Genomic DNA, 56,299 nt, shown 5'->3' with positions numbered 1-56,299 from the left:
GAACGGCGCCTTCGGCCGCGGCGAATATATCGGCTTCACGCTCTACTACACGACGACCTTCATCTTCACCGGCCTTGCCGTCGCCGTCGCCTTCCACTGCGGGCTGTTCAATATCGGCGGGGAAGGCCAGGCCTATATCGGCGGCATCGGCGTGGTGCTGGCGTGCCTTGCCTTCGATCGCACGCTGCCCTGGTATCTCGTCTTCCCGATCGCAATTGTCGGCGCGGCCTTCTTCGGCGCGCTCTGGGCGATGATCCCGGGCTGGCTGCAGGCTAAGCGCGGCAGCCATATCGTCATCACGACGATCATGTTCAACTTCATCGCGGCAAGCCTGATGAACTACCTGCTCAACCGGGTGTTCAAGCCGATGGGCTCGATGTCGCTGGAGACCCGCACCTTCGATGCCGGCGGCCAGTTGCCGAAACTAGACTGGCTGATGTCGATCTTCGGACTTTCTGTGGGATCGGCGCCGTTCAACATCTCCTTCCTGCTTGCCCTGCTGGCGGCCTTCGGCGTGTGGGTGCTGATCTGGCGCACGCGGCTCGGCTACGAGATGCGCACCATGGGCCACAGCCCCGCGGCGGCCCGCTATGCCGGCATCAAGGAGGCGAAGATCATCGTCATCGCCATGATGATCTCGGGCGGCCTTGCCGGCATGATGGCGCTGAACCCGATCATGGGCGAGCAGTTCCGCATGCAGCTCGATTTCGTGCAGGGGGCGGGCTTCGTCGGCATCGCGGTGGCGCTGATGGGCCGCTCGCATCCGGCCGGCATCATTCCCGCAGCGCTGCTGTTCGGCATGCTCTACCAGGGCGGGGCGGAAATCTCCTTCGAGATGCCCTCCATCTCGCGCGACATGATCGTCATCATCCAGGGCCTGGTGATCCTGTTTGCCGGCGCGCTGGAGCATATGTTCCGCCCGGCCATCACCCGCGTCATCCTCGGCCTGTCGCCGAAGACGCGCGACGCCGCTGTGACGAAGGGAGCCTGAGCATGGATGTCTTTCAGGTCTTCATCGAGCTGGCGCAATCGACCGTTCGTCTCTCCACGCCGCTGATCCTCGCCGCGCTGGCCGGCCTCTTCACCGAACGCGCCGGCATTTTCGACATCGGGCTGGAAGGCAAGATGCTGGGGGCGGCATTCGCCGCCGGCTGCGTCGCCTATATCAGCCAGTCGGTCTATATGGGCCTGCTTGCCGCGGTGCTCGTCTCGGTTCTGCTCTCGCTGGTGCATGGCTACGCCTCGATCACCCAGCGCGGCAGCCAGATCGTCTCGGGCGTCGCGATCAACTTCGTTGTGGCGGGCTCCACCGTCATCCTCGGCGAGGCGTGGTTCCGGCAGGGCGGGCGCACGCCTGCCCTTTCGGCGGACGGCCGCTTCGGCACGGTCACGCTGCCCTTCGCCGATGCCGTGCGCGACGTGCCGATCCTCGGACCGCTCTATTCCGGCCTGCTCTCGGGCCATTCGCCGCTCACCTATCTCGCCTTCCTGATGGTGCCGGTCAGCTGGTGGATCCTCTACCGCACACGCTTTGGCCTGCGCCTGCGCGCCGTCGGTGAAAATCCGGGGGCCGTCGATACGGCCGGCATTTCGGTGATCTGGCTGCGCTACCGCGGCGTGATCTGCTGCGGCATCCTGTGCGGCATCGCCGGCGCCTATCTGTCGCTTGCCGCCGGCGCCGGCTTTACCAAGGGCATGACGGCCGGCAAGGGCTATATCGCGCTCGCCGCGCTGATCTTCGCCAAGTGGCGGCCGAAAAACATTCTCTTCGCCTGCCTGCTCTTCGGCTTCCTCGATGCCTTCGCCATCCGCTACCAGGGCTATCCCTTCCCGCTGATCGGCAAGGTGCCGGTACAGTTGATGCAGGCACTGCCCTATATCCTCACCGTGATCCTGCTTGCAGGCTTCATCGGCAAGGCCATTCCGCCGAAGGCCGGCGGCGTGCCCTATGTGAAGGAGCGCTAGAATGTCCCATGACCTGTTCGAGGCGGCGCGTGCGGCGATGGCCTTTGCGCATGCCCCCTATTCCAAGTTCCCCGTGGGCGCGGCGATCCGCGCCGAGGACGGAAAGATCTATGCCGGCGCCAATATCGAGAACCTGTCCTTCCCGCAGGGCTGGTGCGCCGAGCCCACCGCCATCAGTCAGATGATCATGGGCGGCGCGAAGAAGATCGTCGAGATGGCCGTGATCGCCGAAAAGCTGCCGCTCTGCCCGCCCTGCGGCGGCTGCCGGCAGAAGATTGCGGAGTTCGCCAGCGCGACGACGCCGATCTATCTGTGCGACGAGACCGGCGTGAAGAAGACCATGACCATGGAAGAACTCCTGCCGCACGGCTTCAGCACGGACGTGATCGGATGAGCGGCGCGGCAACAGACCTTCTGCTGGCCCGGCTCGGCGGCGTCGCACCGCGCTACGGCATCGTACTCGGCTCCGGCCTGGGCTCGCTCGTGGATGCCGTCGAGAACGCCATCCGCATTCCCTATGCGGACCTGCCGAGCTTTCCCGTCAGTTCGGTGTCCGGCCATGCCGGCGAGATGGTCATCGGCTATCTCGGGGCCGTGCCCGTCATCATGCTGTCGGGCCGCGTGCACTACTATGAGCGCGGCGACGCCAATGCCATGCGCGCGCCGCTCGAGGTGCTGAAGGGGCTGGGCGTCACCGAACTCGTTCTCACCAACTCGGCCGGATCGCTGCGCGACGACATGCCGCCCGGCTCGGTGATGCGGATTTCCGACCACATCAACTTCTCCGGCACCAACCCGCTTGTCGGCCTCGACGGCGACGACCGTTTCGTCGGCATGACCAATGCCTATGACGCCGATCTCGCGGCCCGCATGGAGGCGGCAGCACAGACACTCGATATCCCGCTCTCGAACGGCGTCTATATGTGGTTCTCCGGTCCGAGCTTCGAGACGCCGGCCGAAATCCGCATGGCGCGCGTGCTCGGCGCCGACGCCGTGGGCATGTCCACCGTGCCGGAGGTGCTGATCGCGCGTCATCTTGGCCTGAAGGTCGCCGCCGCCTCGGTCATCACCAATTTCGGTGCGGGCATGACGGGCGATGAGCTCAGCCACCATGAGACGAAGGACATGGCGCCCATCGGCGGCAAGCGGCTTGCGGCCATCCTGGCCGAAATGATCGCCGGCGGCGGCTGAGATGCTGCCGCAGGAGACGATCCGCCGCAAGCGCAACGGTGACGCGCTCTCTCAAGAGGAAATCGCCGCCTTCATTGCCGGCGTGACGGAGGGCAGCGTGTCCGAGGGACAGGTCGCCGCGCTCGCCATGGCGGTCTGGTTCAACGGGATGACGCGCGACGAGACAGTCGCCCTGACGCTTGCCATGCGCGATTCCGGCGATGTGCTCGACTGGCCCGACATCGACCGGCCGATTGCCGACAAGCATTCGACGGGCGGCGTCGGCGACAATGTCTCGCTGATGCTGGCTCCCATCGCCGCCGCCTGCGGGCTTGCCGTGCCGATGATCTCCGGGCGCGGGCTCAGTCATACAGGCGGCACGCTCGACAAGCTGGAATCGATCCCGGGCTATACGATCATGCCCTCGGCGGAACGCTTCCGCCGAACCGTGAAGGATGTCGGCTGCGCGATCATCGGCCAGACCGGCGATCTCGCCCCCGCCGACAAGCGCGTCTATGCCATCCGCGACGTGACGGCGACGGTCGATTCCGTGCCGCTGATTACCGCCTCCATCCTTTCCAAGAAGCTCGCGGCCGGGCTCCAGTCCCTCGTGCTCGACGTCAAGGTCGGCAATGGCGCTTTCATGACGGATACCGCCGAGGCGGAAAGCCTGGCGCATGCGCTGGTCGAGGTGGCCAATGGCGCCGGTGTCCGCACCACCGCGCTCATCACCGACATGAACCAGCCGCTGGCGGACGCCGCCGGCAATGCGCTCGAGATCGCCAACTGCATCGCCTTCCTGAAGGGTGAGAAGGCCGGCACGCGGCTCGAGCGGACCGTGCTCGCCTTCGCGGCGGAAATGCTCGTGTCATCAGGTCTGGAAACGAATGTCGAGGTCGCGTCAGCCAAGGCGGCCGGGGTGCTGGCGAGCGGTGCGGCGGCCGAGACCTTCGCGCGCATGGTGCACGCGCTTGGCGGGCCCGCCGATCTCCTGGACAGGGCGGATCGACATCTTGTCGCCGCACCCGTCATCCGGCCGGTGGCAGCACCGCAGGCCGGTTATCTCGCCGCCTGCGACACCCGCGGCATCGGCTTGGCCGTCATCGAACTGGGTGGCGGGCGCAGCCGGCCGGATGACGTCATTGACCACCGGGTGGGCTTCGACGGCCTTCTGCCGCTGGGTGCGAAAGTGGAGAAGGGCGAAATAATCTCTCGCGTTCACGCGGCAACCGACGCAGATGCCGACCGTGCGGCAGAACGGCTGACGGCGCTCTACCGGATAAACCCCGAGCCAGCGGCGCCGGCAGCCGAGATCCTGTCGCGCATCAGCGCGTGAGGTGCAGCTTGCCGTCCTCGACCCGGTAGGACGAGAGACCCTTCAGAAAGCTCATGCCGATCAGCGTGCCTGATAGCGCCTTGTCATCGAGAACCATGGCGCCGACATTGTCCATGCGCACCGGGCCGATTTCGACCTTGTCAAGACGGATGTAAGCCGCGCGCGCCTTGCCGTTCGCGGTATCCACGGCGTAGCGGAAGTCGAGATCGGCCCTGTCGATGCCGAGGCGCTGGGCGGTCGAGACATTGAGGGCGACCATGCTGGCGCCCGTATCGATCATGCCCTGTTCCTTGCGGCCATTGATGGCGAAAAGACCGGTGAAATGGCCGCCCGCATCGGCGTTGATCGTGGCGCTGCGGTTTCCGGTATAGCGCGCGGCATCCTGCCCCGGCTGCACCGAAGCGGTTTCCACCCTGGCCTCGGGCGTCGGGGTCTGCGTTTCGCCGACATAACGGCTGGCAAGGTCTGGCACGAAGGCCGCGGCGGCAAGCACGCCGCCGACAAGAAGGACGAGGCTTCGAACGAACATGGCCGGTCTCCGGAACAACTTGTCCCGAACTAGCACAGCATCGGCTAACGGACGGCAAAAAGGGGCGCCTGACGGCACCCCTCTCCACGATCTTCGCTCGACTTGGTAAAGCGGCGGTTAACGCCTACTTCGTGCCGTACATGCGATCACCGGCATCGCCGAGGCCGGGCACGATATAGCCCTTTTCATTGAGCTGGCGGTCGATGGACGCGGTATAGACAGGCACGTCGGGGTGATGCGCCCGGAAGCTCTTGATGCCCTCCGGCGCCGCCAGCAGGCAGAGGAAGCGGATGTTCGTCGCGCCGCGGCTCTTCAACGTATCGATGGCTGCGATTGCCGAATTTCCGGTCGCCAGCATCGGATCGACCACGATGACGAGGCGTTCGTCGATGCTATCAGGCGCCTTGAAGAAATATTCGACCGCTTCCAGCGTCTCGTGATCGCGGTAGACGCCGATATGGGAGACGCGGGCCGACGGCACCAGTTCCAGCATGCCTTCGAGCAGGCCGTTGCCGGCGCGCAGGATGGAGGCGAAGACGAGCTTCTTGCCTTCCAGCACCGGCGCATCGATCTCCTCGAGCGGCGTCTTGATGCGTGCGGTCGTCAGTTCCAGGTCGCGCGTGACTTCATAACAGAGCAGCGTGGAGATTTCGCGCAGCAGGCGGCGGAAACTGCCGGTCGACGTCTCCTCCTTGCGCATGATGGTCAGCTTGTGCTGCACGAGCGGGTGATCGATGACTGTGACGCCGTCCATGGCCAACCTTCCGAAAATATCTGAACGCTTCTTTTTCCACGGAACGGCGCAGGCCCGCAAGTGAAGACAGCGGGAGCCAGGCAACATCCCCAGCCGGCTTGCCTCAAAGTGCTGCCAGAAGCCTCTGGCGCGTGGGCTCGTCGACAAAGGCCGCCTCGATCGCCGTCCGCGTCATGCCGAGGATTTCTACATCGCTGAAGCCCATCACGGTGGAGGCAACCTCGTATTCGCGGGCAAGCGAGGTGTGGAAGAAGGGCGGATCGTCCGAGTTGAGCGTGACACGCACGCCGGCCGCGTGCAGGGCGCGCAGCGGATGGCTCTCGAAATCCGGGAAGACGCCGAGCGCCACATTGGAGCCCGGGCAGACCTCCAGCACCACGCCCTCTTCGGCCAGCCGCCTTACGAGATCGGCGTCCTCGATGGCGCGCACGCCGTGGCTGATGCGCGACGGGCGGACATGATCGAGCGCATCGCGCACGCTGAAGGCGCCCGAGAGCTCGCCCGCGTGGATCGTGATGCCGAGGCCCGCGTCACGGGCGATATCGAAGGCGCGGGCGAAATCCGCCACGCGGTGCATGCGCTCCTCGCCGGCAAGGTTGAAGCCCGTTATCAGCGGATGGGGCCGGCGCGCGGCATATTCCGCGGCTTTTACCACGCGCTCCGGCCCGAAATGCCTGATGCCGACGATGATGAACCGCGTCTCGATACCGGTTTTCGCCCTCGCCCGTTGCGCCCCCTCGGCGAGGCCGCTGATATAGGCGTCCGCCCCGATCCCGATCGCGTCGCCCTGGTCCGGCGAAACGATCAGTTCGCTGTAGATGGCGCCGGCCTGCGCGATCTCCGTCAGGTAGGTTTCGGCAAGCAGCGCGTAATCCTCCTCCGTGCGGAAGAGGTTGGCGGTCGCGTCGTAGCTTTGCACGAAGCTCGTGAAATCCTGCCAGGCATAGGCGCCGTCGCGGATGAAGGCGGACGTATCGATGCCGTAGCGCGCGGCCTGCGACAGCGCGAGCGCGGGCGACGTGGCGCCTTCGATATGGCAGTGCAGTTCGGCCTTGGGCATGGATGTCGTCACAGAAAACTCCGTCCATGCTTGCCGGGCGCGATGCCGAGATGGCGGGCGATGCTTTCACCGATATCGGCGAAGGTGGTGCGGGTCTCGATCAGCCGGGAACGGATGCCGGGTCCGAAGCTCAGGATCGGCACACGCTCGCGCGTGTGGTCGGTGCCGCGCCAGGTGGGGTCGCAGCCATGATCGGCCGTCAGGATGACGAGATCGCCCGGCTTCAGCTTGCGGTCCACCTCCGGCAGGCGCCGATCGAAGGCCTCGAGCGCCGCCGCGTAGCCGGCGACGTCACGGCGATGGCCGTAGAGCATGTCGAAATCGACGAAATTGGTGAAGACGAGATCGCCGTCCTTCGCCTCGTCCATCACGCGCAGCGTCGCGTCGAGCAGCGCCATGTTGCCGTCGGCCTTGGTCAGTGTGCCGATGCCCTGATGGGCGAAGATATCGCCGATCTTGCCCACGGCGTGCACCGTGCGGCCGGCCTCCGTCAGCCTGTCGAGCAGGGTCAGTTCCGGCGGCGGCACGGAATAATCGCGACGGTTTCCGGTGCGTCTGAAATGCTCCGGGCTTTCGCCGACGAAGGGACGCGCAATGACCCGCCCGATGCGCCCGCCCGGCCGCTCGTCTAGGATCTTCCGCACGGTTTCGCAGAAGGCAAGCAGCCGCTCCAGCCCGAAGGTCCCCTCATGCGCGGCGACCTGGAAGACGGAATCCATCGAGGTGTAGCAGATGGGCTTGCCGGTGCGCATATGCTCGAGGCCATGGCGCGCAATGATATCCGTGCCCGACGCATGGCAGTTGCCGAGGATGCCAGGCACCTTGCCGGCCACACGGATGGCCGCGACCAGATCCGGTTCGAAAGCATCACCCTCGGCGGGAAAGTAACCCCAGTCGAAGGTAACGGGCGTGCCGGCGATTTCCCAGTGACCCGACGGCGTGTCCTTGCCGTTTGAGACCTCGCTGGCCGCGCCGTGATAACCGAAGACGCGTTGCGGCACCTCCATGCCGATGGGAAAGCTGCCCGTCGCCGCGCGCGCGGCATGCAGCAGACCGAGTGCCGACATGTTGGGAAGCTTCAGCGGGCCCTGACGCAGCCCCTGCCGGTCGCCGGCACCGGCAGCGCAGAATTCCGCGATATGCCCGAGCGTGTCGGCACCGAGGTCACCGAACGCGGCCGCATCCGGGCCGCCGCCGATGCCGAAGGAATCGAGAACAAAGAGAAAGGCTCTTGCCATGGTCACCCACTATCCGCCCGCATTCGGGTGACATGACACGGCCATGACAGGCGGTTCAAGCGAAATCGCGCGGTGAAACGGATAGCGTCAGCAATCGGTGCAGGTGATCTTCTCGCCTGCACGCTTGCGGAAGTAACTCGTCTTGCCGAGCGTGATGTTGTTGATATGCGAACTCAATCCCGGCGCCATCAGCAGGATCTTGTGCGGCACGGTGTATTCCGTGCGCACGATGAAGGCGTCCTTCACCGCGATGTCCGGCGGCAATGTGACCGTGCTGCCCTTGGCATAGGGCGTCGCGGCATTCTGATCACGCGACCAGGCCACCGTCGCATTGCCGCCAGCATCGATGGCGACACCGGTGATCTTCAGCGTATAACCGTCCTGCGTGAAGGGCGTGATGACGTTGCGCGTGACATCCTTCATGCTGTCGAGGACAGCCTTCGTGGTGTTCTCGCTGCGGGTCAGGAGATCGGAGACGGTGCTGGAGGCACGGCTGATTTTGCGCGACATGGAAACGGCGACGGAGATTTCGAAGGCGCCGATATAGGTGATGATCAGCAGCGGCGCGACGATCGCGAATTCGATGGCGCCGACACCCCGGCGATCGTCGACAAAGCGGCGCAAGCGCAACAGTACGCCCCCCATCGACCGGGCTTCACCCCTGCGAGTAAACACGCGAGAAACAATCCCGGTCATCAAGGATAATCCTCGTTCTGGACGACTGCCGTGGCGATCATCAAGTAGTTCTGCCGGGAGCCGTTCGCCGATTTGATGTTGGAGAGCAGCGGGCGCACGAGATCGGTGATGACATCCCACCGGTAATAGGCGCGGACGATGTTGATCGTCTTCTTGCCGCCCGGCGCGAACTTGAAAGATCTCGTATCGATGTCGGAATCGGCGAGAGGAACCGCCTTCGGGATATCCGTATATTTTTCAAAGCTGCGGACATCGAGAAGCAGTTTGTCCGGCGTATCGATTTCCTTGGCCGAGCAGGGCATGAGGATGCTGATCTCTTCGCAGAACTGCTTCCGGAAATCTTTCTCCGAATATCCCGGCTTGATCTGGCCGGTGCGGATCTTGCGCGCCATGTTTTCGGTCGCATTGGCGAGAAGCTGTTCACCCGTGAATGCCACGAAGGTTTCAAGCGACGCGAAGATCATCACGAAAAAAGGGATGGCAAGGATAGCGAATTCGATCGCGGTCGCGCCGTCGCGGCGACGGTAGAAGCGCTTCAACAGCCCCTTCATGGGCTGTCGGCGGCTGGATATATCCTGATCGAGCGACATCGCGATCCGTTCCAAAATCCCAGATCGTGTCAGAATAGAAGGCAGACTGTTTATTTTTCGTGTGTGCGGCGACGAAGACTTGAAAGGTTTCCCGGTTTCGCACGCTGGCACGATACAGTTATCAGTTGCCGGCCGCCTTGTTGCGGGAAACGTGCTCCTCGCAGTTCGGCGTGCATGAGAGAACCGACCGCTCCGTCTGACGGAACACACGCACCGTGTTGCCCTCGTCGATAGAAACGAGGATACGCTCGTCAACGATGGCGTTGCCGTCGGCATCCAGTAGAACCAGATTGGTCGTTCCGAAACTGCGTCCCGTGATGACGATCGTCTTGGCATCGGCGACCGTGGCATCGGCCACTTCGGCATCGCCGATGATGACCTTGCTGACCGGCCGGTCCAGCCTCAGCACGCGGGCGTGATCCATATAGACGCGCATCAGCTGCTCCTGGGCCATGGCGGAGCCGCCGGCCGAGAGCAGGAGTGAAGCAGCCGTTACAAGCTTTGCAGCGTGAACGGCGAAGGTGCGGTGGCGTCCCATAAACAGTCATCCCGAAGATAAGGCATGGGTAGCATCGCCGCGAATGGTAAATGAAGGCTTAAACGCGGTGCGATCCGAACCCACTCAACTTCCGCGTTTTTCGGCACTTCCGTTCATTATCGGGCCATCCGGAGCCAAAAACTATATGAAAAGCCCCATCAACCATTTTTTGACCATAATTCCGGCGGGACCGCGGCAAGGAAATATTAACTCACTTCCTTAAGTCGATGGAAATGGCGAGCCTGTAGGTTGCAGTCATCCGAACAACGGAAACAGTTGGCGGACGTGCTGAACCAACATCGTGGAGCTAGGAGAATACCATGACCAAGATTTTCGCTCGCCTTATGAAGGACGAATCGGGCGCAACCGCCATCGAATACGGCCTGATCGCAGCCCTGATTTCCGTCGCCCTGATTGCCGGCGCCAGTGCACTCGGCGGCTCGCTGAACAACCAGTTCACGGGTCTGTCGAAGAAAATGAACATTGCCGCGGACGGCACGACCAACGCCGCCCCCACCAAGTAATCGAAACGTACTTGACGAGAAAGCCGCCTTTCAAGCAAAGGCGGCTTTCTGCTTTCGGATTTAATTTTCCTAAATCTGTCAGTCAAATAGAGGCGACCATGACTCAAGCAATCATCTTCGTGGTTTTCCCGCTTTGCCTTGCTGTTGCGGCCTGTTCCGACTTTTTGACGATGCTCATTCCCAACCGGGTCTCGGCCATCCTTCTCGCGTCGTTCTTGCTCGTGGCCCCTGTTGCCGGGTTGGGCCTGGCGGAGATTGCGACGCATCTCGCAGCCGGCGCGATCATCTTTTCAGTTTGCTTCGCCCTTTTCGCCTTCAATGTGATGGGCGGCGGTGATGCGAAGCTTCTGACCGCAAGCGCGGTGTGGTTTGGCCTGACCTTCTCGCTGTTCGAATTCCTTGTCTATGTCTCGTTCCTCGGCGGTGTCCTGACCCTGGCAATCCTCTCCTTGCGGGCGCACACCAACACGATCCTGGCCAGCGGCCTTCCTGTGCCGGATTCACTCGTCATGGCGAAGAAGATCCCTTACGGCATTGCCATCGGCGTCGGTGCATTCATGGCCTACCCCTCCTCGCCGCTCATGCTCGCCGCCCTCGGCAACTAAAGGTCGCAACGCCGTTAACCGATCGTTAACCATAAGCGTAAGGCGACTATTAACCATAATTATACCTTTCCCGGGCAATGTCGGCGGATAGAAGAGTCCGCAGCTCAGGAAAACCACATGAAACCCGCGCGAATCATCATTCTGGCAGTGGCCGTCGTGTCGGCCGGCGTCGCAGGTTTTCTTGCGCTGCAGGTCGCGCGCAAGGGTGGTGTCTCGGTCGTCGAGACCCAGACGGTCCTGGAGCGCGAACCGACCGTCAAGGTTCTGGTCGCCACCGAAAGCCTGCCCGTCGGCACGCGCCTCAATGCGAACTCCGTCGCCTGGGCCGACTGGCCGAAAGGCTCCGTTGTCGAGGGTTTCATCACCGAGCAGAGCCGGCCGGACGCGATCCAGACGCTCGAGGGCGCCATCGCCCGCATGCCGATCTTCAACGGCGAGCCGGTTCGCCAGGAAAAGATCGTCGATTCCTCCAGCCGCATCATGTCTTCCCTGCTGCCCGCGGGCAAACGCGCGGTCGCAACCGAGATCACCGTGGCAACCGGCGCCGGCGGCTTCATCCTGCCGAACGACCGCGTCGATGTCATCATGGTGCGCAAGAGCAGCACCGGCAACTTTCTGACGGAAAACGTGCTGTCCAACGTGCGCGTGCTGGCCATCGACCAGCAGATCCAGGAAAACCCGGACGGATCCAAGACCGTGCTGGGCACCACCGCCACACTCGAACTCACACCGGACCAGGCGAAGGTGATGAGCGTCGCCCAGCAGATGGCCGAACGGCTGTCGCTTGCGCTGCGTAGCGTCGCCGATGCCCAGGAGCCCGATACGGGCGCGGCCGACTACCTGCTCAGCGGCGCCGATGGCGTGCCGCAGGTGCAGGTGATCAAGACCGGCAAGATCGTCAACGGCAATGCGTCCGAAGCGCAGTAAATGATCAGGAGCTGACCCGTGTTCGCACTCTCAAAGACTTTTCGGGCTTCTGTCGCCGGCGGACTGACATTCTGCCTGGCTTTTTCGGGTCTGCCTGCCGCCATGCTGACGGGCCAGGTCATCGCCACGGCCGAGGCGGCCAGCGCGTCGATCATCCGCATCCAGAATGCCGGCCCGGGCGCGCGCAAGACGATCAGTCTCGGCCTCAACAAGGCCGTCGTCATCGACCTGCCCTCCGACGCGCATGACATTCTCGTCGCCGACCCGGTGAAGGCGGATGCCGTGACGCGCACGTCGCGCCGCATCTATCTGTTCGGCAAGGAAGTCGGCCAGACCAACATCTTCGTCTTCGGCCCCGGCGGCGAGGAAATCGTCAGCATCGACCTCAATGTCGAGCGTGACGTCTCCAGCCTTCAGGCGAACCTGCGGCGCTTCATCCCGGATTCGGATATTCAGGTGGAGATCATCTCGGACAATATCGTCCTGAGCGGCAGTGTGCGCACGCCGCAGGATGCCACGCAGGCCGTCAACCTCGCGCAGATCTTCCTCAAGGGCGGCGAGGCGACCACGCGAACGGTCGTGTCCCAGGGCAACAACGGCGACGCGGCGATCTTCGGCGAAGGACGCCAGGCCTCGCAGGTCGTGAACATGCTGCAGGTCCAGGGCGAGGACCAGGTGACGCTGAAGGTTACCGTTGCGGAAATCCGCCGCGAGGTTCTCAAGCAGCTCGGCTTCGACAATACGTTCAGCCGCGTCGCCGGCGCGTCAGGCTCCAACCTCGACGTGCTCTCCTTCAACAGCGCGGCGAGCGGATTGAGCGGCGCGATTTCCGGCAATGTCGGCAAGCTCGGCATCGATGCCGTCGTCAATGCGCTGGAACAGGCAAAGGCGATCCGCACCCTGGCCGAGCCGACGCTTACGGCGGTTTCCGGCCAGGCGGCTACATTCAATTCGGGCGGTGAGCGGCTCTATGCGGTTCGCGATGGCGACGGCGGCTATACGACGACGACCTATCAATATGGCATTTCGCTCGGCTTCACACCGACGGTGCTGTCCTCGGGACGCATCAGCCTGCGCATCCAGACGAAGGTTTCCGAGCCGGTTGCCGGCGCAACAAGCGCCGAATATCGCCGCCGCGATGCCGAAACCGTTGTCGAATTGCCTTCCGGAGGCTCCATCGCGCTTGCCGGTCTCATCCGTGACGACGTGCAGCAGAGCATGAACGGCACACCGGTCGCCTCGAAGGTTCCGATCTTCGGCGCGCTGTTCCGGCAAAAAACCATCGAACGCAACGAGACCGAGCTGGTGATCATCGCCACGCCCTATCTCGTGAAGCCGGTCAACCGCAACGCGCTGGCGCGGCCGGACGACAATTTCAATCCGGCCAATGACGCGGCGAGCGTCTTCCTCGGCCAGGTCAACCAGATCTACGGCAGGAAGAGCAACCTGCCCGCCCAGCGCTACGAAGGCAGCGTTGGCTTCATCTACAAGTGAACGGGTGCGACGTGAAAAAGGGACGGGCCCAGCCGATGGCAAACGAAATGCACTCCACGAACCGCACCGGGCGTCTTAACCCCGGACGAGCCGTTACCCTGTTCGCGATGGCGGCGCTGGTCGCGGTCGCCTCAGGCTGCGCCAACCGGGATGCCACGACGACCGGTTCGCTGCCGGACGACTACCGCACACGCCACCCGATCGTGGTGGGCGAGCAGGAGAAGACCATCGATATCCCGATCGCGACCGGCGCAACACAACTGACGCGCGGCCAGGCCGAGGTGATCGCCGGCTTCGCTGATGGCTACACCTCCAGCACGTCGGGCACGTTCCGTATCATCGTGCCGCACGGTGCCCGCAACGACGCGGCAGCCGCCGTGACCAGCCGACATATCCGCAAGCTCGTCACGCGCCAGGGCGTTCCCGCAAGCAAGGTGATCGTCGAGAGCTACACCGCCGCCGACCCGGCCGAAGCGGCGCCGATCCGCCTTAGCTACTTCGCCATCACGGCCTCGACGCCGGCCTGCGGCCAGTGGCCGGAGGACCTGCTGATCAACACATACGGGAACAAGAACTATCATAACTTCGGTTGCGCCCAGCAGAACAACCTTGCGGCCCAGATCGCCGACCCCAACGATCTGCTCGGTCCGCGCCGCATGACCCCGGCCGACGCGACCCAGCGTGGCAATGCCATGAAGCGCTATCGCGACTCCTATACCGAACTTAGAGAAATGAACTGACGCTGCTTGCGTCTCCAAGCCAGGTAACGCCATGAGCACGGTCGACTACACTTTCAAGAACGATGCCGCGGACGAGGCGGATGACGCGATCCGTCCGGCGGAGCTGGAAGCGATGCGCCCGCTGCCGCGCATCTCGGTCCACGCCTTCTGCGAGAGCGAGGCGATGCTGCGCACCATGGAACGCTGCGCGCAGGACCGGCGCCTGGCCAAGGTGAGCCTGAAGATATCGAGCGCCAGCATCGCGGCGGCGGCCAACATGTTCGCCTCCGCGCCGACTCCGAACCTGCTGATCCTTGAAACGTCCGCGCAGCCCGGCGATATCATGGAGGAGCTGGCGCCGCTTGCCGAGGTCTGCGATCCCAGCACCAAGGTCATCATCGTCGGCCGCTACAACGACATCCCGCTCTACCGCGAGCTTATCCGCAACGGCATCTCGGAATATATGGTGGGCCCCGTCGGCATGGCCGACGTGCTGGCCGCCATGTCGGCGATCTTCGTCGATCCCGATGCCGAGCCGCTCGGGCGCAGCGTCGCCTTCATCGGCGCCAAGGGCGGCTGCGGCTCCTCGACGATCGCGCACAATTGCGCCTTCGACATTTCGAACCTGTTCCAGACCGAAGTCATTCTGGCCGATCTCGATCTGCCCTACGGCACCGCCAATATCGACTTCGACCAGGATCCGCCGCAGGGGATATCCGAGGCGATCTATGCGCCCGATCGCCTCGACGAGGTTTTCCTGGATCGTCTGCTCGCCAAGTGCTCGCAGCATCTCTCCCTGCTGGCCGCACCCTCCATGCTCGACCGCGGCTATGACCTCGAGCGCGGCTCGTTCCAGCCGATCCTCGAAGTGCTTCAGCGCAGCGCGCCGGTCACCGTGCTCGACGTGCCGCATGCGTGGTCGGAATGGACGCGCACGCTGCTTTCGGAAGTGGACGAGCTGGTCATCACCGCCGTTCCCGATCTCGCCAACCTTCGCAACGCCAAGAACATGCTCGACGCGCTGAAGAAGCTGAGGCCCAACGACAAGCCACCGCACCTGATCCTCAATCAGGTCGGCCTGCCGAAACGGCCGGAGATCTCGCCCTCCGACTTCTGCGAGCCACTTGGCGTGGAGCCCGTCGCCATCATCCCGTTCGACGCCCAGCTCTTCGGCGCGGCCTCCAACAGCGGACGCATGATCGCGGAAATGGATCGCAAGTCACCGACGGCGGAAACCTTCTCGCAGATCGCCCATCTCGTGACGGGGCGCGCGACGGTGAAGAAGCCCAAGAAGGCCGGGATCGGCAAGATGCTGGGTCTCCTCGGCCGCAAGTAAGCCCGGACGGGCGGTGCAACAGACTGGATGAGTGGAATGTTCGGCAAACGCGGAAATGAAGGCTTCGGCAAGAGCGGCACGGCAGGCCAGACGGCCCATGCCGGTGCGGCCTCCGGCGCGACCGTGACGGCGGAACGGCCGGTTGCCGCCGCTGTCGCACAACCCGTCGCAGAGCCGTCGCCGGTTGCCGCGCCCAGTCCTGCACCCGCCGCGGCCGTGCGTCGTCGCACGCCGCGCACCGAAGACTATTACGATACCAAAAGCCAGGTCTTCTCAGCGCTGATCGACACGATCGACCTGTCGCAGCTTGCCAAGCTCGACACGGAAAGCGCGCGCGAGGAAATCCGCGATATCGTCAACGACATCATCACCATCAAGAACTTCGCGATGTCGATTTCCGAGCAGGAGGAACTGCTCGACGACATCTGCAACGACGTTCTCGGCTACGGCCCGCTGGAGCCGCTTCTGGCGCGCGACGACATCGCCGACATCATGGTGAACGGTGCGGGCAAGACCTATATCGAAGTGGGCGGCAAGGTGCAGGAATCGGAAATCCGCTTCCGCGACAATGCCCAGCTTCTCTCCATCTGCCAGCGCATCGTCAGCCAGGTCGGTCGCCGCGTCGACGAATCGAGCCCGATCTGCGACGCGCGCCTTCCCGACGGCTCGCGCGTCAACGTCATCGCTCCGCCGCTCGCCATCGACGGCACGGCGCTCACCATCCGAAAGTTCAAGAAGGACAAGCTGACCCTCGACCAGCTCGTCCGGTTCGGATCGATCACGCCCGAGGGCGCGACCCTTCTTCAGATCATCGGCCGCGTGCGCTGCAACCTTGTCATCTCCGGCGGTACGGGCTCGGGCAAGACGACGCTGCTGAACTGCTTGACGAACTATATCGACCGGGACGAGCGGGTCATCACCTGCGAGGACTCGGCCGAACTCCAGCTGCAGCAGCCGCATGTCGTGCGTCTCGAAACCCGCCCGCCGAACATCGAAGGCGAGGGGGAGATCACCATGCGCGACCTCATCAAGAACTGCCTGCGCATGCGCCCCGAACGCATCATCGTCGGCGAAGTGCGCGGACCAGAAGTCTTCGACCTCCTGCAGGCGATGAACACCGGCCACGACGGTTCGATGGGCACGATCCACGCCAACACGCCGCGCGAATGCCTTTCGCGTATGGAATCGATGATCGCCATGGGCGGCTACACGCTGCCCGCCAAGACCGTGCGCGAGATCATCGCCGGCTCCATCGACATCATCATCCAGGCCTCGCGCCTGCGCGACGGCTCGCGCCGCATCACCCACATTACCGAAGTGGTGGGCATGGAAGGCGACGTCATCGTGACCCAGGACCTGATGCGCTTCGAGATCCAGGGCGAGGACGCCAACGGGCGGCTCATCGGCAAGCACACCGGCACCGGCATCGGCAAACCGCATTTCTGGGATCGGGCCCGCTACTTCAACGAGGACAAGCGTTTGGCGGCAACGCTCGACGCGATGGAGAAGCCGTAAGGGGCGGGTAGACGCGATGTTCGGAATGGATATCACCATCGTGGCGATCTTCGCGCTGGCGGCACTCTCCACCGCCGGCCTTGCCTATGGCCTGCTCTTCTCGCGAATCGAGACGGCGAAGAAGACCGAAAGCCGGATGCGCCGTGTCCAGTCCGCCGAGACCGACCAGTCGCGGGCCAAGGCCGCGCGCGACCGCGTGCAGGAGCTTTCCAAGCGCCGCCGGTCCGTGCAGGATTCGCTGAAGGACCTCGAAAAGAAGCAGCAGGAGCAATCCAAGCGGATCGCCACGACGCTGAAAGCCAGGCTGTCCCAGGCGGGCCTGTCGATCACCGAGACCAAGTTTTACGTGTTCAGCGCGATCTTCGGCGTCTTCGCCTTCGTCGTCGCACTCATCGGCGGCATGGGGCCGCTGGTCGCCCTCGGCATCGCGTTCATCGCCGGCGCCGGCCTTCCGCGCTGGTTCATCGGCTTTCTCGTCAAGCGCCGGCAGAACAAGTTCCTCGAGGAGTTTCCCAACGCGCTCGACGTGATGGTGCGATCCATCAAGTCCGGCCTTCCACTGACGGATGCGCTGCGGCTGATCGCGGCCGAAGGACAGGAACCGGTCAGGACCGAGTTCCGCAAGATCGTCGAAAGCCAGCAGGTCGGCCTCAGCGTGTCGGATGCCTGTGCGCGCATGTTCACGAGCATTCCGCTTCAGGAAGTCAATTTCTTCGCCATCGTCATCGCCATCCAGAGCCAGGCCGGCGGCAACCTTTCCGAAGCGCTGGGCAACCTGTCGCGCGTGTTGCGCGAACGGCGCAAGATGCGCGCCAAGGTCGGTGCGCTGTCTATGGAAGCCAAGGCGTCGGCAGCGATCATAGGGGCGCTGCCCTTCATCGTAACGCTGCTCGTCTATCTGACATCGCCGGAATACATCATGGTGCTGTTCCAGGATCCCCGCGGCCATCTCATTCTCGGCATATCGGGCGTGTGGATGTCCATCGGCATTCTCGTGATGCGCAACATGATCAACTTCGACATCTAGGAACCCAGATCATGATCGCCATGCTCACCGATCCCGCGGTTCTCCTGCCCGCCTTCGTGGTGATCGCCGTGCTCGCCACGTTCTACACGCTGGCGATGCCCTATTTCGAACGGGGCGATCTCGACAAGCGCATGAAGAGCGTCGCGCTGGAACGCGAGCAGATGCGGGCGCGCGAGCGGGCGCGGCTGTCGGCCGAAACAGTGCAGAACAAGGCGTCGCTGAGGGCGCAGCACAACACATCGGTGCGCAACGTGGTGGAGCGGCTGAACCTGCGCGAGGCTCTGGTCGACGCCAACACGATGAACCGTCTGCGTCAGGCCGGTTACCGCTCGCAGAACGCCCTCAACATCTTCCTCTTCGCCCGCTTCACCCTGCCCTTTTTGTTCCTGGCGATCGCGGCCTTCTACATCTTCTATCTCGGCTTTCTCGGCGACAAGCCGTTCTCGATCCGCATCCTGGCAACGCTGGGCATCGCCTATCTCGGCTTCTACGCGCCGAACATCTTCATTTCCAACAAGGTCTCCAAGCGCCAACAGTCGATCCGTCGCGCATGGCCGGATGCGCTCGACCTCATGCTCATCTGCGTGGAATCGGGTATTTCGATCGAGGTCGCCTTCAAGCGCGTGGCCGACGAAATCGCCATGGCCTCGCCGGAACTGGCCGAGGAACTCGTTTTGACCACAGCGGAGCTTTCCTTCCTCCAGGAACGCCGCCAAGCCTATGAGAACCTCGGCACGCGTATCGGCCTCGACACTGTGAAATCCGTGACGCAGGCGCTCATCCAGGCCGAGCGCTACGGCACGCCGCTCGCCCAGGCGCTGCGCGTTCTCGCGCAGGAATGCCGTGACCAGCGCATGAACGAGGCGGAAAAGAAAGCCGCCGCGCTGCCGCCGAAACTCACCGTGCCGATGATCCTGTTCTTCCTGCCCGTGCTGGTGGCCGTCATTCTCGGCCCGGCCGGCATCCAGGTCTCCGACCGCTTCTGACCGCTTCGCAGAAAAATAGAGAAGCCCCGGCGCGAGACGATCGGCCGGGGCTTGTCCTGGGAGGACGATTGGGTCTTTAGTTGGTGCTGCCGGCGTCGTCGGCTGCGAGCTTCTTCCAGGCGTTCTGCTGGGCCAGCATGGAGCGCAGATAGGCGACGTTGGCTTCCGCCTGTCCCGAGGTCAGTTCCTGCCGGGCAATGGTTTCGGCCTCCTGGAAACGGCCCTGGAGACCGACAGTCAGCGCGAGGTTCTGCCGCACGCTGCTGTCGGCGCCCGGCTGCCTGGCGGCAGCGCGCATATAGGTTTCCGCCGTCTTGAGGTCTTTCGCCAGAAGATAGGACATGCCGAGATTGGAGAGGACCGAAGGCTCGTCGGGCTGGATATCCAGCGCCTCGCGATAGCGCTGGCGTGCCTCGTTCGAACGGCCGAGCTGATCGAGGATCGCGCCTTCGGCCGATTTCAGCCGCCAGTCCGGCCGATCCGGTGTCTGGGCGCGCAGAATGGTGTTCAGCGCCTGCTCCAGCTGCCCGGCGGCGGCCTGCGCCTTGCCATAGGCGGCCAGGACCTCGCGGTTGTTCGGATTGCTGATGGCGACCTGCTGCATGACGGCGAGCGCCTGCGTGTTGCGGCCGTTCATGCGCAGCACCGTGGCGTAGTTGATGCCGGTCGCCGCGTCCTTGGGGTTTTTCTCGTAGGCCCGGCCGATGCTGTCGGCAGCGCCGCGCAGCTCCGTCGCGTTCATCGTGCCTGTAGCGGCGGAGGACGGCCGGATGGAACCGGTGGTCAGGTTGCTCTTGCCGGCGCAGCCTGCCAGCGCGACGCCGATGACCACGAGTGCCGCGCCCGTCAAAAGCGCCGGTCGAATTGACGAAGGCAGGCGGCGTGCAGCCATGATCAGTCCCCGAAGCGGTTTCCCAACATCGCGGCGGTTAAGGAATCACGCCGCAATCTCCGCTCCAGCAATAATCTGTTAACCCTAACAGAGTGTTAATTGCTGCGATTCTCAAAGCTCTTCCAAAGGTTCCGCCATGGCCCCCTTCCAGTTCATCGACCGGCCCTCCCCCTTCAACACGAAGAACGGAAAGACGCTGCCGATCTTCGCGATCACGCCCGCGCATATCGAGACGGGGACCATCGATCCGGTTGCGCTGGACTGGGCGAAGAAGGCCGGTTTCAAGGCGGAATCGGGCGGTCTGCTGATGGTGCCGACGGCGGACGGCCATCTCGGCGGCGCGCTTTTCGGCCTTGGCAAGAACCCCTCCGACGCCCCCTATCTCACCGGCAAGCTCGCTCGCACGCTGCCGGCCGGCGACTGGCATATCGAGACCGCACCGCTGACGGCAAACCGGCTCGCGCTCGGCTACGGCCTCGGCAGCTATCGCTTCGAGCGCTACAAGGCATCCGCCTCCGAGGCGCCGACCCTGCTCATTCCGGCCGATGCGGACGCGGCCGATATCAAGCGCCAGCTCGCCGGCGTCTTCCTGGCACGCGACCTCATCAACACGCCGACCAACGACATGGGACCGGACGCACTGGAAGACGTGTTCCGGGCGCTCGGCGCGCACTACAAGGCCAAGGTCTCCGTCATCGCCGGTGACGACCTCCTGAAGGAGAACTTCCCGCTCGTCCACACGGTTGGCCGCGCTTCCGAACAGGCGCCGCGCCTGCTGGAGCTGCGCTGGGGCAAGAAGGGCCACAAGCGCGTGACGCTCGTGGGCAAGGGCGTGTGCTTCGACACCGGCGGCCTCGACATCAAGCCGGCTGCGTCCATGCTGCTGATGAAGAAGGATATGGGCGGCGCGGCCAATGTGATGGGCCTGGCCTTGATGATCATGGACGCCAAGCTGAAGGTGGACCTGCGCGTGCTGGTGCCTGTCGTGGAGAACTCGATCTCCGGCAATGCCTTCCGACCCGGCGATATCTACAGAAGCCGCAAGGGCCTGACCGTGCAGATCGACAATACCGATGCCGAGGGCCGGCTGATCCTTGCCGACGCGCTCGCCTATGCCGACGAGGAAGACGCCGATCTCATCATCGACATGGCGACGCTGACGGGGGCCGCGCGCGTCGCGCTCGGGCCGGATCTCCCGCCCTTCTTCACCGATGACGACGATCTCGCCCAGGATCTTGCCGAGGCGAGCCTTTCGGTCGACGATCCGATGTGGCGCATGCCGCTCTATATGGGCTACGACAAGGACGTGTCCGCCCGCATCGCCGACCTCACCAATGCGCCGGCCGGCGGCATGGCGGGCGCGATTACCGCCGCCCTCTTCCTCAAGCGTTTCGTGACGCGCAATCGCCACTGGGCGCATTTCGACATCTTTGCCTGGGCGCAAAGCGAGCGTCCGCATTCGCCCATCGGCGGCGAAGCGCAGGCGATCCGCGCGCTCTACCATCACATGCGCGGCTTCGCGGCCTGAGAGGGAAACCGGCAGGCGATTGTCAGGATGCGAACGATACGGTAGCGTAACGAAATCGCGTTCGCCCCCGGAGGCCCCTTGCCGGTAGATCTGACCCCATCGCAGGCGCTCGGCCTCTGGCATGCCGTGACGCTGCAGCAGGTGCAGGAGGACGGGCGCGACCTGACGCTGCGCCAGCTTGCCATCCTGCTCGAAATCTACCTCGTGCCGCCGCCGCATACCGTGCGGGGGCTGGCAGCCAAGCTCGGCGTCACGAAGCCGGTCATTACCCGCGCGCTCGACACGATGGGCGAGCTCGGCCTCGTCACGCGGGTCCGCGACGAGCGGGACCGACGCAACGTCATCATCAAGCGCACCGTGGATGGTGCGCTCTATCTCGAGCGCCTGGGCGACCTCATCATCGCCAAGGGACGCACACAGCCGCTGTGAGACTGCCATGACCACCCTGCCCGACCGCCGACTCAACGCCTATCGCGCCGACCTCGCCGAGGAGGCGCTGCGCGGCAATGTGCCCGCCGAACGCTATGTCACCGGCACGCCGGCGCGCATCTGCGCACCCGTCGCGGCGCTACGACCGCGCCCGGACCTTGCTGCAGGGATCGATACCGAAATGTTGCTTGGCGAGACGGTGCGCGTTTTGGACCGGGCGGTCGGCTGGGCCTGGGTGAAGTCGGATTTCGACGGTTATGTCGGCTATGTCGAGGAGACGGCGCTGGGTGAAGGCGGTGCCGCCACCCATCGCGTCGCGGTCCCGCGCACCTTTGCCTATACCGGCGGGGATCTGCGCACGCCGGCCGCATTTGCGCTTTCCATCGGAAGCCGGCTAACCGTTGCCGGCGAAAGCGAGACGCGCGGCACGCGCTATCTGAAGCTGGAAGGCGGGCAATCCGTCGTGGCGGGCCATTGCCTCCCCATCGACGCCACGGCGGGCGACGACTATGTCGGCGTGGCGGCGCGCTTTCTCGAAACACCCTATCTTTGGGGCGGGCGCTCCGGCTTCGGGCTCGATTGTTCGGCCCTGGTGCAGCTCTCCATGATGATGGTGGGCCGCACGGCGCCACGGGATTCCGACATGCAGGCCGCCGGCCTCGGCAGACCCATCGACCGCGCAGACCTGCAACGCGGCGATCTCGTGTTCTGGAAGGGCCATGTCGCCATCATGGAGGACGACAAGACCATCCTGCATGCCAACGGCCACACGATGAGCGTGGCGCGCGAGGGGCTGGATGCGGCGATCGAGCGGATCGGCTGGCTCTACCAGCAGCCGACGGGCTATCGCCGCCCCTGAGGCGTTCAATAGCCGGCGCTGCGGTCGACCAGATGCTCCAGCGGCTTGCCGCTCTCGTAACGCGCGATCTGGATGGCGACGTGGTCGAACAGCGCGCCGACATCGGACGCCGCCGCCGCATGCGGCGTCAGAAACACTTTGTCCATCGACCAGAACGGACTTTCCAGCGGCAGCGGCTCCTGTTCGAAGACGTCGAGCGAAGCGCCGTGCAGCGTGCCGTCATTGATGGAGGCGACGATATCGGCTTCGACCTGGCTGCCGCCGCGCCCCGCATTAATGAAGACGGGCGCGCCGAACGGGCCCTTGCGGGAAAGCCGGGTAAACAGGCCGGTATTGAAGATGCCCTTCGTATCCGGCGTCAGCGGCAGCAGGCCGACGAGAATATCGGTTTTCGCCAGAAAGGTGTTCAGCCCGGCCTCGTCGAAGACCTCGAACCCCTTGACCGCACGCCCGCTCTTCGACCAGCCTATGACATTGAAGCCCAGCGTCTTCAGCTTGCGCGCCGCATCCTGCCCCAGAACGCCGAAGCCCATGATGCCGACGGTCATGTCGCTTGCCTCCGGCTGGTCGAGCTCGCGCCAGACACGGTCGCGGCGCAAAGCCTCATAGGCGGCATGCTGGCGCAGATGCAGGAGGCATTGCATGACGACCCATTCGCTCATGCGCGTCGTCAGCGTTTCGTCCACGAAGCGCACCAGCGGCACATCCGGCAGGCCGGGCAGTGTCAGCACATGGTCGACGCCGGCACCGCCGGAGAAGACGACCTTCAAATCCTTCGCCCGCTCGAAAAGATCGGCGCCCGGGCGCCAGACCACCGCATAGTCGATGCCTGAAAGATCGCGCTTGCGGCTGGCCGGATGCAGGAGATTGATGACCTCGCGGTCCGGAAAGGCCCCTTTCAGCGCGGCTGCGACCTGCTCCTGATCGAATTTCAGATCGATGATGACGGGGCTTTTCGTGTGCATGCTGTGTCCTGCTTTATGCCTGCTACTGGCTGATTGCCTCGCTGCGGATGGCTTCGAGGTTAAAGGCGGCGGCCATCAGGGCCTTGGTATAGGCTTCTGTCGGCCGTTCTATGATGTCCTTTGCCGAACCCTTCTCCACCACGCGGCCGTTGCGCATGACGATGATATCGTTGGCCAGCGCCCGCACGACCTTGAGATCGTGGCTGATGAAGAGATAGGCGAGATTGTGCTTTGCCTGCAGGTCGCGCAGAAGCTCGACCACCTGCGCCTGCACGCTCATGTCGAGTGCGGACGTCGGCTCGTCGAGCATGACGAATTCCGGTTTCAGCACCATGGCACGGGCAATCGCGACGCGCTGCCGCTGGCCACCGGAGAATTCGTGCGGATAACGCCAGCGGGTGGTCGCATCGAGGCCGGTTTCCTCAAGGGCTGCGGCGACGCGCCGGTCGCGCTCGCCTTCCGACAGTGACGGCTCGTGGATCTTCAGACCCTCCGCGACGATATCGGCAACCGACATGCGCGGCGACAGCGAGCCGAAGGGGTCTTGGAAGACGATCTGCATGCGCCGGCGCAATGGCCGCATCTCGGCGAAGGAATGACCGGCAATGTCCTGCCCGACGAAGGCGATGCGGCCCTTTGAGGCGATGAGCCGCGTCAGGGCGAGGCCGAGCGTCGTCTTGCCGGAGCCGGATTCACCGACCACGCCGAGCGTGTGGCCGGCGCGTAAAGTGAGATCGATGCCGTCGACCGCCTTCACGTTGTCGACCACGCGGCGCAGGAAGCCCGCCTTGATCGGAAACCAGACCTTGACGTCCTCGGCCTGCATGATGACGGGCTGGCTGTCGTCGGCCGGGCGCGGCTCGCCCTTCGGCTCGGAGGCGAGGAGATGGCGCGTATAGGGATGCTGCGGATTGGTGAAGATCTCCTCGACCGGGCCGGTCTCGACGATCTTGCCCTTGGTCATCACGCAGACCCGGTCGGCGAACTTGCGCACGATGCCGAGATCGTGGGTGATGAAGAGCATGGACATGCCGTGCTCTTCCTTGAGGTTCTTCAGCAGCTCGAGGATCTGCGCCTGTACGGTCACGTCGAGCGCCGTCGTCGGCTCGTCGGCGATCAGCAGTTCGGGCCGGTTGGCGAGCGCCATGGCGATCATCACGCGCTGGCGCTGACCGCCGGACAGTTCGTGCGGATAGGCGGCAAGGCGCTTTTCCGGCTCGCGGATACCGACCTGGTTCAGCAACTTCAGGATTTTCGTGCGTGCCGCCGCACCCTCGATATCCTGGTGCAGCTTGAGGATCTCGCCGATCTGCCGCTCGATGGAATGCAGCGGGTTAAGCGAGGTCATCGGCTCCTGGAAGATCATGGTGATGTCGTTGCCGCGCACGTCGCGCAGCGCGGCATCCGACGCCTTCAACAGGTCCTGGCCCTTGAAGAGGATTTCGCCGGACGGGTGGCTGGCGGCGGGATAGGGCAGCAGGCGCAGCACGGAATTGGCCGTCACCGACTTGCCGGAGCCGGATTCGCCGACCAGCGCCACGACCTCGCCGCGCCTGATGTCGAAGGAGACACCGTCGACTGCAAGCGTCGTGTTGCCGCCCTGGTGGAAGGCAACCGACAGATCGCGGACGGACAGAATGGTTTCGGGAGCGCTCACCGGAAGGTCTTCCTCGGATCGAAGGCGTCGCGCGTCGCTTCGCCGACGAAGATCAGCAGCGACAGCATGACGGACATTACGACGAAGGCGGTGAGGCCGAGCCACGGCGCCTGGAGGTTTTCCTTGCCCTGCGCGATCAGCTCGCCCAGCGACGGCGATCCCGGCGGCATGCCAAAGCCGAGGAAGTCGAGCGAGGTCAGCGTGGTGATCGAGCCGGACAGGATGAAGGGCAGGAAGGTGAGCGTGGCGACCATGGCATTGGGCAGGAGGTGCCGGTACATGATCGTGGCGTTGCCAACCCCGAGCGCGCGGGCGGCCCGCACATATTCGAAATTGCGCGCGCGCAGGAATTCCGCGCGCACCACGCCGACGAAGCCGACCCAGGAAAACAGCAGCATGATGCCGAGCAGGATCCAGAAGCCGGGCGGCAGGATCGAAGCGATGATGAGCAGGATGTAGAGCACCGGCATCGAGGACCATATCTCGATGAAGCGCTGCATCAGAAGGTCCGTCCAGCCACCGAAATAGCCCTGTACGGCACCGGCGGTGACGCCGACGACGGCCGAGCATATCGTCAGGGTAAGGCCGAACAGCACTGAAATGCGGAAGCCGTAGATGACGCGGGCGAGCACGTCGCGCGCCTGGTCGTCCGTGCCCAGCCAGTTGAGGTTGCTGAGGGTGCAGTTCGGGTCCGCCGCCCCGCCGGGATAGCCGGCGCAGCGCTCTTCCTTCGACATCAGCCAGAACGGCGCGGTCGGCGCCGAATGCGGGATGTTGGAATTGGTGGTGCTGTATGAATAGCGGATCGGCGGCCAGATCATCCAGCCATTCGCCTCGATCTCCTCGGCAATGAAATCGGAGCGGTAGTCCGTCGTCGCGAGAAAGCCGCCGAATTTTTCTTCCGGATAGTCGACCACCACGGGAAAGAGGATTTCGCCCTTGTAGGAGGCGATGATCGGCCGGTCGTTGGCGATCAGCTCGGCGCACAGGCTCAAGACGAAGATGACGAGGAAGATCCAGAGCGACCAGTAGCCGCGCCGGTTCGCCTTGAAGTTCTCCCAGCGGCGCAGGTTTGTCGGGTTCAGCAGACCCTTGCGCGGCGGGGCGACGGGTTGCGTGTCGGCAACGGCGCTCATCACACGTCCCTCCGGTCGAAATCGATGCGCGGATCGACCCAGGTATAGATGAGATCGGAGACGAGGCTGACGACGAGGCCCATGAGGGAGAAGATGAAGAGCGTGGCGAAGACGATGGGATAGTCGCGCCGCACGATGGAATCATAGCCGAGGCGGCCGAGGCCATCGAGCGAGAAGATGTATTCGATGAGCAGCGAGCCGGTGAAGAAGGCCGAAATGAAGGCCCCCGGGAAGCCGGCGATGATGATCAGCATGGCGTTACGGAAGACGTGGCCGTACAGCACCTGCCGCTCGGTCAGGCCCTTGGCGCGCGCCGTCGTGACATACTGCTTCTTGATCTCGTCGATGAACGAATTCTTGGTAAGCAGCGTCGTCGTGGCGAAGGCCGAAAGCAGAAGCGTGATCAGCGGCAGCGTCATGTGCCACATGTAGTCGAGCGGCTTCTGCCACCAGGTCAGGCTGTCGAAATTGTCGGAGACGATGCCGCGCAGCGGGAACCAGTTGAAGAACGAATTGCCGGCGAAGACCACGATCAGCAGGATGCCGAACAGGAAGCTCGGCACCGCATAGCCGACGACGATGACGCCCGATGTCCAGACGTCGAAGGTGGACCCGTCCTTGACCGCCTTCCTGATGCCGAGCGGAATGGAGATGGCATAGGAGAAGATGAGGATCCACACGCCGAGCGAGATCGAGACCGGCATCTTCTGCGCGATGAGGTCTATCACCGAGGTGTTGCGGAAGAAGCTCTCGCCGAAATCGAAGCGGATATAGTCCCACATCATCGTGAAGAAGCGCTCGAGCGGCGGCTTGTCGAAACCGAACTGCTTTTCGAGCTTGGCGATGAATTCGGGATCGAGCCCGCGCGCACCGCGATAGGCGCTGTCCTGCCCGACCTCCTGCACCATGCTGCCGCCGCCCGAAAGCCGGTCGCCGCCGCCCTGGCTGGTCAGGTCGGAAATGACCTGCTCGACCGGTCCGCCGGGCGCGAACTGCACGATCGCGAAGGAAATGGCCATGATGCCGAAGATCGTCGGAATCATCAGCAGGATGCGGCGCAGGATATAGGCGCCCATCAGCGATCACCCTCCGGAATGCACCGCGTCGATGTCAAGCCGCTCAAGCCCGATCCTTCCGTTCTTCCGCCGCCATCGAGGCGGTGATTCGTCATCGCTATATGGAGCCCAGCCGGCGGGCCGGCGCAACCCCCGCCTCAGTTCGCCGCGTCTTTCGACCACCAGACGCCCGGGAAGCCGAGACTGTAATAGGGCAGTTCCTGCGGATGGGCGAGGTTGTTCCAGTAGGAGACGCGCTGTGCCTTCGAATAGAACAGCGGGATCACATAATTGTGCGCCAGCAGCACGCGGTCGAGCGCATGGGTCGTCGCGATCAGTTCCTCGCGGTCCGGGGCGAAGATGATCTTGCGAATAAGCGCGTCGATGGCGGGATCGGCGATGCCGGCATAGTTCTTCGAGCCTTCCTTGTCGACGGAGGTCGAGCCCCAGTAGTCGCTCTGCTCGTTGCCGGGAACCAGCGACTGCGCCCAGATGCCGTAGATCATGTCATAGTCGAAGCTGCGCACGCGGTTGGTGTATTGCGAGGCATCGACGGTGCGCATGGTTGCCGTGATGCCGATCTTCTTCAGGCTGTTGACGAAGGGCGAGACCGTGCGCTCGAAAGAGGCGCTGGGCAGCAGGATTTCGAAGGCGAAGGGTTCGCCCGTCTTCGTGTTGACGAGGCTGTTGCCCTTGAGTTCGTATCCCGCCTCCTTCAGGAGCGAAAGCGCCTTGAGCAGGTTTTCGCGCACCTTCTTCGGCTCGCCGTTGACGGGATTGGTATAGGGCGTGGTGAAGACGGACGCCGGCACCTTGTCCTTCAGTTCTTCCAGGATTTCCTTCTCGCGTCCCTCGGGCAGGCCGGACGCGGCAAGCTCGGTGCCCCAGAAATAGCTGTCGACGCGCTGATAGGCGTTGTAGGCGAGGCTTCGGTTAAGGTCCTCGAAGTCGAAGGCGTGATTCAGCGCCTCGCGCACCCGCTGGTCCTTGAATTTGTCGCGCCGCATGTTCGGCACGAAGGCCTGCATGATGCCGGCGGCCCGCAGCGGGTTCTCGATCTCCTCGCGGATCACGCGGCCGTCCTTCGCGGCCGGGAAGTCATAGGCCGTCGCCCAGTGGCTGGCGCTGTTGTCTTGGTAGAACGAGACATTGCCGGCGCGGAAGGCCTCGAACTCCACGTTCTTGTCGCCGAAGAACGTATAGCTGATGACGCGGAAATTGTTCTGGCCGACATTCACATTGAGGTCCTTGCCCCAGTAATCGTCGCGCAGTTCGAAGCGGATCGAGCCCCCGGCCTGGAACGACGCGATCTTGTAGGGACCGGACCCCATGACCGGCTCCAGCGTGGTGCGGCCGATGTCGCGCTTGTTGCCCTTGGCGTCCGTGCCTTCCCACCAGTGCTTCGGCACGATGGGGAACTGGCCGAGAATATTGGGCAGCTCGCGGTTGTTCTTCTCGTCGAAGCGGAAGGTGACGTCGCGCTCACCGCTCTTTTCCGCAGAAACGACGTGGCGGTAGTAGTTGGCGAGCAGCGGATTGTGCTCCTTCGACTTGTCGAAGGAGAAGATCACGTCCTCCGGCGTCACCGGTTGGCCATCCGCCCACTTCGCCTCCGCGCGCAGCCGGAAAGTGGCGCTCGAGAAGTCGTCGGGATAGGAGACGCCCTCGGCCAGCAAGCCGTAGGAGGCCGTGATCTCATCCTCGGCGGATTTCAGGAGCGTGTCGAAAACGAGGGAACCGACGCCGGTCGCCGCCTCGCCCTTTGCGAGGATCGGATTGAACGTGTCGAAGGTGCCGGTTTCGGAGAGCTTCAGCTCGCCGCCCTTCGGCGCATCGGGATTGACATAGTCGAAGCGCTCGAAACCGTCGGGGCGCTTGAGGTCGCCGATCGTGGAGATGCCGGTGCGCCAGACGGGACTTGCGGCGTCCTGCGCCGCGCCCGTCGTGGCCGTGAGCGCCAGAGCCAGCGCCGCCGTGACCAATGTTCTCCCGAAGGCTACCTTCATGCGTTTACCCTTTCATGATGTTTGCCGAAGCTTGCCGCAGAGAATAGGCAAAATCCGGGCAAATGACAGGCCTGCCATGAAAGCGGCGATTTTTGCCGCCCCTATCCGGCACGACGATTCACTTCTGCGAAAGGATGATCCTTTAGCCTTTCGCAACGATGACGCATCGAGACGGACCCATGCCCATGCTTGCCCGACTGACAACCTGCCTGATCGCCGCCGGCATGACGCTGACGGCGCTCGCCTCGCCGCTCGCCGCCGAGGAACGGCCCGCCAAGGAGCTGTTCGGCGCCAAGCGCCTGCCGGCCAAGATGGCGACGGCGCCCTACGGCTCCTACGCCAAGGGCTGCATTGCCGGCGCGGTTGCCATTCCCACGGACGGGCCGGGCTGGCAGGCGATGCGCCTGTCGCGCAACCGGCGCTGGGGCCATCCCAACATGATCGCGCTTCTGGAGCAGTTTTCGCAGGATGCCCGGCAGATCGGCTGGCCCGGCCTGTTGCTCGGCGATATCTCACAGCCGCGCGGTGGACCGATGCTGTCGGGCCACGCCTCGCACCAGGTCGGTCTCGATGCCGACATCTGGTTCACGCCGATGCCCGATCACCGGCTGTCGGCCGAGGAGCGCGAGAAGCTGCCCTTCACCTCCATGCTCGACGAAAGCAAGTTCATGACGGTCGATTCGCGGCGCTGGACCTCAACGCATGCCCGCCTCGTCATGAAGGCCGCGAGCTATCCGCAGGTCGACCGCGTCTTCGTCAATCCGGCGATCAAGAAGAAGCTTTGCGAGACCTGGCAGGGCGACCGTGCGCTGCTCGGCAAGGTGCGGCCGATCTACGGTCACGACGCGCATTTCCATATCCGCATCAAGTGCCCCGAGGGCGCACCGGGCTGCAAGCCGCAGGCCAAGGTGCCGCCCGGCGACGGCTGCGATGCGTCGCTCGCCTGGTGGTTCACCAAGGAACCGTGGGCCAAGGCGAAGCCGAACCCCGGCGCAAAGCCGGTCAAGCCGCGCTATGTCACCCTGTCTGACCTTCCGAAGGCGTGCAGCACGGTACTCGCCGGCGCATCGCCCGCCTCCGAGCAGGAAGTGACCTATCGCGGCGGCAGCGCGGCAACGGCGCTCGCCTTCTCGGGCAGCGACCAGAGCGCGGGCGGGGCGGTCGAGGCCATCAACAACGCCGATGCCACCCTGCCGGCCATCGTCCCGATCCCGATCCCGCGCCCGTTCAACTAACGGCCAGCGCTTCAAAAGCCCCTCCTCCGCCTGTCGGCAACTTCTCCGCGCCGAGAGATGCTGCAACGGGATGAGGGGCACCACGCACAGGGCTTTTCAAGGTCCTGCCGCTTTTGTATAAAGCGATCAAATCGATTTAAATTTCCCCGCCAATCCCGGAGAAACGTCCATGTCTCGCCAGAAATGCATCGCGCTCATCGCGCATGACGAGAAGAAGGACGACATGGCGGCCTTTGCGGCGCGGCACGAAAAAATGCTGTCGCAGGCGCGGATCGTTGCGACCGGCACGACGGGTGGACGGGTGCTGGAGGCCTGCCCAGGCCTTGACGTGACGCGGCTCAAAAGCGGACCGCTTGGCGGCGACCAGCAGATCGGCGCCCTCATCGCCACCGGCGAGGTCGATCTTCTCATCTTCTTCGTCGATCCGCTGACGCCCATGCCGCATGACGTGGACGTGAAGGCGCTGATGCGGCTCGCCATCGTCTACGACATCCCGATGGCGCTCAACCGTGCGACGGCCGAAGATCTGCTCGTCGCCGCCACGACCGGTTGACGGCATCCCTCAGCGACGGTAGCGAAAAAGCGGACCCCACCAGCAGAACGGAACAGCTCGATGGCACGGCCGGCCGACAACGACGCGATTTTCCCCTTCCCCATCCTCGTCGGCGATATCGGCGGCACCAATGCGCGCTTCTCGCTTTTGCTCGACGCCTTTGCCGAGCCCAAGCAGTTCCCCATCGTCCAGACCGCCGATTTCGCCAATATCGACCAGGCCCTGCAGCAGTGCATCCTCGACAAGAGTTCCGTGCAGCCGCGCTCGGCCATTCTGGCGCTGGCGGGCCCCATCGAAGGCGACGAGGTGCCGCTGACCAATTGCCCCTGGGTGGTCAGGCCGCGCGACATGATCGCCAATCTCGGCTTCGAGGATGTGCTGCTGGTCAACGATTTCGAGGCGCAGGCGCTTGCCGTGGCCTCGCTCGACGACGCCAACCGCGAGAAGATCGGCCCCGGCACGGAGCGTCAGACGGCCTCGCGCGCCGTGCTCGGCCCCGGTACGGGTCTCGGTGTGGCCGGCCTGGTCTACGCCCGCCACAGCTGGATCCCGGTCCCGGGCGAAGGCGGCCATATCGATGTCGGCCCGCGCAGCGAGCGCGACTATCACATCTGGCCCTTCCTGGAGCCCATCGAGGGGCGCATCTCCGCCGAACAGCTGCTGTGCGGCCGCGGCATCATGAACATCTACCGTGCCGTCTGCGCCGCCGACGGCGTGGATGCGCCGCTGCAGAAACCGTCCGACGTTTCGGCCCGGGCGCTGGCACAGGACGACCGTGCCGCCATCGAGACCATCGCGCTGTTTTCCACCTATCTTGGCCGCGTGGCGGGCGACATGGCGATGATCTTCATGGCCAAGGGCGGTGTCTTCCTCGCCGGCGGCATCTCGCAGAAGATCCTGCCGGCGCTGCGCGGCGCGGAATTCCGCGCCGCCTTCGAGGACAAGGCGCCGCACAGCGCGCTGCTCAAAACCATCCCGACCTATGTCGTCACCCACCCCGTCGCCGCGCTCGCAGGGCTTGCCGCCTTCGCGCGCATGCCGGACCGTTTTGGTGTTGCAACCGAGGGACGCCGCTGGAAAAGGTGACGTCCCACGCCGCGCCGGACAGCCCGGCAGAGTAGCCAAAGGGGGATCGAGCCCCTATAGAGCGGCCAGCAGGGCGGTTTTTCCATCGTCCTCCGTCAAGACCGTTCAGGAAGCAAGTCATTGGCCGATCAGAGTCGAACCGAGCGCAAATCCATCAGTTCCGACACCGTCGCCACCGTGCTCAAGCGTGTGATCGCCGAAAACGGCCGTGATCACGTTCGCGGCTATGCCATGGCGATCGGCTGCCTCGTGGTGGTCGCCCTGACCACCGCCTTCACCGCCTGGATCATGGAATCGGTCGTCAACGAGGCCTTCGCCAACAAGCGCGCCGACCTCGTCATGATCATCTGCGGCGCGATCTTCGTGGCCTTCGTGCTGCGCGGCTTCGCCACCTATTTCGAAGCCGTCATCCTTTCGAAGATCGGCAACAATATCGTCGCGCGCTACCAGCGCCGCCTCTATTCGCACCTGATGGCGCTCAGCGTCGGCTATTATAACGAATCCCGCTCGGCCTATCTGGCCGCGCAGATCAGCCAGAACGTCACCGGCATTCGCGACGTGCTGAACATGACGGTGACCTCGCTTGCCCGCGACGTGCTCACACTCGTGGCGCTGATCGGCGTGATGATCTCCAAGGACTGGCTGCTGACGCTGCTCGTCTTCGTCGTCGCGCCGCCGCTGCTGCTTGGCCTGCGCTATGTATCGAAGCGCCTGCGCAGCGCGACCCGCGACGCCGTGGAACTCAACAGCCACGTGCTGGGCGCCATGCAGGAGACGGTGCAGGGCATCACCATCGTCAAGGCCTTCACCATGGAGGCCCAGCTCAAGGACAAGGTCGAGACCATCATCGGCCAGGCCGAAAGCCGCTCGAACCGCATCGCGCGGCTGACCGAGCGCACGGCACCGATGACCGAGACCTTCGCCGGCTTCGCCATTTCGGGCGTCCTTGCCTATGCCGCCTATCGCTCGATCTATGACGGCGTGATGCCGGGCGCGTTCTTCTCCTTCGTCACGGCACTGCTGATGGCCTACGATCCGGCACGGCGCCTCGCCCGCCTCCAGGTCTCGCTCGAACGCGCCGCCGTCAACGCCCGCATGATCTACGAGATCCTCGACATCCAGCCGCGCCAGGCCGACCGCGCCGATGCCAGGCCGCTGGCGATCAGCGATGCGACGATCACCTTCCGCGACGTGCGTTTCGGCTATACGGATAACGACACCATCCTGAAGGACGTGTCCTTCACGGCGGAAGGCGGCAAGACGACGGCGCTTGTCGGCCCCTCGGGTGCCGGCAAATCCACCGTCATCAGCCTCATACCGCGCTTCTACGATCCGGCGGCGGGCGAAATCCTGATCGACGGGCAGGACATCGCGCATGTGACGAAGCAGTCGTTGCGCAACGCCATCGCCTATGTGTCCCAGCAGCCCTACCTGTTTGAAGGCACGATCCGCGACAACATCCGCTACGGCCGGCCGGACGCCACCGATGCCGAGATCGAGGAAGCCGCGCGCCATGCCTATGCGCACGACTTCATCCTCGCTCAGCCGCTCGGCTACGACACCCCGGTCGGCGAAAACGGCGTGACGCTTTCCGGCGGCCAGCGCCAGCGTCTGTCGATTGCCCGCGCGCTGGTGCGCAACGCACCGATCCTGCTGCTCGACGAGGCCACCTCCGCGCTCGACACGGAATCGGAGCAGGCGGTGCAGAGGGCGCTCGACGAGGCGATGAGCGGGCGCACCGTCGTTGTCATCGCGCATCGGCTGTCGACCGTCGTGCGCGCCGACAAGATCATCGTCATGCAGGCCGGCCAGGTCGTCGAGGAAGGCACGCATGCGGCGCTTGCGACGCGTGAAAACGGGCTCTACGCTCGGCTCAACAACCTTCAGGCGCCCACTGCCGGCGCCGCGCAGACATCACAGGAAACGGGAGCCGGGATATGAGCGGCAACGCAATGAAGCTGGTCGTCGTCGGCGCAGCCGGCCGGATGGGCCAGACGCTGATCCGCGCCATCCACGCCATCGAGGGGGCGGAACTCTTCGCCGCCGTCGAGCGCGAGGGCTCGCCCTTCGTCGGGCGTGATGCGGGCGAACTTGCCGGCCTTGGCCCGATCGGCGTTGCCGTCACCGACAAGCCGCTCGAGGCCTTAGTCGCGGCCGAAGGCGTGCTCGACTTCACCGCGCCGGCAGCGACCGTCGAATTCGCCGGCCTCGCCGCGCAGGCTCGCATCGTGCATGTCGTGGGCACCACCGGCTGCTCGGCTGCCGACGACGAGAAGATCAAGGCCGCCGCGCGCCATGCCCGCATCATGAAGTCAGGCAATATGAGCCTCGGCGTGAACCTGCTCAGCGTGCTGACCGAGACTGCCGCGCGCGCGCTCGGACCCGATGACTGGGACATCGAAGTCCTGGAAATGCATCACAAGCACAAGGTCGACGCGCCCTCCGGCACCGCACTGCTGCTCGGCCAGGCCGCCGCCAAGGGTCGCGGCATTTCGCTTGCCGACCATTCGGTGCGCGTACGCGACGGCCATACCGGCCCGCGCCCTGCCGGCACGATCGGCTTTGCCACGCTGCGTGGCGGCTCCGTCATCGGCGAACACTCCGTCATGATTGCCGGCGAGGGCGAGACGGTGACGCTCTCGCACAGCGCCACGGACCGCACGATCTTCGCGCGCGGCGCCGTCAAGGCGGCACTGTGGGCGCGCGACAAGAAACCCGGCCTCTATTCGATGCTCGACGTGCTCGGGCTCGGCTGACCCATCGACCTCATTTCGCACCGTTTTCGAGACGGTGCCGCAACCTCGGGAGACAACCTTATGAGCGGAACCCTTGTCCTCGTTCGCCACGGCCAGAGCGAGTGGAACCTGAAGAACCTCTTCACCGGCTGGCGCGACCCTGACCTGACCGCGCTCGGCGTCGAGGAAGCCAAGACGGGCGGCAAGGCGCTGGCCGAGACCGGCATCAAGTTCGACGTTGCCTATACGTCGGACCTGTCGCGCGCCCAGAAGACGCTGAAGATCATCCTTGACGAGATCGGCCAGCCGGGCCTCGAGACGATCCGCGACCAGGCGCTGAACGAGCGCGACTATGGCGATCTCTCGGGCCTCAACAAGGACGATGCCCGCGCCAAGTGGGGCGAGGAGCAGGTCCATATCTGGCGCCGCTCCTATGACGTTCCGCCGCCGGGCGGCGAAAGCCTGCGCGACACCGGCGCCCGCGTCTGGCCCTATTATCTCACGGACATCCTGCCGCGCGTGCTGCGCGGCGAGAAGGTGCTGGTTGCCGCGCACGGCAATTCGCTGCGCTCGCTGGTGATGGTGCTGGACAAGCTGAGCAAGGAAGAGATCCTCAAGCTCAACCTCGCGACCGGCGTACCGATGGTCTATGTGCTGAATGCCGATTCCACGGTGAAGTCGAAGGACGTTCTCGGCGACATGTCCGGCGCGCACTGAGCCACGCTCACGACGGATCTCAAGATTGAACCCCGCCGTTTCCGGCGGGGTTTTGTTTTGCCTACTGGATGAGGATGGCGCGGAAGTCGTTGACATTCGTGCCGGTCGGACCGGGCACGAAGAGATCACCGAGCGCGTCGAAGGCGGTCCAGCTGTCGTTGCGCGCCAGGAATTCAGCGGCGTCCTTGCCCTTGTCGGCAAGGCGCGCAACCGTGGTGCCGTCGGCAAAAGCACCGGCATTGTCTTCGGAACCGTCGATGCCATCCGTATCGGCGGCAAGAGCGGAGAGGCCTTTCAGACCATCCGTCGCGCAGGCGAAGGAGAGCAGGAATTCGCCGTTGCGGCCGCCCTTGCCCTTGCCCTTGATCGTCACCGTTGTCTCACCGCCCGACAGGACGACGACGGGTTTGTGGAACGGCCGGTCGCGGCGCACCACCTCGGCGGCGATGGCGGCATGCACGCGGCCCACCTCGGCCGCTTCGCCCTCGATGGCATCGGACAGGATGACAGCCTCGACGCCGGCCTTACGGGCGGCATCCGCCGCGGCTTCCAGCGAGACGGCGGCAGACGCCACCAGCTTCACTTCGTTGCGGGCAAAGCAGGCATCGCCCGGCAGCGGGGGCTCATCCTGGCCAGCCTCGATATGGCGCATCACGACATCGGGCAGATCGAGGCGGTAGCGTTCGATGAGGCGCAGCGCATCGGCGCGGGTGGTCTCGTCGGCAATGGTGGGGCCGGAGGCCACGAGGGCGGGGTTGTCGCCCGGAATATCCGACACGACGAGCGAGACGACGCGGGCGGGGTGGGCCAGTTCGGCCAGCCGGCCGCCCTTGATGCGCGAGACCTGCTTGCGCACGGCGTTCATGGCGCTGATCGGCGCGCCGGAGGCAAGCAGCGCCTTGTTGACGGCGATCTCGTCGGCCAGCGTCAGGTCGCCAGCCGGCGCCGGCAGCAACGCCGAGCCACCGCCGCAGATCAGCGCGACCACGAGATCGTCGGCGGTCAGATCGCGCACAGCGGCCATCAGCCGGCCGGAGGCGGTCAGCCCGCTCTCGTCCGGCACGGGATGGGCGGCCTCCAGGACCTCGATGCGCTCGCAGGCGACGGCGTATCCGTAGCGCGTGACGACGACGCCGGTCAGCGGCGCATCCCACAGACGCTCGAAGGCACGCGCCATCTGTGCGGCGCCCTTGCCGGCGCCGATCACCACCGTGCGGCCCTTCGGCTTTTCCGGCAGATTGGCCGCCAGCACCTTCTCGGGATCAGCGGCAGCGACCGCGACGGAGAACAGCTCTTCGAGAAAGGCACGCGGGTCTGCGATTACGGGCATCTGGCTCCTCCGGGTCTGCGCTGCTCTTATAAAACATAACCCCTCATCCGCAAGCCGGCGTCGCCTCGCGGATGGCAACGACGCGGCCGGGCGGAGGGTATGGTTCTCTGGCAAACGGGCCGTCGCGTATAAAATCGGAAGCACGCCACCTTCCCCTTTCCTCCTTGGGGGAGAGGGTGGAAACGCCCGACCATACCTCATGCCCATACGATGGCTCTACCGGGTGGAAAGGGTGCCGGGCGGGGCTCCCCTCCCCGCCCGGCCAGGCCGTCGTCAGGCGACGGCGTGGTTCGCCATGCGCTCAAGCGCCGTGACGAGACCTGAGTGATCAAGACCGGCATCGCCGTGCGCGGCGCACTGGTTGAACAGCTCCTGCGTGGCCGCCGTGTTGGGCAGCGATACGCCAAGCGCCCTGGCGCCCTGCAGCGCGAGATTGAGATCCTTCTGGTGCAGCGCGATACGGAAGCCAGGATCGAAGGTGCGCTTGACCATGCGCTCGCCATGCACTTCCAGAATGCGAGAAGAGGCGAAGCCACCCATCAACGCAGCACGCACGCGGGCCGGATCGGCACCGGCCTTGGAGGCGAAGACCAGCGCCTCGGCGACGGCCTCGATGGTCAGCGCCACGATGATCTGGTTGGCGACCTTGGTCACCTGCCCGTCGCCGCAATCGCCGACCAGCGTGATATTCTTGCCCATCAGCTGCAACAGCGGCAGCGCCCGGTCGAAACTTGCCTGCGATCCGCCCGCCATGATGGAGAGCGAGGCGTTGCGCGCGCCGACCTCACCGCCGGAGACCGGCGCATCGATATATTCCGCGCCCGTCTCACGGACCTTTTTTGCAAATTCCTTCGTCTCGATCGGTGAGATAGAGCTCATGTCGATGACGAGCTTGCCGGCGGAGAGGCCGAATGCCACGCCGTTTTCGCCGAACAGCACGTCCTTCACTTCCGGCGTGTCGGGCAACATCAGGATGATCGTATCGACGCTTTCGGCCAGCACTTTCGGGCTGTCGACGACCTCAAGGCCGTTATCGACCAGCTCCTGGCGTGGCGCCACCGAGTGCCGCGACGTGACGACCGTATGCCCGGCATCCTGAAGATGGCGCGCCATGGGCGTGCCCATGATGCCGAGGCCGATGAAACCGATATTTGCCATGATTTACTCCCGATCCTGAAACTCTTTGCCGGCTCAGCGGCCGATATCCGTCAGCCAGCCGAGGCCTTCTGCGGTGGTGGTGCGCGGTTTGTATTCGCAACCGATCCAGCCATCGTAGCCCAGCGCATCCAGCGTGCGGAACACGAAGGGCCAGGCGATTTCGCCGGTGCCCGGCTCGTTACGGCCCGGATTGTCGGCCAGCTGGATATGGGCGATCTTCGCCTGATGCTTCCGGAACGTGCCGATCAGCTCTCCCTCGGTGCGCTGCTGGTGGTAGAGGTCGTACTGGATGAACAGGTTGTCCGAACCGACTTCGGCGATGAAGGAGGCGGCCTGATCCGGGGTGTTGAGGTAGAAGCCCGGAATATCGAACCGGTTGATCGGCTCGATCAGAAGCCGGATTCCGTGTTTCTCGAATTCATCCGCCGCGAGCCTCAGGTTCGAAACGAACGTGTTGCGCAGCACATCGTCGGACACGCCGACCGGCGCAATACCGGACAGGCAGTTGACCTGCTTGCAGCCCAGCGCCGTGGCGTATTCGATGGCGGTCGCAACGCCGCGCCGGAATTCATCGATACGGTCGGGCAGCACGGCAATGCCGCGCTCGCCGCCGGCCCAGTTGCCGGCCGGCAGGTTGTGAAGCACCTGCGTCAGGCCGTGCAGATCTAGCGCGGCACGCAGCGCCTCACGGTCGAAATCGTAGGGGAAGAGATATTCCACCGCCTCAAAGCCGGCCTTGGCGGCAAGCGCGAAGCGCTCCATGAAGGGCACTTCGTTGAACAGCATGGTCAGGTTGGCCGCAAATTTCGGCATGTCATTGTCTCCCGAATTCAATCCGACCCACTCTTAATCCAGAAGGGCCGCAAGTGTCGCCGTGGGCGCATCCTCGCCGCGTTCGGCCAGTTCCTCGAACTCGACCACGGCATTGATGTCGGCGCCCATGGCGATATTGGTGACGCGCTCGAGGATGAACTCGATAACGACGGGCACCTGATGCTCTTTCATCAGCCGCTGCGCGGTGGCGAACGCCTCCTGGAATTCGTTCGGGCTGCGCACCCTCAGCGCCTTGCAGCCGAGGCCTTCGGCGACCGCGACGTGATCGACCCCATAGCCGGCTTCCGAATCAGCCGTCGCATTGATGTTGTCGAAGGCGAGCGACACCTCGAAATCCATGTTGAAGCCGCGCTGGGACTGGCGGATCAGTCCCAGATAGGAATTGTTCACGACCACATGCAGATAGGGCAGCTTGTGCTGGGCGCCGACGGCCAGTTCCTCGATCAGGAACTGGAAATCGTAGTCGCCCGACAGCGCGACGATGGGGCGGTCGGGATCGGCCGCTCGCACGCCGAGTGCTGCCGGCAGCGTCCAGCCGAGCGGGCCGGCCTGGCCGCAATTGATCCAGTTGCGCGGCTTGTAGACATGCAGGAACTGCGCGCCGGCGATCTGGGAAAGGCCGATGGTCGAGACGTAGCAGGTGTCGCGGTCGAAAGCCTTGTTCATCTCCTCGTAGACACGCTGCGGCTTGAGCGGGGTCTGGTTGAAATGCGTCTTGCGCAGCATGGTGCGCTTGCGCTCGCGGCATTCGTCACCCCAGGCAGACCAGTCGCGCAGCTTGCCGGCGACCTTCCATTCGGTGGCGACGTCGAGCAGGACCTTCAGCGCGGCACCCGCATCCGAGACGATGCCGAAATCCGGCGTGAAGACACGGCCGATCTGGGTCGGCTCGATATCGACATGCACGAATGTCCGGCCTTCCGTATAGGTTGCGATGTTGCCGGTGTGGCGGTTGGCCCAGCGGTTGCCGATGCCGAGCACGAAGTCGGACGCGAGCAGCGTGGCATTGCCGTAGCGATGCGAGGTCTGCAGGCCGCACATGCCGGCCATCAGGCGATGATCGTCCGGGATGACGCCCCAGCCCATCAGGGTCGGGATGACGGGGACGCCGACGATTTCGGCGAATTCCACCAGCAGGTCCGAGGCATCCGCATTGATGATGCCGCCGCCCGCCACGATCAGCGGCCGCTCGGCCGCGTTCAGCATGGCGAGCGCCTTTTCCGCCTGGGCGCGCGTCGCCGCCGGCCTGTAGGGCTCGAGCGGCGCATAGGCATCGATATCGAATTCGATTTCGGCAAGCTGCACGTCGATCGGCAGGTCGATCAGAACCGGACCGGGACGGCCCGACCGCATGGTGTGGAACGCCTTCTGGAAGACATAGGGAACAAGCCCCGGCTCCATGACCGTGACGGCCCATTTGGTGACGGGAGCCGCGATCTTGGCGATATCCACCGCCTGGAAATCCTCCTTGTCGAGGCGGGCGCGCGGTGCCTGGCCGGTGATGCAGAGGATCGGGATCGAATCGGCAGACGCCGAATATAGGCCGGTGATCATATCGGTACCGGCCGGCCCCGACGTGCCAATGCACAGACCGATATTGCCGGCGCGGGCCCGTGTATAGCCCTCGGCCATGTGGCTTGCGCCCTCGACATGCCGGGCAAGGATGTGGCGCACGGAGCCCCGCGCCTTCAGCGCCGCATAGAAGGGATTGATCGCGGCACCGGGAACGCCGAAGGCACAATCGATGCCTTCCTTCTCCAGAACCAGCACCGCTGCATCGACAGCTCGCATTTTCGCCATGGGATTTCCTCCGTCTCTGATGACAAAGGTATCGCATCCCGGGCGGTGCGCAATCATAAAATGGAAATCAATCCCATTATGTGGAAATAAACATTTTCAACAAATCTGGAACAATCGATCCGGGGCGGCTATGTCATGACGGCGGTGACAGGAGAAAAGCGCATGGCGGAGCATCAGGAGAAGACGCGGGGACGCCCCGGTCGCAAACCGGCGGCGGATTCGGCGCCCTCCTCCGTGCAGGTGCTGGACAGGAGCCTGAAGCTGCTCGACCTCGTCGCGCAGGCAGACGGCGCCGGCCTCAGCGACCTTGCCGACCAGTCCGGCATGGCGCCTTCGACCGTGCACCGGCTGCTGACCTCACTTGCCCAGCATGGCATGGTCGCCCATGACGCGGAGACCGGCGCCTGGACAATCGGCGTAAAGGCCTTCGAGATCGGTACCGCCTATCTGCGCTTCCGCAAGCTCGGCACGATCAGCCGACCGTTTTTGAAACAGCTGATGGAAGGTTGCGGCGAAACAGCCAATATCGCCATCGAGGACGATGGCGACGTGGTGTTCATCTCTCAGGTGGAAAGCCATGCGCCGATGCGCGCCTTTTTCCGGCCGGGCCGGCGCGGGCCGATCCATGCCTCGGGCATCGGCAAGGCGATCCTGTCGACCTGGCCGGATGCCCGCATCGAGGCGCTGCTAGCCGGCCGCACGCTGCAGCATTTCACGGAAAAGACCCGCGACACGATCCCGACGCTGCTGGACGATATCGCGGCGATCCGCACACGCGGCTGGTCGATCGATGACGAGGAGCATACGCTCGGCATGCGCTGCGTGGCCGCGCCCATCTTCGACGAATATGGCGAGGCCGTCGCCGGCATCTCCGTCTCCGGCCCGGCCGTTCGCCTGCCCGACAGCAAGATCGAAGCCTTCGGCCCGGTCGTCATGGCAGCGGCGGCAAGCCTGACAAAGGCCATGGGCGGGCGTTCCCGGCGCGCTTGACTCCGGCAGCTCACACGTCAGTCTGCAGGACCGGATAAGAGAGGATACTACGATGACCCGTGCCCGTCTTGCCATCGCCACCGCCATTGTCATCGCCGTCGGCCCGGCGCTGGCGAAAGTCCCGCTCGTCAATGCCACCTGTCCCGGAAACATCGAGGTGCATGCGGACGAGGGCGGGCCGATCTACATCAACGGCAAGGAAGCCAAGCTGCACGCCTTCAACGACAACTACTACGAGGCCAAGGGGCACGGGGTGACGATCTCGCTGAGCATCAACCCCGACGGCTCGGCCGCCGTCTCTTATACGGGACACGGCGGCGCCAACGGCATCTTCACCGTCAAGTAATCAGGCGTTCTCAAGCTGGCGGCCCGTCGCCGCCTCTCGCTTCAGGCTGCGCCCCTTCATCGGCTTGCCCGCGACGTAGACCTCCGCAACGCAGCGGTCGTCGCCCATCGTTTGCAGAATGAACAGTTCCTCAAGCAACGATTTCGCCGTGCGCATGCGGTATTCCATCGCCGATTTGGCGCGGGAATCGAGCACGACGATATCGGCCTCGGTCCCTGCGTCGAGGGTGCCGATCTCCTTTTCCAGCCCGAGCGCACGGGCATTGCCCAGCGTCATGCGGTAGAAGGAACTGAACGGGGTCAGCTTCTGGCCGTTGAGATGCAGCACCTTGTAGGCCTCGTCCATCGTTTCCAGCATGGAGAAGCTGGTGCCGGCGCCGACATCGGTCGCCACCGACCAGCGGGCACCCGCCTTGTCGAAGCGGTCGCGGTCGAAGAGCCCCGAACCGAGGAAAAGGTTCGACGTGGGACAGAAGACGGCGACGCTGCGCGTTTCCGCCAGGACGCCGATCTCCCGGTCGCTCAGATGGATGCAATGGCCGAGCAGCATGCGCTCGTTGAGCAGACCATAGCGCGCATAGATGTCCGTATAGTCCTTCGCGTCCGGATAGAGTGAGGTGGCAAACGCGATCTCGTCGTTGTTTTCCGAAAGATGGGTCTGGACGTAACAGGTCGGATTTTCGGTAACGAGCGCCTGGCTCATCTCCATCTGCGCCGGCGTCGAGGTAATGGCAAAGCGCGGGCTGATGGCATAGCGAGCGCGGCCGCGGCCATGCCATTTCCCAATCAGCGCCGCCGTCTCGTCATAACCCTGCTGCGGCGTGTCGCGCAGCGCATCCGGCGCGTTGCGATCCATCATCACCTTGCCGCCGATCATGCGCATGCCGCGCGCCTCGGCCGCCGTGAAATAGGCGTCGACGCTTTCGGGATGCACCGAGCAATAGGCGACAGCCGTCGTCGTGCCATTGGCCAGAAGTTCGTCCATGAAGCGATCCGCCACCGCGCCGGCATGGGCGGCCTCGGCGAATTTCTGCTCCTCGACGAAGATATAGGTGTTCAGCCATTCGAGAAGCTGCGCGCCGTAGGAGGCAATAGCCTGCGTTTGCGGGAAATGCAGATGTGTGTCGATGAGGCCCGGCAGGACGAGGTTCGGCCGGTGGTCGCATATCTCGACATCGGCACCGGCGCGGCGGCGCACATCCGCATAGTCGCCGGTCTCGACGATCCGGCCGTCGCGCACGAGAACGGCACCGTCCTCGAAGTAGCGATAGGAGGCGGTGTCGTCTATGCCCTGCGGTTCGGCCACGAAGCTCAGCACGCGGCCACGAATGAGACGTTCGGTCATTGCGTTTTCTCCCCGTTCACAGCGCTTTCGTACCAGGCGACGAACAGGCGGCGCTCCTCGTCGGACACTTGGGTCACGTTGGCGGGCGGCATGGCATGCGAGCGGCCGGCCTGCAGGTAGATTTCGCGGGCATGGGCGGCGATCTCGCCGTCGGTCTCCAGCACCACGCCCTTGGGCGGCGCGACCATGCCTTCCCAGCCCGGCTCCTTCGCGTGGCACATGGCGCAGCGACCGAGCACGGTATCGCGCACTTTCGGGAAGGCCTCCGCCGTCACGAAGGGCTGCTGGGCGGCCGAGACCTTTGCGTTCTCAGCCTCGCCCGTCAGCACCTTCGGCACCGTCGACAGCCACATGATGGCGACGAAGAGAAGCGCGGTGACCAGCCAGGTCCAGGTCGGGTTGCCGGCGTCGGCATGGCGGGTGTTGAAATAGTGGCGGATGGTGACGCCCATAAGGAAGACCAGCGAGGCGATGATCCAGTTGAATTGCGTGCCGAAGGCCAGCGGATAATGGTTCGACAGCATCAGGAAGAGCACGGGCAGCGTCAGGTAGTTATTGTGCGTGGAGCGCTGCTTGGCGATCTTGCCATATTTCGGATCGGGCGTGCGGCCGGCGATGAGGTCGGCGACGACGATCTTCTGGTTGGGAATGATGATGAAGAACACGTTGGCCGACATGATCGTGGCCGTGAAGGCGCCGAGATGCAGCAGCGCGGCGCGGCCGGTGAAGAGCTGTGTGTAGCCCCAGGCCACGAAGACGAGGATGAAATAAAGCGCCACCATCAGCCGCGTGTTGTCGTTGCCGAAGGGCGATTTGCAGATGAGATCGTAGAGGATCCAGCCAATGCCGAGCGAGGCGAGCGAGATGGCGATGGCCACGGGCTTGGAAACGTCCAGCACGGCCGGATCGATCAGATAGAGATCCGCCCCGGCATAATAGACCAGACAGAGCATGCCGAAGCCGGAAAGCCAGGTGACGTAGCTCTCCCATTTGAACCAGACGAGGTGCTCGGGCATGTTGGCCGGCGCCACCAGGTATTTCTGGATGTGGTAGAAGCCGCCGCCATGCACCTGCCACTCCTCGCCATGCGCGCCCGGCGGCAGCGCGGGATGCTTCTTCAGGCCGAGATCGAGCGCGACGAAGTAGAACGACGAGCCGATCCAGGCGATGGCGGTGATGACATGCAGCCAGCGGACGGCGAACATCAGCCAGTCCCAGGCGATGGCGTATTCGTACATGGGGGCCTCCTCCCGATCTTCACCGGCTTGTGTGCCATCAAGTGATTTTCGCTGAAATCCCGGGAAGTCCCGAACACTTTCAAAAAAATCTATAAGATGGACGGCTCTTTGCTCTACACGGCGATGTGGTAGAAAGACGCATGTCCTATCTCGATAATGTGCGCGTCTTCGTTCGCGTGGTCGAACTCGGTACGCTCTCGGCAGCAGGGCGCGACCAGCGCGTGACCCCGGCCGTCGCCAGCAATCGCATCAAGGAACTGGAGCGCCATCTCGGCGTGCGGCTGTTCAACCGCACGACGCGCAAGCTATCGCCCACCGAGCATGGCCGCGTCTTCTACGATGGTGCGGTCAAGATCATCGAGGCGGTGAACGAGGCGGAAGGCGCCATTGCCGACCTGTCGCGCAACCCGAAGGGCTCGCTCAGGATCACCGCGCCGCTCGGCATCGGCCGGCGCCTTATCGCATCGGGCATTCCCGAATTCCACGACCAGTATCCCGATATCGAGGTGCGCCTGCGCCTGTCCGACCACAATGTCGATATCCTCGCCGAAGGCGTCGATATCGCCTTCAAGCTCGGCGTGCTCGAGGATTCCAATCTGCGTATGCGCGGCATCCTCAAATGCGAGCGCGTGCTGTGCGCGGCGCCCGAATACCTGGCGCGCCGCGGCACGCCCACCAACGCCGATGCGCTGATTTCCGACAAGCATGACTGTCTTCTGCTGCGCTATCCCGGATCGAAGGAATATTACTGGACGCTGGTGACGGCCGAGGGCCCGCGCAAGTTCGAGGTGGCCGGCCCCTATGACAGCGACGACGGCGACGTGCTGACCCAATGGGCGCTGGAGGGCCGCGGCATCATCAACAAGCCGCTGTTCGAAGTGAAGGCGCATCTTTCGGAGGGCCGCCTTGTGGAGATCCTCAAGGACGCCCCGCCCGCCTCCGCCCAGCTCGCAGCCATCTATCCGCACAAGCGCTTCCAGGACCCCAAGGTCCGCCTGATGATCGACTTCATGGCCGAACGCTGTCAGCGTCTGATCGGCAAGCTGCTCGATGATGAGCCGGCTGGCGCCTCTCCGGCGGACTGAAGGTTTCCCGCCCGCCACGCCAGCGCCGCCGTCAGGATTTCTGCGGCGGCCAGTGTGGCGATGACGGTGGGGCGCTTGTCCTTCACCGTGGCGCCGCCGATGGGGCAGACGAGGTTTTCGATCAGGGCGGGGTTTGCGCTTTCGCGCGACAGCCAGTTGCGGAAGGTGGCGCGCTTGGTTTTCGATCCGATCATGCCGACATAGGCGGCGTCAGGCCGTTTCAGCGCCTCGGCGGCGATCAGGAAATCCAGCGCGTGGTCGTGGGTGAGGACGACGAAGCTGCTGCCATCAGGCGCATCGCGCACCAGGGCTTCCGGCATGGGCGTCAGGCAGGTCTCGATGCGCGGAACGGTCGAGGCCTCCAGCGCATCCTCGCGCGTATCCACCAGCACGACGCGCAGCGGCGCAAGCGACAGCGCCATAGCCAGCGCATCGCCGACATGGCCGGCACCAAAGACGTAGACATGCGGGCGCGACGCCATCTCGCTGTCGCTTTTCGCGATCAGCCGCGCTGCGATATCAGGCGTGACGGCTGCAAAGGACAGGCCGACGCGCCCACCGCAGCACTGGCCGATGTCAGGCCCGAGCGGCACGGTCATCGGCTCGGCGGCCAGGCCCGAGCGCAGCGCCCGGCGAGCCTGATCGATCGCCATATATTCGAGTTGGCCGCCGCCGATGGTGGCGAAGATCGCCCGTTCCGACACCAGCATCCAGGCGTCGGTGTCGCGCGGCGTCGAGCCCGCCGCGCCCGTCACCTCGACCAGCACGGCGGCCGGCACGCGGCGCAGGAAATCGCGGATATCTTCGCGCGCGCCGGACATTGCCCTAGCCCCGCTTTTCGGCCCTGAGGCGCTCGATGGCCATCAGTACGCGCTCAGGCGTTGCTGGCGCATCGAGGCGCGGGCAGATCGAGTGGTCGGCGACGCTTGCCACGGCATCCGACAGCGCATGCAACACGGAAAGGCCGAGCGGCAGCGGCGGCTCGCCCACCGCCTTCGAGCGGTGGATCGTTGGCTCATAGGCCTCCGACCAGTCCGTCAGCGCGACGTTGAAGATCTTCGGGCGGTCGGAGGCGAGCGGGATCTTATAGGTGGAAGGCGCATGCGTGCGCAGCCGGCCCTTGCCATCCCACCACAATTCCTCCGTCGTCAGCCAGCCCATGCCCTGGATGAAGCCGCCCTCCACCTGGCCGATATCGATGGTCCGGTTCAGCGAACGGCCCGCATCGTGCAGGATATCGGTGCGCTCGACGACATATTCGCCGGTCAGCATGTCGACGGAGACCTCCGAGCAGGCCGCGCCATAGGCATAATAATAGAAGGCGTGGCCGCGCCCCTTAGAGCGGTCCCAGTGGATCTTCGGCGTTTTGTAGAAGCCGGCGGCCGAGAGCTGGACGCGGGCCACATAGGCCTTCCTCACCAGATCGTTGAAGGCCATTTCCGAATTGCCGATGCGCACCCGGTTGGGCAGGAACACCACCTGGTCGCGCGGCACCTGATGGCTTTCGGCGGCGAAGTCTATCAGCCGGTTCTTGATCTGGCGCGCTGCGTCCTGCGCGGCCATGCCGTTCAAGTCCGCGCCCGAAGAAGCCGCCGTCGGCGAGGTGTTCGGCACCTTGGCCGTGGTCGTCGCCGTGATCTTCACCCGGTCGAGATCGATCTGGAACTCCTCGGCCACCACCTGCGCCACCTTCAGGTGCAGGCCCTGGCCCATTTCCGTGCCGCCGTGGTTCATGTGCACGGAGCCGTCCGTATAGACATGCACCAGCGCGCCGGCCTGGTTGGATTCCGTCTTGGTGAAGGATATGCCGAACTTGACCGGCGTCAGCGCGATGCCGCGCTTGACGATGCGGCTCCCGGCATTGAAGTCGGCAATCGCCTTGCGGCGACCGGCATAATCGGCGCTTTCCTCCAGCTCCGCGACGATGCGCTGGATGATGCAGTCCCCAACTTTCTGGTGATAAGGCGTGAGGTTGCGTTCCCCTTCGACGCCCATCGCGTCGTAGAAATTCAGCTTGCGGATGTCCAGCGGATCCTTGCCAGTTGCAAAGGCGATCTCGTCGATGACGCGCTCGGCGCCCACCATGCCCTGCGGGCCACCAAAGCCGCGGAACGCGGTGTTGGAGACGGTGTTGGTGCGCAGCAGCGCGGTCTTTGCGTGCACATGCGGGAAGAAATAGGCGTTGTCGCAGTGAAACAGCGCGCGGTCGCCAACCGGCCCGGAAAGATCGGCCGAAAAGCCGGCTCTGAGTGCAAAAGTATAATCGACGGCGTGGATGCGGCCTTCATCGTCGAAGCCGATATCGTAATCGATGGCGAAGTCGTGCCGCTTGCCGGTCGCCACCATGTCCTCGTCGCGGTCGAGCCGGAGCTTCACTGCGCGGTTCAGGCGCTTGGCGGCGATGGCGGCGAGCGCCGCGCACTGGTTCGCCTGCGTTTCCTTGCCACCGAAGCCACCACCCATGCGGCGCACCTCGATGGTCACGGCATGGCTCGGCACGCCCATCGCATGGGCGACCATGTGCTGCGTCTCGCTCGGCCCCTGCGTCGAACAGTAAACCAGAACCTCGTCGTCCTCGCCGGGCACCGCCAGCGACACCTGTCCCTCGAGGTAGAAATGATCCTGCCCGCCGAGCCGCATGCGGCCCTTGATGCGGCGCGGGGCGCTTTCGAGCGCGCTGGCCGCCTCGCCGCGCTTCAGCGTCAGCGGCGGGAAGACCTGCGGACGGGTCGCGGCATCGAGATCCCAGATATCGATATCGGCAGGCATTTCCTCATAGTCGATTTTCGCGAGGCGCGCGGCGCGGCGGGCCTGTTCGCGCGTCTTAGCGATCACGCAGAACACCGGCTGGCCATGGAACTGCACCTTGCCGGCGGCAAGCACGGGATCGTCATGCATGCCCGACGGCGAGATGTCGTTTTCGCCGGGAATGTCAGCATGGGTCAACACGTCGACGACGCCGGGCGCGGCGCGCACGGCCGAAAGATCGATCGACCGGATTGCGCCATGCGCGACGGTGGAAAGGCCAAGCCCGGCATGCAGCGTGCCGGCGGGCTCGGTGATATCGTCGATATAGACGGCACTGCCGGCGACGTGCTTGTGCGCGGAATCGTGACGTACGCTGGCATGAACGCCGCCGTCGATCTTCTCGGCCTTGAGGTCGGGGGTGTGCTTGTTCATGGCCTCACGCAGCCTCGTATCTGGACACCTGGGCGGGCGCCGCGGCGGATGTCGTTTCCAGGAAGAACCGCATCAGCAGGTTCCTTGCGACCAGCGCGCGGTATTCGGCCGTGGCGCGCATGTCGGTCAGCGGCTGGTAGTCCTCGGCATATTTCGCCATGGCTGCCTCCACGGTGGCCTCGTTCCACGGCTGGCCGATCAGCGCCTTTTCCACGGCAAAGGCGCGCTTCGGCGTCGCCGCCATGCCGCCATAGGCGATGCAGATATCCTCGACCGAGCCATCGGCGGCGAGCGAAAGCCGGAAAGCCCCGAGCGTGGCCGTGATGTCCTCGTCGCGCCGCTTGGTCACCTTGTAGACGGCGAAGCGCTCCGCCGCCTTCGGCACGGGCACATGCACGGCCTCGACGAATTCGCCCGGCTGACGGTCCTGTTTGCCATAGGCGATGAAGTAATCTTCGAGGCGAATGGTGCGCCGCTCCGCGCCCTTGCGCAAGGTCAGCGTGGCGGCGAGCGCGATCAGTGCGGGCGGCGTGTCGCCGATCGGCGAGCCATTGGCGATGTTGCCGCCGATCGTGCCCATATTGCGCACCTGCTGGCCGCCGATGCGGGCAATCAGCGGGCCGAGTGCCGGGATCTGCGCGGACAGCGTCTCGAAGGCCTCGCTGTAGGTGACGCCAGCGCCGATGGACACCGTGCCGTCCTGCACCGCGATCGACTTGAGTTCGTCAAGCCCTGCAATGAAGACGACGGGCGTGATGTCGCGCATCTGTTTCGTCACCCACAGGCCGACATCGGTGGAACCGGCGACCACGGTCGCGGTGGGCTCGGCCGCCAGCAGAGCCGCGAAATCGTCAAGGTTTGCCGGCACCACGAAGCGGTTCCTGCCGGTGCCCATCTCGACGCGCGCGCCGTCCTTCAGCGCCTTGAGCCGTTCGATCATCGCAGCGCGCTCGGCAAGCAGCGGGTCCTTGTCCGTGCCGCCATAGCTGGAAATGGCGCGGGCAGCGCGCAGGATCGGCTCGTAGCCCGTGCAGCGACAGAGATTGCCTTGCAGCGCCGTCTCGATCTGCTGGTCGCTGGGGTTCGGCGCCTCCATCCACAGCGCGTAGAGCGACATGACGAAGCCCGGCGTGCAGAAGCCGCATTGCGAGCCGTGGTAATCCACCATGGCCTGCTGCACGGGATGCAGCGTGCCGTCGCGGGCGGCGACATGCTCCACCGTCACGACGTGACAGCCGTCAAGCGAGCCCATGAAGCGGATGCAGGCATTGACGCCCTCATAAACGAGGCTGCCCGCCGGGGTCAGCCGGCCGATGAGCACGGTACAGGCGCCGCAGTCGCCTTCCGCACAGCCTTCCTTGGTGCCCTTGAGCAGGCGCGAGACGCGCAACCAGTCCAGCAACGTCTGGTCGGGCGCGACATCCCGCAGCGTCACATCCTGCCCGTTGAGGACGAAGCGCAGTTCGGAGCGGATCGTTGCGGCTGTCATGGCTCTAGCTCCCGCGATAGGTGGAATAGCTGAAAGGCGAGACGAGAAGAGGGACATGGTAATGCGCGTCCTCGTCGGCAAGCCCGAAGCGGATCGGGATGATATCGAGGAAAAGCGGCCCTTCCGCGCTGCGGCCCAGATAATCGCCGGCATGGAAGCGCAGTTCGTAGGTGCCGGCCTTCATCGTTTCGCCCGCAAGCAAGGGCGCATCGCAACGCCCGTCGTCATTGGTTTTCGTCGTGGCGATCAGGTGGAATGCGTCGCCGTCTACCCGATAGAGATCAATGCGCAGGCCCTCTGCCGGCCTGCCGCGCGCCGTGTCCAGAACATGGGTCGTGAGCCGCCCGGCTCCTTGGCGATGAGACTGCATGTTACCCTCCCGAACACAATGCGCCTGCATTCACTATCTGTCAGCCCCAATCCGCTGAAAAGCAGCGAGATCGTTCGAGACTTTCAAATTTTCCGGGGAAATTACGCGCGCGGTTTTCGGCTAGACATGCGCCATACCAACGTTGGAGGAGCGTTCATGCGATATTGCCGCGACATGCATGGCTATGGCGAGACCCCGCCGGCAGCCCAATGGCCTGACGGCGCCCGCATCGCCGTGCAGTTCGTACTGAACTACGAGGAGGGCGGCGAGAACTGCGTGCTGCATGGCGATGCGGCGTCCGAAGCCTTCCTTTCGGAGATCGTCGGCGCGGCGCAATGGGCCGGCCAGCGCCACTGGAACATGGAATCCATTTACGAATACGGCGCGCGCGCCGGCTTCTGGCGCCTGCACCGGCTGTTGACGGAAAAGGCCGTGCCCGTCACGGTCTACGGCGTGGCAACCGCGCTGCAACGGTCGCCGGCCCAGGTCGCCGCTATGCTCGAGGCCGGCTGGGAAATCGCCTCGCACGGCCTGAAATGGGTCGAGCACAAGGACATGCCGGCCGACGAGGAGAGGCAGGCCATCGCCGAGGCGATCCGCCTGCACACGCTCGTCACCGGCGAGCGGCCGCGCGGCTGGTATACCGGCCGCTGTTCGGTCAATACCGTCGACCTCGTCACCGAGACCGGCGGCTTCGACTATATCTCCGACACCTATACCGACGACCTGCCTTACTGGTACGAGCACGGCGGCCGCCAGCAGCTCATCATTCCCTATACGCTCGATGCCAACGACATGCGGTTTGCAACACCGCAGGGCTTCAACAGCGGCGACCAGTTCTTCAGCTATCTCAAGGACAGTTTCGACGCGCTCTATGCCGAGGGCACGGCCGGCAGCCCGAAGATGATGTCGATCGGCCTGCATTGCCGCCTGATCGGTCGCCCCGGCCGCGTGATGGCGCTCGCCCACTTCATCGACTACGTGCAGAGCCACGAGAAGGTCTGGATCGCGCGGCGCGTGGATATCGCCGAGCACTGGGCGAGGACCCATCCGCCGCAGCCCGCGGCCGAGCGTCCGTCGCGCATGGACGAGGCGGCCTTCGTGGCGCGCTTCGGCGATATTTTCGAGCATTCGCCGTGGATCGCGCGCCGCGCCTTTGCCGGTGAACTTTCGCCGGCCAACGATACGGCCATCGGCCTTGCCGCAGCCCTCACCTTCCAGTTTCGCGCCGCGAGCGACGAGGAACGGCTGGGCGTGCTCGTCGCGCATCCCGATCTCGCCGGCAAGCTGGCGCAGGCAAAGCGGCTGACGGCAAGCTCGACCGAGGAACAGGCCTCCGCCGGGCTGGATGCCCTGACCGACGCCGAGCGCGACCGCTTCACCGCGCTCAACGATGCCTATGTCGCGAAGTTCGGCTTCCCCTTCATCATCGCCGTGCGCGATAACACCAAGGCGAGCATTCTCGCTGCCTTCGAAAAGCGCATTGCCAACGACCGCGACACCGAACTCGCCACCGCCTGCAAGCAGGTCGAGCGGATCGCGCTGCTGCGGTTGAAAGCCCTGCTGCCAGGCTGACAAAGGTCTGGTATCCATAGGGCGACGGGGCACCTCCCCACCCCGTCGCCATCACATCCGGACGGCAATCGTGCCCGTCCGCATCTGGCCATTGCGCCGTGGGAGGAAACATGAAGACCATCGATATCCAGCCGCTGACCCGTGAGGCCTTCGCGCCCTTCGGGCAGGTCATCGAGCAACAGGGCGCGCACCAGTTCCCCATCAATGCGGGCATGTGCACGCGCTACCACGACCTCGCTTACATCGAGACGACGGGCGAAAAGGCCCGCCCGATGATCAGCCTGCTGCGCGGCGAACCCTATCCGCTGCCTTTGGAACTGACCATGGTCGAGCGCCATCCGCTCGGCAGCCAGGCCTTCATCCCGCTCGGCGATGCGTCCTTCCTCGTGGTGGTCGCACACGAAACCGCAGACGGCCCAGCCGATCCCATCGCCTTCCGCACGGCGCCCGGGCAGGGCGTCAATATCGGCCGCAATGTCTGGCACGGCATCCTGACGCCGCTCGACGCGATCTCCGACTTTGCCGTCATCGACCGCGGCGGTGAGGGCGTGAACCTGGAGGAGCATTTCTACGACGAACCGTTCCTGATCCGCTGAGATCAGGGACAACCGGAAACGAAAAAGGGCCGCGTCATCGACGCGGCCCTTTTTCGTTTTGGTTGTTCGCCTACTCCGCGAAGAAGGCGAAGCGGATGATGAAGAGCACGGCGACGATGGCCGTTGCCGGATGGATCTGCCGCCACTTGCCGGTGAAGAGCTTCAGCACCGCATAGCTGATGAAGCCGAAAGCAAGACCGTTGGCGATAGAATAGGTGAAGGGCATGACGAGCGCGGTGAGCGCGGCGGGTGCCGCTTCCGTCAGGTCTTCCCATTCCACCTCAGTCAGTTCACGCATCATCAGGCCGGCGACGTAAAGCAGCGCCGGTGCCGTCGCGTAGGTCGGCACAGAGCCGGCGAGCGGCGAGATGAAGAGGGCGGCGAGGAACAGGATGGCGACTACAAAGGCGGTCAGGCCCGTGCGGCCACCGGCCTGCACGCCCGAGGCGCTTTCGACATAGGCGGTGGTGCTGCTCGTGCCGATCATCGAGCCGGCGACGATCGCCGTGCTGTCGGCGAGCAGCGCGCGGCCGAGACGGTTCGGCTTGCCCTCCTGGATGAGATTGGCGCGCTTGGCAACGCCGATCAGCGTGCCCGTGGCATCGAACACCTCGACGAGCACGAAGACGAGGATGACATGCAGCAGGCCGCCATGCAGGGCGCCCATGATATCGAGCTGCAGGAAGGTCGGCATGATCGACGGCGGAGCCGAGACGACGCCGCGGAACTCGCTGACGCCGAAGATCCAGGACAGCACGGTCACCGCCAGGATGCCGATGAGGATGGCGCCCTTGACGCGCAGCGCATCCAGCACGGCGATGACGAAGAAGCCGAAGATCGCCAGCAGCGGGCCGGTCTGCTTGAGGTCGCCGAGGCCGACCAGCGTCGCGGGATTGTCCACCACGATGCCGGAGCTCTTCAGCGCGATGATGCCGAGGAAGAGGCCGATACCGGCGGCGATGGCGCTGCGCAGCGAATGCGGAATGCCGGCGATCAGCCAGCTGCGCACGCCTGTTACTGTCAGGATGACAAAGATGATGCCGGAGATGAAGACCGCACCGAGCGCCTGCTGCCAGGTGAAGCCCAGTACCGCGACCACCGTGAAGGCGAAAAAGGCGTTGAGCCCCATGCCGGGCGCCATGCCGATCGGCCAGTTGGCGACGAGCGCCATGACCATGGAGCCGAGAGCGGCCGCCAGACAGGTCGCGACGAAGACGGCATCCCTGTCCATGCCCGTGGTCGACAGGATGTCCGGGTTGACGAAGATGATATAGGACATGGTGAGGAAGGTCGTCAGACCCGCGATCACCTCTGTGCGCACGGTCGTGCCGTGCTCGTTCAGTTTGAAAAACTTCTCAAACATGCTGTTTCCCCCTGACGCCCCTGGCGTCACCGTAAGAACATTTCCGGGTCAAGCTCCTCCAGCACCCCGGCTCCAGCCCATCTCGCGCAACAGCGCAGCATGGGCGCGCGAAAATTCCGCGCCCGTGAACGGCGTCCGGCCGAAGGCGGTCACCAGGATCACGATTTTGTCATATTGCGATGTCCCGCGCCTTGGCGCTAGCCGGCGATTTCCCCGGATTTGAGCGAAACTCTTTCACGGCCTACCGGCAGGACGCGCCGTTTCACTCGCAGACGTCGACCCATTCGGCGTTGACGAGTGCGGCCATGCGCTCCGGTGCGATGCGCACCGCCGCATTGGTGGCGCCGGCGGCCGGCACCACCTCCGCAAAGTCGCTGAGCGACCGGTCGCAGTAGACGGGCAGATCCGTCGGCAGGCCGAAGGGGCACACGCCGCCCACCGGATGGGACGTCGCCGCCACCACCTGCTCGGCATCCAGCATGCGCGGCTTGGCGGCGAAGTGGTCCTTGAATTTCCTGTTCGAGAGCCGCGCCGTTCCCGCCGCGACGATCAGCACGATGTCTTCGCCGACCCGCGCACATATCGTCTTGGCGATCTGCGCCGGCTCGACGCCATGCGCCGCTGCGGCGAGCGCCACGGTCGCCGAACTCTGCTCGGTGACGATGACGGCGATATCGGGGGCTTTTTCGGCGAAGAAGGCGCGGACGGATTCGAGTGACATGGCCAATTCATAGCCAGCCCGGCGGCCTCAAGGCAAGAGGCCGCCGGGTTACAGTGCAGGCTATGTTTCGCGCTCAGGCATAAATGCCGCCCGAAGGATTCGTCCCGGCGGTCGATCCCGGCAGGAAGGTCGCGGCCTTGCCGAAGGTGTTGATCACCCCGTTGGTGTCGGCAATGTAGCGGCTGCCCGTGGCGCTGCCGACGACGGCGGCGCTCGACAGCGCGATCGTGCCGCAATGGCTCGTGGCGGCGAACTGGGTGAAGGCGGGCGTGCCCGTCAGCGTGAAGGTGCGCCCGGCACCCGAGAGAGAACCGCCGCCGCCGATATTCATGTGACGCCGCGCGCCGCCGGTGATCGTGTAATTGTCCTCCAGAAGGATCTTGCAGGGATTGTCGCAGAAGATGTGGTCGGCATTGGCGCCGACGGCGCCGAACTCCATCTTGCCGATGCGTAGCGTCACGCCGTTGCCCACAGAAAGCGCATGGATGAGGTCCGTGGTGATGGCGATCCTAAGGCCCGAGACCTTGGCATGGACACTATTGGAGAAGGTCAGTCCGCCCGACAGCACGACGGACGCGGGCGTCGTCTCGTTGCCCCGGATCGTCAGCCGGCCGCCGCCGACAAGCGGCCGGGCGATGCTCGCCCCCGCATGCGTACCGACCGCCAGCTGGATCGTGACGTCATGGCGCGCGCAGTCGAGCGCCAGCGCAGTGTCGATCGCCTTCTGCAGCGTGGCGAAAGGCGCGCCGGTCGACAGGCCGTCATTGCCGTCGCTGCCGGCGGGCGCGACATGGTAGGTGCGGTCCGCCGAAAGCTGCTCGCGCAACCCCTGCGCACCATAGGGGAATGCTGGCTTGCCGGTTGCGGGATTGATGACGATCGCCTCACGGAAGGTGACGCCGTCCGGGCTGACCTTGATGCTGAAGGCGTCGTTGCCAGTTAGTCCCAATTCTGCTCTTGCGGACCATGCTGTTTGGTAGAGGAGTGATGCGGTGTGGGCGGTTGCGGCTTTGTTGAT

The 56,299-nt window shown here is 64.5% G+C and carries 53 protein-coding genes and 1 pseudogene (1 of these 54 cut by a window edge); 28 read left to right on the top strand and 26 right to left on the bottom strand.

Going from position 1 to position 56,299, the window contains the following annotated elements; translation table 11 throughout:
- The 5 genes in view from MKI86_RS07600 to deoA are tightly spaced (at most 2 nt apart) and all read left to right on the top strand, a layout consistent with a single transcriptional unit that may run on beyond the window.
- Positions 1-991: the 3' portion of an ABC transporter permease gene (locus tag MKI86_RS07600; RefSeq protein WP_134650451.1), read on the top strand. Its footprint begins 143 nt before the window's first position; the window shows 991 of its 1,134 coding nt (coding positions 144-1,134); its start codon lies beyond the left edge, outside the window; its stop codon occupies positions 989-991.
- A 2-nt stretch (positions 992-993) separates the two neighbouring features.
- Positions 994-1,965: an ABC transporter permease gene (locus MKI86_RS07595; protein WP_241599445.1), complete on the top strand. Its 972-nt coding sequence runs from the start codon at positions 994-996 to the stop codon at positions 1,963-1,965.
- A 1-nt stretch (position 1,966) separates the two neighbouring features.
- Positions 1,967-2,359 (top strand): cytidine deaminase, encoded by a 393-nt coding sequence (locus tag MKI86_RS07590; RefSeq protein WP_241599442.1) that lies wholly within the window; start codon positions 1,967-1,969, stop codon positions 2,357-2,359.
- Positions 2,356-3,156 (top strand): purine-nucleoside phosphorylase, encoded by an 801-nt coding sequence (locus tag MKI86_RS07585; protein ID WP_241599440.1) that lies wholly within the window; start codon positions 2,356-2,358, stop codon positions 3,154-3,156. Before MKI86_RS07590 ends, MKI86_RS07585 begins: the two co-directional genes overlap by 4 nt.
- 1 nt (position 3,157) lies before the next feature.
- Positions 3,158-4,471 carry a thymidine phosphorylase gene (gene deoA, locus MKI86_RS07580; RefSeq protein WP_241599437.1) on the top strand — a complete coding sequence of 438 codons (1,314 nt, stop codon included), beginning with the start codon at positions 3,158-3,160 and terminating at the stop codon, positions 4,469-4,471.
- Here the strand turns inward: deoA and MKI86_RS07575 are convergent.
- The 7 genes from MKI86_RS07575 to MKI86_RS07545 form a co-directional block, all read right to left on the bottom strand.
- Positions 4,461-5,000, bottom strand: coding sequence for a TIGR02281 family clan AA aspartic protease (locus tag MKI86_RS07575; RefSeq protein ID WP_241599435.1), 540 nt, complete (start codon positions 4,998-5,000; stop codon positions 4,461-4,463). The genes deoA and MKI86_RS07575 overlap by 11 nt on opposite strands.
- Positions 5,001-5,124: 124 nt before the next feature.
- Positions 5,125-5,754, bottom strand: coding sequence for a uracil phosphoribosyltransferase (gene upp / locus MKI86_RS07570; RefSeq protein WP_241599432.1), 630 nt, complete (start codon positions 5,752-5,754; stop codon positions 5,125-5,127).
- 103 nt (positions 5,755-5,857) lie between these two features.
- On the bottom strand, positions 5,858-6,814 hold the full coding sequence (locus MKI86_RS07565) for an adenosine deaminase (protein WP_370879937.1): 957 nt from the start codon (positions 6,812-6,814) through the stop codon (positions 5,858-5,860).
- Positions 6,815-6,822: 8 nt separating this feature from the next.
- A complete protein-coding gene (locus tag MKI86_RS07560) occupies positions 6,823-8,052 on the bottom strand; it encodes a phosphopentomutase (RefSeq protein WP_241600654.1) in 1,230 nt (409 codons plus the stop codon).
- 87 nt (positions 8,053-8,139) lie between these two features.
- Positions 8,140-8,697 carry a TadE/TadG family type IV pilus assembly protein gene (locus MKI86_RS07555; RefSeq protein ID WP_241599428.1) on the bottom strand — a complete coding sequence of 186 codons (558 nt, stop codon included), beginning with the start codon at positions 8,695-8,697 and terminating at the stop codon, positions 8,140-8,142.
- 50 nt (positions 8,698-8,747) lie between these two features.
- The gene (locus MKI86_RS07550; protein WP_241599426.1) at positions 8,748-9,338 is read right to left on the bottom strand and encodes a TadE/TadG family type IV pilus assembly protein; all 591 of its coding nucleotides are present in this window, start codon (positions 9,336-9,338) and stop codon (positions 8,748-8,750) included.
- A 121-nt stretch (positions 9,339-9,459) separates the two neighbouring features.
- Positions 9,460-9,876 carry a pilus assembly protein N-terminal domain-containing protein gene (locus MKI86_RS07545; RefSeq protein ID WP_241599423.1) on the bottom strand — a complete coding sequence of 139 codons (417 nt, stop codon included), beginning with the start codon at positions 9,874-9,876 and terminating at the stop codon, positions 9,460-9,462.
- A 320-nt stretch (positions 9,877-10,196) separates the two neighbouring features.
- Between MKI86_RS07545 and MKI86_RS07540 the strand changes: the two genes are divergently transcribed.
- The 9 genes from MKI86_RS07540 (at position 10,197) to MKI86_RS07500 (ending at position 19,009) form a co-directional block, all read left to right on the top strand.
- Positions 10,197-10,400, top strand: a complete 204-nt coding sequence (locus tag MKI86_RS07540; RefSeq protein WP_241599417.1) for a Flp family type IVb pilin — start codon at positions 10,197-10,199, stop codon at positions 10,398-10,400.
- Positions 10,401-10,498: 98 nt separating this feature from the next.
- Positions 10,499-11,005: an A24 family peptidase gene (locus MKI86_RS07535; protein ID WP_241600652.1), complete on the top strand. Its 507-nt coding sequence runs from the start codon at positions 10,499-10,501 to the stop codon at positions 11,003-11,005.
- A 117-nt stretch (positions 11,006-11,122) separates the two neighbouring features.
- The gene (gene cpaB / locus MKI86_RS07530; RefSeq protein ID WP_241599414.1) at positions 11,123-11,932 is read left to right on the top strand and encodes a Flp pilus assembly protein CpaB; all 810 of its coding nucleotides are present in this window, start codon (positions 11,123-11,125) and stop codon (positions 11,930-11,932) included.
- 18 nt (positions 11,933-11,950) lie between these two features.
- Positions 11,951-13,426, top strand: a complete 1,476-nt coding sequence (locus MKI86_RS07525; RefSeq protein ID WP_370879916.1) for a type II and III secretion system protein family protein — start codon at positions 11,951-11,953, stop codon at positions 13,424-13,426.
- Positions 13,427-13,473: 47 nt separating this feature from the next.
- Positions 13,474-14,166 (top strand): CpaD family pilus assembly protein, encoded by a 693-nt coding sequence (locus MKI86_RS07520; protein ID WP_241599411.1) that lies wholly within the window; start codon positions 13,474-13,476, stop codon positions 14,164-14,166.
- A gap of 31 nt (positions 14,167-14,197) precedes the next feature.
- Positions 14,198-15,481, top strand: coding sequence for a CpaE/TadZ family protein (locus MKI86_RS07515; protein ID WP_241599409.1), 1,284 nt, complete (start codon positions 14,198-14,200; stop codon positions 15,479-15,481).
- Positions 15,482-15,517: 36 nt separating this feature from the next.
- Entirely contained in the window at positions 15,518-16,996 is a 1,479-nt protein-coding gene (locus tag MKI86_RS07510) for a TadA family conjugal transfer-associated ATPase (RefSeq protein WP_241599406.1), read from the top strand.
- Between the two features lie 16 nt (positions 16,997-17,012).
- A complete protein-coding gene (locus tag MKI86_RS07505; protein ID WP_241599403.1) occupies positions 17,013-18,023 on the top strand; it encodes a type II secretion system F family protein in 1,011 nt (336 codons plus the stop codon).
- An 11-nt stretch (positions 18,024-18,034) separates the two neighbouring features.
- On the top strand, positions 18,035-19,009 hold the full coding sequence (locus MKI86_RS07500; RefSeq protein WP_241599402.1) for a type II secretion system F family protein: 975 nt from the start codon (positions 18,035-18,037) through the stop codon (positions 19,007-19,009).
- A 76-nt stretch (positions 19,010-19,085) separates the two neighbouring features.
- Here the strand turns inward: MKI86_RS07500 and MKI86_RS07495 are convergent, their stop codons facing one another.
- Positions 19,086-19,901 (bottom strand): tetratricopeptide repeat protein, encoded by an 816-nt coding sequence (locus MKI86_RS07495; RefSeq protein WP_241599399.1) that lies wholly within the window; start codon positions 19,899-19,901, stop codon positions 19,086-19,088.
- Positions 19,902-20,037: 136 nt separating this feature from the next.
- Between MKI86_RS07495 and MKI86_RS07490 the strand changes: the two genes are divergently transcribed.
- From MKI86_RS07490 to MKI86_RS07480, 3 genes are all read left to right on the top strand, one after another.
- Positions 20,038-21,429 (top strand): leucyl aminopeptidase family protein, encoded by a 1,392-nt coding sequence (locus MKI86_RS07490; RefSeq protein WP_241599396.1) that lies wholly within the window; start codon positions 20,038-20,040, stop codon positions 21,427-21,429.
- A 78-nt stretch (positions 21,430-21,507) separates the two neighbouring features.
- Positions 21,508-21,858 (top strand): MarR family transcriptional regulator, encoded by a 351-nt coding sequence (locus MKI86_RS07485; protein WP_241599394.1) that lies wholly within the window; start codon positions 21,508-21,510, stop codon positions 21,856-21,858.
- Positions 21,859-21,865: 7 nt separating this feature from the next.
- Positions 21,866-22,717 (top strand): C40 family peptidase, encoded by an 852-nt coding sequence (locus tag MKI86_RS07480; protein WP_241599391.1) that lies wholly within the window; start codon positions 21,866-21,868, stop codon positions 22,715-22,717.
- Between the two features lie 5 nt (positions 22,718-22,722).
- Here the strand turns inward: MKI86_RS07480 and MKI86_RS07475 are convergent, their stop codons facing one another.
- The 5 genes from MKI86_RS07475 to MKI86_RS07455 form a co-directional block, all read right to left on the bottom strand.
- Positions 22,723-23,682: a 2-hydroxyacid dehydrogenase gene (locus MKI86_RS07475; protein WP_241599388.1), complete on the bottom strand. Its 960-nt coding sequence runs from the start codon at positions 23,680-23,682 to the stop codon at positions 22,723-22,725.
- Between the two features lie 22 nt (positions 23,683-23,704).
- Positions 23,705-25,339, bottom strand: coding sequence for an ABC transporter ATP-binding protein (locus tag MKI86_RS07470; RefSeq protein ID WP_241599385.1), 1,635 nt, complete (start codon positions 25,337-25,339; stop codon positions 23,705-23,707).
- Positions 25,336-26,475: an ABC transporter permease gene (locus MKI86_RS07465; protein ID WP_241599383.1), complete on the bottom strand. Its 1,140-nt coding sequence runs from the start codon at positions 26,473-26,475 to the stop codon at positions 25,336-25,338. The genes MKI86_RS07470 and MKI86_RS07465 overlap by 4 nt, the downstream gene beginning before the upstream one ends.
- Positions 26,475-27,551, bottom strand: a complete 1,077-nt coding sequence (locus tag MKI86_RS07460) for a microcin C ABC transporter permease YejB (protein WP_241599380.1) — start codon at positions 27,549-27,551, stop codon at positions 26,475-26,477. The genes MKI86_RS07465 and MKI86_RS07460 overlap by 1 nt, the downstream gene beginning before the upstream one ends.
- A 137-nt stretch (positions 27,552-27,688) precedes the next feature.
- Positions 27,689-29,536 carry an extracellular solute-binding protein gene (locus MKI86_RS07455; RefSeq protein WP_241599377.1) on the bottom strand — a complete coding sequence of 616 codons (1,848 nt, stop codon included), beginning with the start codon at positions 29,534-29,536 and terminating at the stop codon, positions 27,689-27,691.
- 224 nt (positions 29,537-29,760) lie between these two features.
- On the opposite strand from MKI86_RS07455, the gene mepA reads away from it, so the two are divergent.
- The 6 genes from mepA to MKI86_RS07425 all read left to right on the top strand — a co-directional run bounded on the left by mepA (position 29,761) and on the right by MKI86_RS07425 (position 35,862).
- Positions 29,761-30,771 carry a penicillin-insensitive murein endopeptidase gene (mepA, locus tag MKI86_RS07450; RefSeq protein ID WP_241600648.1) on the top strand — a complete coding sequence of 337 codons (1,011 nt, stop codon included), beginning with the start codon at positions 29,761-29,763 and terminating at the stop codon, positions 30,769-30,771.
- A 169-nt stretch (positions 30,772-30,940) separates the two neighbouring features.
- A complete protein-coding gene (locus MKI86_RS07445; protein WP_241599375.1) occupies positions 30,941-31,324 on the top strand; it encodes a methylglyoxal synthase in 384 nt (127 codons plus the stop codon).
- Between the two features lie 60 nt (positions 31,325-31,384).
- Positions 31,385-32,410: a glucokinase gene (locus MKI86_RS07440; RefSeq protein ID WP_241599372.1), complete on the top strand. Its 1,026-nt coding sequence runs from the start codon at positions 31,385-31,387 to the stop codon at positions 32,408-32,410.
- A gap of 120 nt (positions 32,411-32,530) precedes the next feature.
- Positions 32,531-34,351 (top strand): ABC transporter ATP-binding protein, encoded by a 1,821-nt coding sequence (locus MKI86_RS07435; protein WP_241599370.1) that lies wholly within the window; start codon positions 32,531-32,533, stop codon positions 34,349-34,351.
- Entirely contained in the window at positions 34,348-35,166 is an 819-nt protein-coding gene (dapB, locus tag MKI86_RS07430) for a 4-hydroxy-tetrahydrodipicolinate reductase (protein WP_241599368.1), read from the top strand. Before MKI86_RS07435 ends, dapB begins: the two co-directional genes overlap by 4 nt.
- A gap of 60 nt (positions 35,167-35,226) precedes the next feature.
- The gene (locus tag MKI86_RS07425; protein ID WP_241599365.1) at positions 35,227-35,862 is read left to right on the top strand and encodes a 2,3-bisphosphoglycerate-dependent phosphoglycerate mutase; all 636 of its coding nucleotides are present in this window, start codon (positions 35,227-35,229) and stop codon (positions 35,860-35,862) included.
- Between the two features lie 61 nt (positions 35,863-35,923).
- Here MKI86_RS07425 and MKI86_RS07420 read toward each other — a convergent pair whose 3' ends face one another.
- From MKI86_RS07420 to gcl, 4 genes are all read right to left on the bottom strand, one after another.
- On the bottom strand, positions 35,924-37,192 hold the full coding sequence (locus MKI86_RS07420; RefSeq protein ID WP_241599363.1) for a glycerate kinase type-2 family protein: 1,269 nt from the start codon (positions 37,190-37,192) through the stop codon (positions 35,924-35,926).
- Between the two features lie 273 nt (positions 37,193-37,465).
- Positions 37,466-38,350 (bottom strand): 2-hydroxy-3-oxopropionate reductase, encoded by an 885-nt coding sequence (locus MKI86_RS07415; RefSeq protein WP_241599362.1) that lies wholly within the window; start codon positions 38,348-38,350, stop codon positions 37,466-37,468.
- Between the two features lie 33 nt (positions 38,351-38,383).
- On the bottom strand, positions 38,384-39,163 hold the full coding sequence (hyi, locus tag MKI86_RS07410; protein WP_241599360.1) for a hydroxypyruvate isomerase: 780 nt from the start codon (positions 39,161-39,163) through the stop codon (positions 38,384-38,386).
- A 33-nt stretch (positions 39,164-39,196) separates the two neighbouring features.
- A complete protein-coding gene (gene gcl, locus MKI86_RS07405; protein ID WP_241599352.1) occupies positions 39,197-40,984 on the bottom strand; it encodes a glyoxylate carboligase in 1,788 nt (595 codons plus the stop codon).
- A gap of 162 nt (positions 40,985-41,146) precedes the next feature.
- Here gcl and bhcR point away from each other — a divergent pair, with 162 nt between their 5' ends.
- Both bhcR and MKI86_RS07395 read left to right on the top strand, forming a co-directional pair.
- On the top strand, positions 41,147-41,974 hold the full coding sequence (gene bhcR, locus MKI86_RS07400) for an HTH-type transcriptional regulator BhcR (protein ID WP_241599350.1): 828 nt from the start codon (positions 41,147-41,149) through the stop codon (positions 41,972-41,974).
- 52 nt (positions 41,975-42,026) lie between these two features.
- Complete coding sequence (locus MKI86_RS07395; RefSeq protein ID WP_241599348.1) at positions 42,027-42,320, top strand: hypothetical protein; 294 nt, start codon at positions 42,027-42,029, stop codon at positions 42,318-42,320.
- On the opposite strand, the gene guaD is transcribed toward MKI86_RS07395, so the two are convergent.
- Positions 42,321-43,664 (bottom strand): guanine deaminase, encoded by a 1,344-nt coding sequence (gene guaD / locus MKI86_RS07390; RefSeq protein WP_241599345.1) that lies wholly within the window; start codon positions 43,662-43,664, stop codon positions 42,321-42,323.
- Entirely contained in the window at positions 43,661-44,902 is a 1,242-nt protein-coding gene (locus tag MKI86_RS07385; protein ID WP_241599343.1) for a urate hydroxylase PuuD, read from the bottom strand. Before MKI86_RS07385 ends, guaD begins: the two co-directional genes overlap by 4 nt.
- A 140-nt stretch (positions 44,903-45,042) precedes the next feature.
- Here MKI86_RS07385 and MKI86_RS07380 point away from each other — a divergent pair, with 140 nt between their 5' ends.
- Positions 45,043-45,987, top strand: coding sequence for a LysR family transcriptional regulator (locus MKI86_RS07380; protein ID WP_241599340.1), 945 nt, complete (start codon positions 45,043-45,045; stop codon positions 45,985-45,987).
- Here MKI86_RS07380 and xdhC read toward each other — a convergent pair.
- From xdhC to uraH, 4 genes are read right to left on the bottom strand one after another with little or no spacing between them, the layout of a single operon-like run.
- Entirely contained in the window at positions 45,927-46,808 is an 882-nt protein-coding gene (gene xdhC, locus MKI86_RS07375; protein ID WP_241599337.1) for a xanthine dehydrogenase accessory protein XdhC, read from the bottom strand. The genes MKI86_RS07380 and xdhC overlap by 61 nt on opposite strands.
- Positions 46,809-46,812: 4 nt before the next feature.
- A complete protein-coding gene (xdhB, locus tag MKI86_RS07370; protein ID WP_241599334.1) occupies positions 46,813-49,167 on the bottom strand; it encodes a xanthine dehydrogenase molybdopterin binding subunit in 2,355 nt (784 codons plus the stop codon).
- Between the two features lie 4 nt (positions 49,168-49,171).
- Positions 49,172-50,656 carry a xanthine dehydrogenase small subunit gene (gene xdhA, locus MKI86_RS07365; RefSeq protein ID WP_241599332.1) on the bottom strand — a complete coding sequence of 495 codons (1,485 nt, stop codon included), beginning with the start codon at positions 50,654-50,656 and terminating at the stop codon, positions 49,172-49,174.
- A gap of 4 nt (positions 50,657-50,660) precedes the next feature.
- Positions 50,661-51,026, bottom strand: coding sequence for a hydroxyisourate hydrolase (gene uraH / locus MKI86_RS07360; RefSeq protein WP_241599328.1), 366 nt, complete (start codon positions 51,024-51,026; stop codon positions 50,661-50,663).
- Between the two features lie 156 nt (positions 51,027-51,182).
- On the opposite strand from uraH, the gene puuE reads away from it, so the two are divergent.
- Together puuE and MKI86_RS07350 are read left to right on the top strand one after the other, a co-directional pair.
- Positions 51,183-52,601: an allantoinase PuuE gene (puuE, locus tag MKI86_RS07355; RefSeq protein WP_241599325.1), complete on the top strand. Its 1,419-nt coding sequence runs from the start codon at positions 51,183-51,185 to the stop codon at positions 52,599-52,601.
- Between the two features lie 110 nt (positions 52,602-52,711).
- Complete coding sequence (locus tag MKI86_RS07350) at positions 52,712-53,197, top strand: ureidoglycolate lyase (protein WP_241599324.1); 486 nt, start codon at positions 52,712-52,714, stop codon at positions 53,195-53,197.
- A 70-nt stretch (positions 53,198-53,267) separates the two neighbouring features.
- On the opposite strand, the gene MKI86_RS07345 is transcribed toward MKI86_RS07350, so the two are convergent.
- From MKI86_RS07345 to MKI86_RS07335, 3 genes and pseudogenes are all read right to left on the bottom strand, one after another.
- A complete protein-coding gene (locus tag MKI86_RS07345) occupies positions 53,268-54,560 on the bottom strand; it encodes an NCS2 family permease (protein ID WP_241599322.1) in 1,293 nt (430 codons plus the stop codon).
- Positions 54,561-54,822: 262 nt separating this feature from the next.
- Positions 54,823-55,281, bottom strand: a complete 459-nt coding sequence (locus MKI86_RS07340) for a YbaK/EbsC family protein (RefSeq protein WP_241599320.1) — start codon at positions 55,279-55,281, stop codon at positions 54,823-54,825.
- Between the two features lie 73 nt (positions 55,282-55,354).
- Positions 55,355-56,299: pseudogene (locus MKI86_RS07335) on the bottom strand (DUF2793 domain-containing protein); the annotation flags it as partial.

The organism is Shinella sedimenti (genome assembly GCF_022601905.1).
Classification (GTDB): Bacteria; Pseudomonadota; Alphaproteobacteria; order Rhizobiales; family Rhizobiaceae; genus Shinella; species Shinella sedimenti.
This window is presented reverse-complemented; position numbering and strand designations above follow the sequence as displayed.

Excerpts from the sequence above, each read along its gene's own strand:
- MKI86_RS07595 (WP_241599445.1), top strand. The coding sequence starts at position 994 with ATGGATGTCTTTCAGGTCTTCATCGAGCTGGCGCAATCGACCGTTCGT.
- MKI86_RS07590 (WP_241599442.1), top strand. The coding sequence starts at position 1,967 with ATGTCCCATGACCTGTTCGAGGCGGCGCGTGCGGCGATGGCCTTTGCG.
- MKI86_RS07585 (WP_241599440.1), top strand. The coding sequence starts at position 2,356 with ATGAGCGGCGCGGCAACAGACCTTCTGCTGGCCCGGCTCGGCGGCGTC.
- deoA (WP_241599437.1), top strand. The coding sequence starts at position 3,158 with ATGCTGCCGCAGGAGACGATCCGCCGCAAGCGCAACGGTGACGCGCTC.
- MKI86_RS07575 (WP_241599435.1), bottom strand. The coding sequence starts at position 5,000 with ATGTTCGTTCGAAGCCTCGTCCTTCTTGTCGGCGGCGTGCTTGCCGCC.
- upp (WP_241599432.1), bottom strand. The coding sequence starts at position 5,754 with ATGGACGGCGTCACAGTCATCGATCACCCGCTCGTGCAGCACAAGCTG.
- MKI86_RS07565 (WP_370879937.1), bottom strand. The coding sequence starts at position 6,814 with ATGCCCAAGGCCGAACTGCACTGCCATATCGAAGGCGCCACGTCGCCC.
- MKI86_RS07560 (WP_241600654.1), bottom strand. The coding sequence starts at position 8,052 with ATGGCAAGAGCCTTTCTCTTTGTTCTCGATTCCTTCGGCATCGGCGGC.
- MKI86_RS07555 (WP_241599428.1), bottom strand. The coding sequence starts at position 8,697 with ATGGGGGGCGTACTGTTGCGCTTGCGCCGCTTTGTCGACGATCGCCGG.
- MKI86_RS07550 (WP_241599426.1), bottom strand. The coding sequence starts at position 9,338 with ATGTCGCTCGATCAGGATATATCCAGCCGCCGACAGCCCATGAAGGGG.
- MKI86_RS07545 (WP_241599423.1), bottom strand. The coding sequence starts at position 9,876 with ATGGGACGCCACCGCACCTTCGCCGTTCACGCTGCAAAGCTTGTAACG.
- MKI86_RS07540 (WP_241599417.1), top strand. The coding sequence starts at position 10,197 with ATGACCAAGATTTTCGCTCGCCTTATGAAGGACGAATCGGGCGCAACC.
- MKI86_RS07535 (WP_241600652.1), top strand. The coding sequence starts at position 10,499 with ATGACTCAAGCAATCATCTTCGTGGTTTTCCCGCTTTGCCTTGCTGTT.
- cpaB (WP_241599414.1), top strand. The coding sequence starts at position 11,123 with ATGAAACCCGCGCGAATCATCATTCTGGCAGTGGCCGTCGTGTCGGCC.
- MKI86_RS07520 (WP_241599411.1), top strand. The coding sequence starts at position 13,474 with ATGCACTCCACGAACCGCACCGGGCGTCTTAACCCCGGACGAGCCGTT.
- MKI86_RS07515 (WP_241599409.1), top strand. The coding sequence starts at position 14,198 with ATGAGCACGGTCGACTACACTTTCAAGAACGATGCCGCGGACGAGGCG.
- MKI86_RS07510 (WP_241599406.1), top strand. The coding sequence starts at position 15,518 with ATGTTCGGCAAACGCGGAAATGAAGGCTTCGGCAAGAGCGGCACGGCA.
- MKI86_RS07505 (WP_241599403.1), top strand. The coding sequence starts at position 17,013 with ATGTTCGGAATGGATATCACCATCGTGGCGATCTTCGCGCTGGCGGCA.
- MKI86_RS07500 (WP_241599402.1), top strand. The coding sequence starts at position 18,035 with ATGATCGCCATGCTCACCGATCCCGCGGTTCTCCTGCCCGCCTTCGTG.
- MKI86_RS07495 (WP_241599399.1), bottom strand. The coding sequence starts at position 19,901 with ATGGCTGCACGCCGCCTGCCTTCGTCAATTCGACCGGCGCTTTTGACG.
- MKI86_RS07490 (WP_241599396.1), top strand. The coding sequence starts at position 20,038 with ATGGCCCCCTTCCAGTTCATCGACCGGCCCTCCCCCTTCAACACGAAG.
- MKI86_RS07480 (WP_241599391.1), top strand. The coding sequence starts at position 21,866 with ATGACCACCCTGCCCGACCGCCGACTCAACGCCTATCGCGCCGACCTC.
- MKI86_RS07475 (WP_241599388.1), bottom strand. The coding sequence starts at position 23,682 with ATGCACACGAAAAGCCCCGTCATCATCGATCTGAAATTCGATCAGGAG.
- MKI86_RS07465 (WP_241599383.1), bottom strand. The coding sequence starts at position 26,475 with ATGAGCGCCGTTGCCGACACGCAACCCGTCGCCCCGCCGCGCAAGGGT.
- MKI86_RS07460 (WP_241599380.1), bottom strand. The coding sequence starts at position 27,551 with ATGGGCGCCTATATCCTGCGCCGCATCCTGCTGATGATTCCGACGATC.
- MKI86_RS07455 (WP_241599377.1), bottom strand. The coding sequence starts at position 29,536 with ATGAAGGTAGCCTTCGGGAGAACATTGGTCACGGCGGCGCTGGCTCTG.
- mepA (WP_241600648.1), top strand. The coding sequence starts at position 29,761 with ATGACGCTGACGGCGCTCGCCTCGCCGCTCGCCGCCGAGGAACGGCCC.
- MKI86_RS07445 (WP_241599375.1), top strand. The coding sequence starts at position 30,941 with ATGTCTCGCCAGAAATGCATCGCGCTCATCGCGCATGACGAGAAGAAG.
- MKI86_RS07440 (WP_241599372.1), top strand. The coding sequence starts at position 31,385 with ATGGCACGGCCGGCCGACAACGACGCGATTTTCCCCTTCCCCATCCTC.
- dapB (WP_241599368.1), top strand. The coding sequence starts at position 34,348 with ATGAGCGGCAACGCAATGAAGCTGGTCGTCGTCGGCGCAGCCGGCCGG.
- MKI86_RS07425 (WP_241599365.1), top strand. The coding sequence starts at position 35,227 with ATGAGCGGAACCCTTGTCCTCGTTCGCCACGGCCAGAGCGAGTGGAAC.
- MKI86_RS07420 (WP_241599363.1), bottom strand. The coding sequence starts at position 37,192 with ATGCCCGTAATCGCAGACCCGCGTGCCTTTCTCGAAGAGCTGTTCTCC.
- MKI86_RS07415 (WP_241599362.1), bottom strand. The coding sequence starts at position 38,350 with ATGGCAAATATCGGTTTCATCGGCCTCGGCATCATGGGCACGCCCATG.
- hyi (WP_241599360.1), bottom strand. The coding sequence starts at position 39,163 with ATGCCGAAATTTGCGGCCAACCTGACCATGCTGTTCAACGAAGTGCCC.
- gcl (WP_241599352.1), bottom strand. The coding sequence starts at position 40,984 with ATGGCGAAAATGCGAGCTGTCGATGCAGCGGTGCTGGTTCTGGAGAAG.
- bhcR (WP_241599350.1), top strand. The coding sequence starts at position 41,147 with ATGGCGGAGCATCAGGAGAAGACGCGGGGACGCCCCGGTCGCAAACCG.
- MKI86_RS07395 (WP_241599348.1), top strand. The coding sequence starts at position 42,027 with ATGACCCGTGCCCGTCTTGCCATCGCCACCGCCATTGTCATCGCCGTC.
- guaD (WP_241599345.1), bottom strand. The coding sequence starts at position 43,664 with ATGACCGAACGTCTCATTCGTGGCCGCGTGCTGAGCTTCGTGGCCGAA.
- MKI86_RS07385 (WP_241599343.1), bottom strand. The coding sequence starts at position 44,902 with ATGTACGAATACGCCATCGCCTGGGACTGGCTGATGTTCGCCGTCCGC.
- MKI86_RS07380 (WP_241599340.1), top strand. The coding sequence starts at position 45,043 with ATGTCCTATCTCGATAATGTGCGCGTCTTCGTTCGCGTGGTCGAACTC.
- xdhC (WP_241599337.1), bottom strand. The coding sequence starts at position 46,808 with ATGTCCGGCGCGCGCGAAGATATCCGCGATTTCCTGCGCCGCGTGCCG.
- xdhB (WP_241599334.1), bottom strand. The coding sequence starts at position 49,167 with ATGAACAAGCACACCCCCGACCTCAAGGCCGAGAAGATCGACGGCGGC.
- xdhA (WP_241599332.1), bottom strand. The coding sequence starts at position 50,656 with ATGACAGCCGCAACGATCCGCTCCGAACTGCGCTTCGTCCTCAACGGG.
- uraH (WP_241599328.1), bottom strand. The coding sequence starts at position 51,026 with ATGCAGTCTCATCGCCAAGGAGCCGGGCGGCTCACGACCCATGTTCTG.
- puuE (WP_241599325.1), top strand. The coding sequence starts at position 51,183 with ATGCGATATTGCCGCGACATGCATGGCTATGGCGAGACCCCGCCGGCA.
- MKI86_RS07350 (WP_241599324.1), top strand. The coding sequence starts at position 52,712 with ATGAAGACCATCGATATCCAGCCGCTGACCCGTGAGGCCTTCGCGCCC.
- MKI86_RS07345 (WP_241599322.1), bottom strand. The coding sequence starts at position 54,560 with ATGTTTGAGAAGTTTTTCAAACTGAACGAGCACGGCACGACCGTGCGC.
- MKI86_RS07340 (WP_241599320.1), bottom strand. The coding sequence starts at position 55,281 with ATGTCACTCGAATCCGTCCGCGCCTTCTTCGCCGAAAAAGCCCCCGAT.